General features: G+C 71.3%; 54 protein-coding genes and 1 tRNA gene (1 of these 55 running past the window's edge). 20 read left to right on the plus strand and 35 right to left on the minus strand.

The features are described 5' to 3' along the window. The 5 genes from ACAX67_RS19385 to ACAX67_RS19405 all read left to right on the plus strand — a co-directional run. A partial coding sequence (locus ACAX67_RS19385; protein ID WP_370705538.1) for an HNH endonuclease signature motif containing protein occupies positions 1 to 1,104 on the plus strand: 1,104 nt, incomplete at its 5' end. A 133-nt stretch (positions 1,105 to 1,237) separates the two neighbouring features. Then, a complete protein-coding gene (locus tag ACAX67_RS19390; RefSeq protein WP_370705539.1) occupies positions 1,238 to 1,675 on the plus strand; it encodes an SRPBCC family protein in 438 nt (145 codons plus the stop codon). 110 nt (positions 1,676 to 1,785) lie between these two features. After that, positions 1,786 to 2,049 (plus strand): hypothetical protein, encoded by a 264-nt coding sequence (locus tag ACAX67_RS19395; protein WP_370705540.1) that lies wholly within the window; start codon positions 1,786 to 1,788, stop codon positions 2,047 to 2,049. Continuing rightward, positions 2,050 to 3,177 (plus strand): cupin domain-containing protein, encoded by a 1,128-nt coding sequence (locus ACAX67_RS19400; RefSeq protein WP_370705541.1) that lies wholly within the window; start codon positions 2,050 to 2,052, stop codon positions 3,175 to 3,177. A gap of 4 nt (positions 3,178 to 3,181) precedes the next feature. After that, positions 3,182 to 4,090 carry a ferredoxin family protein gene (locus ACAX67_RS19405; protein WP_370705542.1) on the plus strand — a complete coding sequence of 303 codons (909 nt, stop codon included), beginning with the start codon at positions 3,182 to 3,184 and terminating at the stop codon, positions 4,088 to 4,090. 7 nt (positions 4,091 to 4,097) lie between these two features. On the opposite strand, the gene ACAX67_RS19410 is transcribed toward ACAX67_RS19405, so the two are convergent. Both ACAX67_RS19410 and polA read right to left on the minus strand, forming a co-directional pair. Next, the gene (locus tag ACAX67_RS19410; protein ID WP_370705543.1) at positions 4,098 to 4,376 is read right to left on the minus strand and encodes a hypothetical protein; all 279 of its coding nucleotides are present in this window, start codon (positions 4,374 to 4,376) and stop codon (positions 4,098 to 4,100) included. A 4-nt stretch (positions 4,377 to 4,380) separates the two neighbouring features. Beyond that, positions 4,381 to 7,059 carry a DNA polymerase I gene (polA, locus tag ACAX67_RS19415; RefSeq protein ID WP_370705544.1) on the minus strand — a complete coding sequence of 893 codons (2,679 nt, stop codon included), beginning with the start codon at positions 7,057 to 7,059 and terminating at the stop codon, positions 4,381 to 4,383. A 60-nt stretch (positions 7,060 to 7,119) separates the two neighbouring features. On the opposite strand from polA, the gene ACAX67_RS19420 reads away from it, so the two are divergent. After that, positions 7,120 to 7,506, plus strand: a complete 387-nt coding sequence (locus ACAX67_RS19420) for a hotdog fold thioesterase (protein WP_370705545.1) — start codon at positions 7,120 to 7,122, stop codon at positions 7,504 to 7,506. Positions 7,507 to 7,516: 10 nt separating this feature from the next. On the opposite strand, the gene ACAX67_RS19425 is transcribed toward ACAX67_RS19420, so the two are convergent. Beyond that, a complete protein-coding gene (locus ACAX67_RS19425) occupies positions 7,517 to 8,098 on the minus strand; it encodes a GNAT family N-acetyltransferase (RefSeq protein WP_370705546.1) in 582 nt (193 codons plus the stop codon). An 87-nt stretch (positions 8,099 to 8,185) separates the two neighbouring features. Between ACAX67_RS19425 and ACAX67_RS19430 the strand changes: the two genes are divergently transcribed. The 3 genes from ACAX67_RS19430 to ACAX67_RS19440 are packed head-to-tail and all read left to right on the plus strand — an operon-like array spanning position 8,186 to position 10,554. Next, positions 8,186 to 8,971: an ABC transporter substrate-binding protein gene (locus ACAX67_RS19430; RefSeq protein ID WP_370705547.1), complete on the plus strand. Its 786-nt coding sequence runs from the start codon at positions 8,186 to 8,188 to the stop codon at positions 8,969 to 8,971. Positions 8,972 to 8,992: 21 nt separating this feature from the next. Then, positions 8,993 to 9,799: an amino acid ABC transporter permease gene (locus ACAX67_RS19435; protein ID WP_370705548.1), complete on the plus strand. Its 807-nt coding sequence runs from the start codon at positions 8,993 to 8,995 to the stop codon at positions 9,797 to 9,799. After that, complete coding sequence (locus ACAX67_RS19440) at positions 9,796 to 10,554, plus strand: amino acid ABC transporter ATP-binding protein (RefSeq protein WP_370705549.1); 759 nt, start codon at positions 9,796 to 9,798, stop codon at positions 10,552 to 10,554. The genes ACAX67_RS19435 and ACAX67_RS19440 overlap by 4 nt, the downstream gene beginning before the upstream one ends. A 13-nt stretch (positions 10,555 to 10,567) precedes the next feature. Here ACAX67_RS19440 and ACAX67_RS19445 read toward each other — a convergent pair whose 3' ends face one another. The 6 genes from ACAX67_RS19445 to ACAX67_RS19470 all read right to left on the minus strand — a co-directional run bounded on the left by ACAX67_RS19445 (position 10,568) and on the right by ACAX67_RS19470 (position 16,510). Continuing rightward, a complete protein-coding gene (locus ACAX67_RS19445) occupies positions 10,568 to 11,287 on the minus strand; it encodes an ABC transporter ATP-binding protein (RefSeq protein WP_370705550.1) in 720 nt (239 codons plus the stop codon). Beyond that, positions 11,277 to 12,062: an ABC transporter ATP-binding protein gene (locus ACAX67_RS19450; protein WP_370705551.1), complete on the minus strand. Its 786-nt coding sequence runs from the start codon at positions 12,060 to 12,062 to the stop codon at positions 11,277 to 11,279. The genes ACAX67_RS19445 and ACAX67_RS19450 overlap by 11 nt, the downstream gene beginning before the upstream one ends. Then, positions 12,055 to 13,263 (minus strand): branched-chain amino acid ABC transporter permease, encoded by a 1,209-nt coding sequence (locus ACAX67_RS19455; protein WP_370705552.1) that lies wholly within the window; start codon positions 13,261 to 13,263, stop codon positions 12,055 to 12,057. Before ACAX67_RS19455 ends, ACAX67_RS19450 begins: the two co-directional genes overlap by 8 nt. Continuing rightward, positions 13,263 to 14,486: a branched-chain amino acid ABC transporter permease gene (locus tag ACAX67_RS19460; protein WP_370705553.1), complete on the minus strand. Its 1,224-nt coding sequence runs from the start codon at positions 14,484 to 14,486 to the stop codon at positions 13,263 to 13,265. The genes ACAX67_RS19455 and ACAX67_RS19460 overlap by 1 nt, the downstream gene beginning before the upstream one ends. 105 nt (positions 14,487 to 14,591) lie before the next feature. Further along, on the minus strand, positions 14,592 to 15,707 hold the full coding sequence (locus tag ACAX67_RS19465) for a branched-chain amino acid ABC transporter substrate-binding protein (protein WP_370705554.1): 1,116 nt from the start codon (positions 15,705 to 15,707) through the stop codon (positions 14,592 to 14,594). 206 nt (positions 15,708 to 15,913) lie between these two features. Then, a complete protein-coding gene (locus ACAX67_RS19470) occupies positions 15,914 to 16,510 on the minus strand; it encodes an ANTAR domain-containing response regulator (protein WP_370705555.1) in 597 nt (198 codons plus the stop codon). 106 nt (positions 16,511 to 16,616) lie between these two features. On the opposite strand from ACAX67_RS19470, the gene ACAX67_RS19475 reads away from it, so the two are divergent. Together ACAX67_RS19475 and ACAX67_RS19480 are read left to right on the plus strand one after the other, a co-directional pair. Continuing rightward, positions 16,617 to 16,690, plus strand: a tRNA-Leu gene (locus ACAX67_RS19475). A 44-nt stretch (positions 16,691 to 16,734) separates the two neighbouring features. Next, positions 16,735 to 17,511 carry a DUF427 domain-containing protein gene (locus tag ACAX67_RS19480; RefSeq protein ID WP_370705556.1) on the plus strand — a complete coding sequence of 259 codons (777 nt, stop codon included), beginning with the start codon at positions 16,735 to 16,737 and terminating at the stop codon, positions 17,509 to 17,511. A 3-nt stretch (positions 17,512 to 17,514) separates the two neighbouring features. Here the strand turns inward: ACAX67_RS19480 and pyk are convergent, their stop codons facing one another. The 8 genes from pyk to trpC all read right to left on the minus strand — a co-directional run bounded on the left by pyk (position 17,515) and on the right by trpC (position 29,611). Further along, positions 17,515 to 18,975: a pyruvate kinase gene (pyk, locus tag ACAX67_RS19485; RefSeq protein ID WP_370705557.1), complete on the minus strand. Its 1,461-nt coding sequence runs from the start codon at positions 18,973 to 18,975 to the stop codon at positions 17,515 to 17,517. 29 nt (positions 18,976 to 19,004) lie between these two features. Beyond that, positions 19,005 to 20,474: a glutamate synthase subunit beta gene (gene gltD, locus ACAX67_RS19490; RefSeq protein ID WP_370705558.1), complete on the minus strand. Its 1,470-nt coding sequence runs from the start codon at positions 20,472 to 20,474 to the stop codon at positions 19,005 to 19,007. After that, positions 20,467 to 25,032 carry a glutamate synthase large subunit gene (gene gltB / locus ACAX67_RS19495; protein ID WP_370705559.1) on the minus strand — a complete coding sequence of 1,522 codons (4,566 nt, stop codon included), beginning with the start codon at positions 25,030 to 25,032 and terminating at the stop codon, positions 20,467 to 20,469. Before gltB ends, gltD begins: the two co-directional genes overlap by 8 nt. Positions 25,033 to 25,168: 136 nt before the next feature. Further along, positions 25,169 to 26,182 (minus strand): prolipoprotein diacylglyceryl transferase, encoded by a 1,014-nt coding sequence (gene lgt, locus ACAX67_RS19500; RefSeq protein WP_370705560.1) that lies wholly within the window; start codon positions 26,180 to 26,182, stop codon positions 25,169 to 25,171. A gap of 2 nt (positions 26,183 to 26,184) precedes the next feature. Continuing rightward, positions 26,185 to 26,787, minus strand: a complete 603-nt coding sequence (locus ACAX67_RS19505; protein ID WP_370705561.1) for an SCO family protein — start codon at positions 26,785 to 26,787, stop codon at positions 26,185 to 26,187. Then, positions 26,788 to 27,603 carry a tryptophan synthase subunit alpha gene (trpA, locus tag ACAX67_RS19510; protein WP_370705562.1) on the minus strand — a complete coding sequence of 272 codons (816 nt, stop codon included), beginning with the start codon at positions 27,601 to 27,603 and terminating at the stop codon, positions 26,788 to 26,790. Beyond that, a complete protein-coding gene (gene trpB / locus ACAX67_RS19515; RefSeq protein WP_370705836.1) occupies positions 27,600 to 28,748 on the minus strand; it encodes a tryptophan synthase subunit beta in 1,149 nt (382 codons plus the stop codon). The genes trpA and trpB overlap by 4 nt, the downstream gene beginning before the upstream one ends. Before the next feature lie 80 nt (positions 28,749 to 28,828). Then, positions 28,829 to 29,611, minus strand: coding sequence for an indole-3-glycerol phosphate synthase TrpC (gene trpC / locus ACAX67_RS19520; protein WP_370705563.1), 783 nt, complete (start codon positions 29,609 to 29,611; stop codon positions 28,829 to 28,831). A 128-nt stretch (positions 29,612 to 29,739) separates the two neighbouring features. On the opposite strand from trpC, the gene ACAX67_RS19525 reads away from it, so the two are divergent. Continuing rightward, a complete protein-coding gene (locus tag ACAX67_RS19525) occupies positions 29,740 to 30,060 on the plus strand; it encodes a DUF4190 domain-containing protein (protein ID WP_370705564.1) in 321 nt (106 codons plus the stop codon). Between the two features lie 34 nt (positions 30,061 to 30,094). Here ACAX67_RS19525 and ACAX67_RS19530 read toward each other — a convergent pair whose 3' ends face one another. Genes ACAX67_RS19530 through ACAX67_RS19555 form a run of 6 tightly spaced genes read right to left on the minus strand, consistent with a single transcriptional unit; the run spans position 30,095 to position 35,433 of the window. Next, entirely contained in the window at positions 30,095 to 30,553 is a 459-nt protein-coding gene (locus ACAX67_RS19530; protein ID WP_370705565.1) for a DUF2752 domain-containing protein, read from the minus strand. A 12-nt stretch (positions 30,554 to 30,565) separates the two neighbouring features. Beyond that, positions 30,566 to 30,766 (minus strand): HGxxPAAW family protein, encoded by a 201-nt coding sequence (locus ACAX67_RS19535; RefSeq protein ID WP_370705566.1) that lies wholly within the window; start codon positions 30,764 to 30,766, stop codon positions 30,566 to 30,568. 43 nt (positions 30,767 to 30,809) lie between these two features. Further along, positions 30,810 to 31,493, minus strand: coding sequence for a Trp biosynthesis-associated membrane protein (locus ACAX67_RS19540; RefSeq protein WP_370705567.1), 684 nt, complete (start codon positions 31,491 to 31,493; stop codon positions 30,810 to 30,812). Continuing rightward, positions 31,490 to 31,828, minus strand: a complete 339-nt coding sequence (hisI, locus tag ACAX67_RS19545; protein WP_370705568.1) for a phosphoribosyl-AMP cyclohydrolase — start codon at positions 31,826 to 31,828, stop codon at positions 31,490 to 31,492. Before hisI ends, ACAX67_RS19540 begins: the two co-directional genes overlap by 4 nt. Before the next feature lie 24 nt (positions 31,829 to 31,852). After that, positions 31,853 to 33,643 (minus strand): ABC transporter ATP-binding protein, encoded by a 1,791-nt coding sequence (locus ACAX67_RS19550; RefSeq protein WP_370705569.1) that lies wholly within the window; start codon positions 33,641 to 33,643, stop codon positions 31,853 to 31,855. Continuing rightward, complete coding sequence (locus ACAX67_RS19555; protein WP_370705570.1) at positions 33,640 to 35,433, minus strand: ABC transporter ATP-binding protein; 1,794 nt, start codon at positions 35,431 to 35,433, stop codon at positions 33,640 to 33,642. Before ACAX67_RS19555 ends, ACAX67_RS19550 begins: the two co-directional genes overlap by 4 nt. Positions 35,434 to 35,534: 101 nt before the next feature. Between ACAX67_RS19555 and ACAX67_RS19560 the strand changes: the two genes are divergently transcribed. Then, positions 35,535 to 36,161, plus strand: a complete 627-nt coding sequence (locus ACAX67_RS19560) for a TIGR03085 family metal-binding protein (RefSeq protein ID WP_370705571.1) — start codon at positions 35,535 to 35,537, stop codon at positions 36,159 to 36,161. Between the two features lie 16 nt (positions 36,162 to 36,177). Here the strand turns inward: ACAX67_RS19560 and ACAX67_RS19565 are convergent, their stop codons facing one another. The 3 genes from ACAX67_RS19565 to pdhA are packed head-to-tail and all read right to left on the minus strand — an operon-like array spanning position 36,178 to position 39,550. Beyond that, a complete protein-coding gene (locus ACAX67_RS19565) occupies positions 36,178 to 37,488 on the minus strand; it encodes a dihydrolipoamide acetyltransferase family protein (protein WP_370705572.1) in 1,311 nt (436 codons plus the stop codon). Continuing rightward, positions 37,485 to 38,471 (minus strand): alpha-ketoacid dehydrogenase subunit beta, encoded by a 987-nt coding sequence (locus ACAX67_RS19570; protein ID WP_370705573.1) that lies wholly within the window; start codon positions 38,469 to 38,471, stop codon positions 37,485 to 37,487. The genes ACAX67_RS19565 and ACAX67_RS19570 overlap by 4 nt, the downstream gene beginning before the upstream one ends. Next, complete coding sequence (gene pdhA / locus ACAX67_RS19575; protein WP_370705574.1) at positions 38,468 to 39,550, minus strand: pyruvate dehydrogenase (acetyl-transferring) E1 component subunit alpha; 1,083 nt, start codon at positions 39,548 to 39,550, stop codon at positions 38,468 to 38,470. The genes ACAX67_RS19570 and pdhA overlap by 4 nt, the downstream gene beginning before the upstream one ends. A gap of 131 nt (positions 39,551 to 39,681) precedes the next feature. On the opposite strand from pdhA, the gene ACAX67_RS19580 reads away from it, so the two are divergent. Next, positions 39,682 to 40,140 (plus strand): Lrp/AsnC family transcriptional regulator, encoded by a 459-nt coding sequence (locus ACAX67_RS19580; RefSeq protein WP_370705575.1) that lies wholly within the window; start codon positions 39,682 to 39,684, stop codon positions 40,138 to 40,140. 18 nt (positions 40,141 to 40,158) lie between these two features. Here the strand turns inward: ACAX67_RS19580 and ACAX67_RS19585 are convergent, their stop codons facing one another. Genes ACAX67_RS19585 through ACAX67_RS19620 form a run of 8 tightly spaced genes read right to left on the minus strand, consistent with a single transcriptional unit; the run spans position 40,159 to position 46,489 of the window. Beyond that, complete coding sequence (locus ACAX67_RS19585) at positions 40,159 to 40,605, minus strand: GNAT family N-acetyltransferase (RefSeq protein ID WP_370705576.1); 447 nt, start codon at positions 40,603 to 40,605, stop codon at positions 40,159 to 40,161. Positions 40,606 to 40,647: 42 nt separating this feature from the next. After that, positions 40,648 to 41,409 (minus strand): imidazole glycerol phosphate synthase subunit HisF, encoded by a 762-nt coding sequence (gene hisF / locus ACAX67_RS19590; RefSeq protein ID WP_370705577.1) that lies wholly within the window; start codon positions 41,407 to 41,409, stop codon positions 40,648 to 40,650. Then, the gene (gene priA / locus ACAX67_RS19595; protein ID WP_370705578.1) at positions 41,406 to 42,143 is read right to left on the minus strand and encodes a bifunctional 1-(5-phosphoribosyl)-5-((5-phosphoribosylamino)methylideneamino)imidazole-4-carboxamide isomerase/phosphoribosylanthranilate isomerase PriA; all 738 of its coding nucleotides are present in this window, start codon (positions 42,141 to 42,143) and stop codon (positions 41,406 to 41,408) included. The genes hisF and priA overlap by 4 nt, the downstream gene beginning before the upstream one ends. Further along, on the minus strand, positions 42,136 to 42,783 hold the full coding sequence (gene hisH, locus ACAX67_RS19600) for an imidazole glycerol phosphate synthase subunit HisH (protein ID WP_370705579.1): 648 nt from the start codon (positions 42,781 to 42,783) through the stop codon (positions 42,136 to 42,138). Before hisH ends, priA begins: the two co-directional genes overlap by 8 nt. Continuing rightward, positions 42,780 to 43,397: an imidazoleglycerol-phosphate dehydratase HisB gene (hisB, locus tag ACAX67_RS19605; RefSeq protein WP_370705580.1), complete on the minus strand. Its 618-nt coding sequence runs from the start codon at positions 43,395 to 43,397 to the stop codon at positions 42,780 to 42,782. Before hisB ends, hisH begins: the two co-directional genes overlap by 4 nt. Beyond that, on the minus strand, positions 43,394 to 44,485 hold the full coding sequence (locus tag ACAX67_RS19610) for a histidinol-phosphate transaminase (protein ID WP_370705581.1): 1,092 nt from the start codon (positions 44,483 to 44,485) through the stop codon (positions 43,394 to 43,396). The genes hisB and ACAX67_RS19610 overlap by 4 nt, the downstream gene beginning before the upstream one ends. After that, entirely contained in the window at positions 44,482 to 45,798 is a 1,317-nt protein-coding gene (hisD, locus tag ACAX67_RS19615; RefSeq protein WP_370705582.1) for a histidinol dehydrogenase, read from the minus strand. Before hisD ends, ACAX67_RS19610 begins: the two co-directional genes overlap by 4 nt. Before the next feature lie 46 nt (positions 45,799 to 45,844). Continuing rightward, on the minus strand, positions 45,845 to 46,489 hold the full coding sequence (locus ACAX67_RS19620) for a hypothetical protein (RefSeq protein ID WP_370705583.1): 645 nt from the start codon (positions 46,487 to 46,489) through the stop codon (positions 45,845 to 45,847). Positions 46,490 to 46,630: 141 nt separating this feature from the next. Between ACAX67_RS19620 and ACAX67_RS19625 the strand changes: the two genes are divergently transcribed. From ACAX67_RS19625 to ACAX67_RS19635, 3 genes are all read left to right on the plus strand, one after another. Then, positions 46,631 to 48,646, plus strand: coding sequence for a sensor histidine kinase (locus tag ACAX67_RS19625; protein WP_370705584.1), 2,016 nt, complete (start codon positions 46,631 to 46,633; stop codon positions 48,644 to 48,646). Then, on the plus strand, positions 48,634 to 49,281 hold the full coding sequence (locus ACAX67_RS19630; protein WP_370705585.1) for a response regulator transcription factor: 648 nt from the start codon (positions 48,634 to 48,636) through the stop codon (positions 49,279 to 49,281). Before ACAX67_RS19625 ends, ACAX67_RS19630 begins: the two co-directional genes overlap by 13 nt. Positions 49,282 to 49,377: 96 nt before the next feature. Then, on the plus strand, positions 49,378 to 50,511 hold the full coding sequence (locus ACAX67_RS19635) for a ScyD/ScyE family protein (RefSeq protein WP_370705586.1): 1,134 nt from the start codon (positions 49,378 to 49,380) through the stop codon (positions 50,509 to 50,511). Positions 50,512 to 50,623: 112 nt separating this feature from the next. On the opposite strand, the gene ACAX67_RS19640 is transcribed toward ACAX67_RS19635, so the two are convergent. Continuing rightward, positions 50,624 to 53,341, minus strand: a complete 2,718-nt coding sequence (locus ACAX67_RS19640; RefSeq protein WP_370705587.1) for an ATP-binding protein — start codon at positions 53,339 to 53,341, stop codon at positions 50,624 to 50,626. 117 nt (positions 53,342 to 53,458) lie between these two features. Between ACAX67_RS19640 and ACAX67_RS19645 the strand changes: the two genes are divergently transcribed. The 3 genes from ACAX67_RS19645 to ACAX67_RS19655 all read left to right on the plus strand — a co-directional run. Next, positions 53,459 to 53,710, plus strand: a complete 252-nt coding sequence (locus ACAX67_RS19645) for a hypothetical protein (protein WP_370705588.1) — start codon at positions 53,459 to 53,461, stop codon at positions 53,708 to 53,710. A 92-nt stretch (positions 53,711 to 53,802) separates the two neighbouring features. Next, complete coding sequence (locus tag ACAX67_RS19650; RefSeq protein WP_370705589.1) at positions 53,803 to 55,269, plus strand: MFS transporter; 1,467 nt, start codon at positions 53,803 to 53,805, stop codon at positions 55,267 to 55,269. A gap of 128 nt (positions 55,270 to 55,397) precedes the next feature. Further along, a protein-coding gene (locus ACAX67_RS19655; protein WP_370705590.1) for an MFS transporter crosses the window boundary here: on the plus strand, positions 55,398 to 56,093 show its 5' end (the start). 726 nt of this gene lie beyond the right edge of the window; the window shows 696 of its 1,422 coding nt (coding positions 1-696); the start codon lies at positions 55,398 to 55,400; its stop codon lies off the right edge, out of view.

The raw sequence follows: 56,093 nt of genomic DNA on the forward strand, positions 1-56,093 counted from the left end.
AGCGACTTCGCGGTCATGGAGCTCTCCGCGTTGTTGGGCCGATCTCTGGATTCGGGGCGCAGCTACATCGGCCAGGTCCTCGAGCTCTCCCACCGCCTGCCCCACACCTGGGACCGCCTCCAGGCCGGGGCCGTCCCGGTCTGGAAAGCCCTCCGCATCGCCGACCACACCAGATGCCTACCGATGGATGCTGCCGCCTACGTCGACCGACACCTCGCACCCTTCGCCCCCACCATCACCTGGAACCAGATCGGGCGCCTCGTCGAAGAAGCCCTGATCCGGTTCGACCCCCAAGCCGCGGAGGAGAAGCGGAAGAACGCCGCCGAGCACCGCGGTGTCGACCTCGGTATCGACAACGTCGATGCCACCGGCATCGCCTACGGCACCACCACACTCGACGTCGAGGACGCTCTCGACCTCGAACAAGCCATCCAACGCCGCGCCAACCTCCTGGGCCAGTGCGGCGACCACGACACCCTCGACGTGCGCCGTGCCAAAGCCCTCGGCGAGCTCGCCCGCGATGACCTGATGCTCGACCTACCCCTCGCCGACCCCGTCACCGGGGAGATCACCCGGATCGTGCCCGGGCGCACCACCGAGATCGTCTACCACCTCTCCGCCGACACGGCCCTCATCCGCTGCGGCAACCGCCCCCTGCTCCCCGGCCACCTCACCGGCCACCTCACCGACATCCTCACCGGCACCCCCGCCACCACCGGGAAGGTGACGATCAGGCCCGTCCTCGACCTCGCCGGTCACCAGCCCGTGGACGCCTACGAGATCCCCGACCGGCTCCGCACCCAGGTCCAGCTCCGTGACCCCCACTGCGTCTTCCCCCACTGCGCCCAACCCGCCCAACGCTGCGACCTGGACCACATCCACCCCCACCACACCGGCGGCCCCACCTGCCCGTGCAACCTCGCCCCCCTATGCCGAGGCCACCACCGCATCAAGACCGCCCACCACGCCACCTACCAGGTCCTCCACCCCGGCACCTACCACTGGACCCTCCCCACCACCAGCTACCTCGTCGACCCCACCGGCACCCACCCCCTCACCCTCAGACCGACACCAGCGCCGAACGCCGACCCACCCCACCACTGACCACCCCGCCCCACACCCCGCCACCCAGCAGCAATGGCGGGGCTACAGGCATGTCCGACTGACGGTCTGCGGTCTGCCGTGCTCGACGGCGGGTACCCCCACTCGACGCCGACGTCGACCCGGGAGGACCCACGTGCAGAAGATCGAGCGGACCATCGTCATCGAGGGCGGAGACCCTCAGGCCATCTGGGACTACGTCTCGGACTTCACCACCACCGAGGAATGGGACCCTCCGACCCAGACCACCGAGCGGCTGAGCGGTGACGGCGGCGTCGGCACGGTCTACCGCAACGTCTCGAAGTTCCTCGGCAGCGAGACCGAGGTGACCTACACGGTGGTGGCCCACGAGCCGCCCCACCGCCTCGAGCTCGACGGCGAGACGTCCTCGGTGAAGCTGCACGACGAGATCACCGTGGAACAGGAGGGCACCGACGTCCGGGTCCACTACCGGGCGGAGTTCCATCCGCACGGGGTCGCGAAGCTGGCCGAGCCCGTGCTGCCCCTCGCGCTGAAGAAGATCGGCGACGACGCGGCGGAGCAGCTGGAGCTGTGCCTGCGCAAACTAGGCTGAGGGTCGACGGTCTGCGACGGGCCGATCCGGGCACTGAGCCGGATGGGTCCGGCCCCGGCGCACCCCTGCCCGCAGGCCGTTCGCGACCCACTGACGACGGAGGAGCAGCGATGACCGACACGCCTGACGAGACTCTCAGCGACGACGACATGACCACCGAGGCGGTCACCGGTTCGAGCCCGCAGCCCGGTGGGGACGCGGACGGCACGGACGGCGACGCCACCGACACCACCGACGGCGACGCCAGCGACAGCGACGGCACCGATGGCGACGCGAGCGACGGCGACGCGACCGACACCACCGACGGCGACGCGAGCGACGGCGACGCGACCGACACCACCGACGGCGACGCGAGCGACGGCGCCTCGGTCTGAGTGTCCGCCCTCACGCTGCTGACCGGTGACGCCCAGACCTTCCTCGCGAAGGTCTGGGCGTCTCGGATCCACCTGCACCACACCCGGCCCGACGACCTCGTCGGGCTGTTATCGCTCGCCGACGCGGACACCCTGCTGACCTCCTCGGCCATCCGCACCCCGTCGATCCGGCTGGCGAAGGACGGCGCCGTGCTGCCGGAGTCGGCCTATACCCGAGGCGCCACCCTGGCCGGGAAGCCGCTGACCGGCCTGGTCGACGCGCGCAAGGCGCTCGCGCTCTTCGACGACGGAGCGACGGTGGTCTTCCAAGGTCTCCACCGCTACTGGCCGCCTCTGACAGACCTGGTCGCCGAGCTCGAGCTCGAGCTCGGTCATCCCTGCCAGGCCAACGCCTACCTGACCCCGCCCGGGTCGCAGGGGTTCGCGGTCCACTCCGACAGCCACGACGTCTTCGTCTTCCAGACCGCCGGCGCCAAGCAGTGGGAGGTCCACGGTGATGACGGCCCCGAGGAGGTGCTGCTCGAACCGGGTATCTCGATGTACCTCCCGACCGGCACCCCGCACGCCGCCCGGGCCCAGGACTCGGTGTCGCTGCACGTGACGATCGGCATCAACCAGCTCACCTGGCGCGGCCTCGTCCGGCGCGCCCTCGGGCCGCTCCTCGACAGCGTCCCCGACACCCACCTGCCCGCCGGCTACCTCGACGACCCGGCCATGCTCGCCGAGCCGCTCGCGGACCGGCTGACGGCGCTCGCCGAGGAGGTACGGCGCCTCGACGCCGGCGCCGCGGCCGTGACCGAGGTCCGCCGGTTCCTGACCTCCCGGCCCCCGCGGCTCGGCGGCGGCCTCAGCGACGTGCTGGCCCTCCGCGACGACGTCGACGACGCGACCCTGTTGCGTCGCCGGCCCGGCCACCCGTGCGTGCTCCTCGACGACGACCACGGCCTGGCGGTGCTGCTCGGCGACCGGTCGATGACCGTCCCTGCCTGGCTGCGGCCCGCGCTCGAGGAGATCCGTGCGCGCTCGTCCTTCAGCGTCGGGGACCTCGCGGACCACCTCGACGAGCAGAGCCGGCAGGTCCTGTGCCGTCGTCTCGTGCGCGAGGGGCTCCTCGAGGTGGTGTCCTGACCCCGTGACGACCGCTCCCGCGCGCTTCTCCTGTGCGCCTGCGAGTGCGCAGCGCGACGACCCCCTGGCCGGGACAGCCACCAACGTCCGCACGTGGGTGCTGCTCGAGCACTCGGGCCCCTGGGGCCGCGACGCCCTGCTCGACGCACGCCTGCCCGACGGCCTCGGGCCTGCACTGAAGCAGCAGGCGAAGGCCTACCGCGCGAAGATCCTGCTCGTCCGACGGCCGCAGGCTCGGCGGGACCCCGAGCGGCTCAACGTCTTCGTCGCCCACGCCCACCCCCGCCGGCCACGCATCGAGCACGGCACGGTCGGCGACCTGCGCGAGGTGCTCGACCTCGATGTCACGGCGTTCACCGCGGGCGGCACGACCGGCCTGACGTCGTACGACGGCAGCCTGTTCTGCGTCTGCACGAACGGCCGCCACGACGCCTGCTGCGCGGAGTACGGCCGGCCCGTCGCGCTCGCCCTCGCCGACGCCCACCCCGAGGAGACGTGGGAGGTCTCGCACGTCGGCGGCGACCGGTTCGCCGGCAACATGGTCGTGCTGCCGGAGGGCCTCTACTACGGCCGGCTCGACCCGCAGCGGGCGATCGGCGTCGCGGGCGCCCACCTCTCCGGCGAGCTCGACCTCGACCGCCTCCGAGGTCGCTCGTCGTACCGCATGTCCGTCCAGGCCGCCGAGCACGTCTTGCGCACGCGGCTCGGTGCCACCCGGATCGACGACGTCGCGCTGACGGGCTGCACGGTCGACGGCGAGCTCACGACAGCGCGCTTCGCGATCGGGGCAGCGTCCTACGAGGTCCGGGTGCGGACGATCGTCGACCCCACCTCCGCGGCGCGGCTCACCTGTCAGGCGCTGCGCGACAACCCGGTGCCGCGCCACGAGCTGGTGTCGGTCGAGCGCACCTGACGGGGCGTCACTCCCGGTCGGGCAGCGGGAGCCGGGCCCGCAGCCACGCCACCGTGCCGCGCGCGGCTCCGCGGGCCTTCGGCCGCTCGGCGACGGGGGCGACGAGGAGGGCGCAGTCGTCGGACAGCAGCCACTTCAGCTCGTGGTAGACGCGGGAGACCGTCTCGTCCGTCTCGACGAGGAGCAGCCCCGGACCCGCCACGACGATCTCGCGCCACGGTCCTGGCGTGCCCTGCACAGCGGCGACCTGCGCCGGGTCGCCGAGCCATGCGAGACAGACACGCATCCGGCTAGTGCGCCGCCTCGTGCCAGCTCGCCCCGGTGCCGACGGAGACGTCGAGCGGCACGGCCAGGTCGGCCGCTCCGCCCATCCGCTCGCGGACGACGGCCTCGAGCGCCTCGCGCTCCCCGGTCGCGACCTCGAAGACGAGCTCGTCGTGGACCTGGAGGAGCATCCGCGACCGCAGCCCCTCCTCCTCGATCGCGCGCTGGGTGTGCAGCATGGCGACCTTGATCAGGTCGGCGGCGGAGCCCTGGATGGGCGCGTTCAGGGCCATCCGCTCCGCCATCTCGCGACGCATCCGGTTGTCGCTCGTGAGGTCGGGCAGGTAGCGCCGGCGACCCATGATCGTCTCGGTGAAGCCGGTGCGACGCGCCTCGTCGACCACGCCGCCCAGGTAGTCGCGGATGCCGCCGAAGGTCTCGAAGTACTCGTCCATCAACCCCCGCGCCTCTCCCGGCTCGATGCCGAGCTGCTGCCCGAGACCGAAGGCGGACAGCCCGTAGGCGAGGCCGTAGTTCATCGCCTTGATCTTCGCCCGCATCTCCGAGGTGACGTCCTCGGGGGCGACGTCGAAGACCCGCGAGGCGGTGATCGAGTGGAAGTCGTGTCCCGACCGGAAGGCCTCGATCAGCAGCTTGTCCTCGGACAGGTGCGCCATGATGCGCATCTCGATCTGGCTGTAGTCGGCGGTCATCAGGGACTCGTAGCCCGCGCCGACGACGAACCCCTCGCGGATCCGCCGCCCCTCCTCGGTGCGCACCGGGATGTTCTGCAGGTTGGGCTCGGTGCTGGAGAGCCGACCCGTCGCGGCGATCATCTGGTTGAACGTCGTGTGGATGCGGCCGTCGGGCTGCACGGTCTTGAGGAGGCCCTCGATGGTCTGGCGCAGCCTGCTGACGTCGCGGTGGCGGAGCAGGTGGAGCAGGAACGGGTGCTCGGTCTTCGCGTAGAGCCCCTGGAGGGCGTCGGCGTCGGTCGTGTAGCCGGTCTTGGTGCGCTTGGTCTTCGGCATGCCGAGCTCGTCGAAGAGCACGACCTGCAGCTGCTTGGGAGAGCCGAGGTTGATCTCCTTGCCGATGACGGCGAACGCCTCCTCGGCCGCGTTGCGCACCTCGTCGCCGAAGTGGCCCTCCAGCGAGGTGAGGTGGTCGTGGTCGACCGCGATGCCGGTCTGCTCCATGTGGGCGAGCAGGTGCACCAGCGGCAGCTCGACCTCGGTCAGCAGCTGCGACCCGCCGGCCCGCTCGAGCTCGCCCTCGAGCGCCGTCGACAGGTCGACCACCGCACGGGCGTAGAGCATCGCGGTCGAGGCGAGGTCGGCGCCGTCGTCGAAGAGCGCGCCCTGGTCGCCGTCGGACTCGCCCTTCAGCTCGCGGCGCAGGTAGCGCAGGGTCAGGTCGGCCAGGTCGTAGGACCGCTGGTCGGGCTGGGCGAGGTACGCCGTCAGCGCGGTGTCACTCACCACGCCGGCCAGCCGCCAGCCATGGGCGGCGAGGGCGAGCTCGGGACCCTTGGCGTCGTGCAGGATCTTCGGGCTGCCCGCATCGGCCAGCCAGTCGGCGAGCGCCGACTCGTCGTCGGGGCCGAGACCGGCCACGTCGACGTACGCCGCCTGGCCCTCCGCCGTGGCGAGGCCGAGCCCGTCGACCACGCCGCTGCCGGCCGCCCAGCTGCCGCGGACGTGCAGGCCGACGACCTGGTCACCGAGGCCGTCGAGGAAGCCCGCGACCTCACCGCTGCCCAGCGTGCGCCCCTCGAGTTCGAACCCGCCCTCCTCGAGCGGCTCCTCGCCGGCGAGGGTGTCCATCGTGCGGGTGCGGAGCTCACCGCGGAACTCGAGCTCGTCGAAGAGCTCCAGCGCGGCCTGGCGGTCCCACGGCTGCAGCGCCATCTCGGAGGGCCGCAGGGGCAGCTCGAGGTCGGTGACGAGCGCGTTGAGGCGCCGGTTGCGGATCACGTCGCCGAGGTGCTCGCGCAGTGCCTCGCCCTTCTTGCCGGTGATCTCGTCGGCGTGGGCGATGACGTTGTCGAGACCGTCGTAGGTGTTGAGCCACTTCGCGGCGAACCCCTGGCCCACGCCCGGCACGCCCGGCAGGTTGTCCGAGGTCTCGCCCACGATCGCGGCCAGCTCGGGGTAGCGCTGGGGCGGGACGCCGTACTTCTCCTGGACGGCGGCCGGCGTCATCCGGGCCAGGTCGGAGACACCGCGCATCGGGTAGAGCACCGTCGAGCGCTCGGTGACGAGCTGCAGCGAGTCTCGGTCGCCGGTGAGGATCAGCACCTCCATGTCGGCCGTCTCGTCGGCGAGGGCCTGCGTGACCAGGGTGGCGATGATGTCGTCGGCCTCGTAGCCCTCGGCCGTGAGGTAGGGGATCGAGAAGGCGTCGAGCACGCGCTGGATCAGCGGCAGCTGGCTGCTGAACTCGGTCGGCGTCTTGTTGCGCTTCGCCTTGTACTCCGAGTACTCGGCCAGCCGGAACGTCTGCCGCGAGAGGTCGAACGCGACGGCGACGTGCGTCGGCTGCTCGTCGCGCAGCACGTTGACGAGCATCGAGGTGAAGCCGTAGACCGCATTGGTGTTCTGACCGGTGGCCGTCGAGAAGTTCTCCACCGGCAACGCGAAGAACGCCCGGTAGGCCAGGGAGTGACCGTCGAGGAGCAACAGGCGGGGGCGGGTCTCAGGCACTCACCGACTCTATCCATGCCCGCCGACACGCTCTCCCGGGCCGGTGGGGAGAATGGGGCCATGTCGTACGAGAACCTGGGTGGCCTCAACGAGAAGCTCGGCATCGAGCTCGTCGAGATGTCGGCCGAGCGCATGGTGGGCACGATGCCGGTGGAGGGCAACACCCAGCCCTACGGCCTGCTGCACGGCGGGGCGTCCGTCGCCCTGGCGGAGACGCTCGGGTCGATGGGATCGGCCCTGCACGCGGAGCAGTACGGCAAGGTGCCGGTCGGCGTGGACATCAACGCCACCCACCACCGTTCGGCGACCTCGGGCATCGTCATGGGCACCGCGACCGCGATCCACCTCGGCCGGACGAGCGCGGCCTACGAGATCGTCATCACCGACGAGGCCGGGAAGCGGGTCTGCACCTCGCGCATCACCTGCGCGCTCATCGACCCTCGGTAGACCGGTCGCGCTAGGGCAGCTGCACCTGGTCGGGGCCCGTGCCGCGGATACGGCGCTGGTTGCGGCGGCGGGTGACGAGCGCGCGCGGCGTCGTGCGGGGTGCCCCCGGGGCGCTCGGCGTGATCCGGGAGCGGAGGACTGCGGTCGGCGCCATCCGCACCGTCGCGACGGGCGCGAGACCGAGCCGCGCCATGAAGCGGTTCGCGTCGCGCGAGGTGGCCGGCACCGCGGTGGAGACGTGCAGGACGCCGTTCTCCTCGGCGAACGCGACGGCCGCCTCCATCAGGGTGCGTCCGACCCCGCGGCGGCGGAACTCGTCGAACACCCGCGGCTGGATGGACTGCACACACGGCTCGAGGCTCAACGGCGACACCGTGGTCAGGCGGAGGAAGACGCCGCCCGCGATCCGGCCGTCGAGCTCGACCACCACGAAGCGCTGCTCGGGCGAGGCGGCCGCCCCCTTGATCACCAGCTCGAGGTCGGCGACCTGCTCGGCGCGATCACCCCGGCGGACGACGTCGGACCACAGGTCGGCGAGCACGGGCGCGTCCTCGCGACACGCGATGCGGGCGGTCAGTCCGGGCCTGCTCATGGGGGTCTCCTCGCTGGTCGTCGGCCCACCTTACGCTCGCCGGGGGTGGAGGCGACAGGGAAGGTTGGGAAGGCCTACAGTGCCGCCATGCAGATGTCGCGCTTCACCGCCCTGTCCGTCTCGGTCCTCACCGCGCTCGCCCTCACCAGCTGTGGCAGCAGCGAGAGCAGCAAGACGTCGACGGGTGCGGATGTCGTCAAGAAGGACACGCTCACGGTCTGTTCCGACGTGCCTTACCCGCCCTTCGAGGACTTCGACAAGTCCAGCGACACTGGCTTCAAGGGCTTCGACATCGACATCATGAGCGAGATCGCAAACCGCCTCGACCTCGACCTCGTCATCAAGGACTCCTCCTTCGACGGCCTCCAGAGCGGCGCTTCGCTCAACTCGGGTCAGTGCGACGTGGCCGCGTCGGCGATGACGATCACCGACGACCGCGAGGCGGCGCTCGACTTCACCGACGGCTACTACGACTCCAAGCAGTCGCTCCTCGTGCCCGCCGGCAGCGACATCGCTTCGATCGACGACCTCGACGGCAAGAAGGTCGGCGTGCAGAAGGCAACCACCGGCAAGACCTACGCCGAGGAGAACGCCTCCGGTGCCGACATCATCGACTTCCCGAGCGATGCTGAGATGTACGCCGCGATCAAGGCCGGCCAGGTCGACGCGCTGCTCCAGGACCTGCCGGTCAACCTCGACCACACCAAGGACGGCAAGTACGAGGTTGTCGAGACCTACGACACCGAGGAGCAGTACGGCTTCGCCGTGAAGACCGGCAACTCCCTCGTCGACGACCTCAACGGGGCGCTGGAGGACATGCGCAGCGACGGCACCTACGACGAGATCTACAACAAGTACTTCCAGGTCAACTGACACTCGACGGTCGGTCGAGCCATGAAACGCACGACGAAGCGACGCCTGTCGCTGATCGCGCTCAACTCCACGGTGGTGCTCATCATCGTGGTCCTGGGCCTCCTCACGGACTGGGAGACGGTCAAGGCGCAGTTCTGGAAGCCCGAGGCGGTCTCCTTCAGCGGAGGCACGTGGGGAGACCTGATCACCACCGGTGCGGTGAACACGATCAAGTACACGGCGATCGCCTTCGCCGGGGGACTGAGTCTCGGCCTCCTGCTCGCCCTGATGCGTCTGTCCCCGATCGCGTCCCTGCGGTGGCTCGCGACCATCTACGTCGAATTCTTCCGGGGGCTGCCCGCGCTGGTGGTGATCATCCTGATGGGGTTCGGCGTCCCGCTCGCCTTCCAGTGGCAGCCTCCCGGTGGCCTCGTGGGTGCTGGCCTGATCGCGCTGGTCCTCGTTGCGAGCGCCTACATGGCAGAGACCTTGCGCGCCGGGATCCAGGCTGTCCCGAAGGGACAGACCGAAGCGGCGAGGTCCTTGGGGATGGGCTCGTTGTCGACCACGGTGCGCGTCGTGCTCCCGCAGGCGTTCCGGGTGGTCATCCCGCCGTTGACCAACGAGTTCGTCCTTCTCATCAAGGACACCGCGCTGCTGTCGGTCATCGGCGCGGAGCCGGCCCAGCGCGAGCTCACCACGCTCGCCCGTGACCTCCAATCGTCCGGCGTCTCGACCGGCAGCTCGACGACGTTGGTGCAGGCGGCACTGATCTACCTGGCCATCACCTTGCCGCTCACCCAGCTCGTCGCCTGGCTCGAGCGCCGTCAGAGAAGGGCATCGCGATGACCGCCAGATCCGCACCCCGCACCGACGTACCCGCCATCCAGGTCCAGGGGCTGCACAAGTACTTCGGCGACAACGAGGTGCTCAAGGGCATCGACTTCCACGTCAACAGCGGCGAGGTGGTCTGTGTGATCGGCCCGTCGGGGTCGGGCAAGTCGACCCTGCTGCGCTGCGTCAACCGGCTCGAGGAGCCGACCGAGGGCCAGATCCTCGTGGAGGGCATCGACATCTGCGACCCCGAGGTCGACCTCGACGACGTGCGCTCGCGGATCGGCATGGTCTTCCAGCAGTTCAACCTCTTCCCGCACCTCGACGTGCTGAAGAACCTCACGCTCGCCCAACGCACCGTGCGCGGTCGCAGCAAGGACGAAGCCGTGCAGATCGCCCGGCAGAACCTCGAGAAGGTCGGCCTCAGCGAGAAGGAGGCTGCCTACCCCGCGCACCTCTCCGGTGGTCAGCAGCAGCGCGTCGCGATCGCACGCGCCCTCTCGATGGACCCCGACATGATGCTGTTCGACGAGCCCACCAGCGCGCTCGACCCCGAGCTGGTGGGCGACGTGCTCGACGTCATGAAGGCGCTCGCCTCGGAGGGCATGACGATGATGGTCGTCACCCACGAGATGGGTTTCGCCCGCGAGGTCGGCAACAAGCTGGTCTTCATGGACGGCGGCGTCGTCGTCGAGGAGGGCGTGCCGAGCGAGGTGCTGTCCTCACCCCAGCACGAGCGCACGCAGGCCTTCTTGTCGAAGGTGCTCTAGCCGCCGTACGGCGTCAGATGTCGCCGCCGAGGTAGGCGGCCTTGACCGCCGGGTCGGCCGACAGCTCGGCGCCCGTGCCGGTGCGCACGATCTCGCCGGTCTCGAGGATGTGTGCGGTGTTGGAGCGCTTGAGCGCCTGCGCGGCGTTCTGCTCGACCAGGAGCACCGTGGTGCCCTGCTGGTTGATCTCGGTGATGATCGTGAAGATCTGCTGGATGAGCTTCGGCGCGAGGCCCATCGACGGCTCGTCGAGCAGCACGAGACGGGGTCGCGCCATCAGGGCCCGCCCGATCGCGAGCATCTGCTGCTCTCCGCCCGACATCGATCCGGCGGCCTGCTTCTCCCGCTCCTTGAGGCGCGGGAAGAGCGTGAAGACGCGGTCGAGGTCGTCCCTGTAGTCCTTGCTCTTCCGGTCCTTGCGCAGGAACGCTCCCATGTCGAGGTTCTCCAGCACCGTCATGCCGGGGAAGCAGCCACGGCCTTCCGGCGACTGGCTGATGCCTCGCTTCACGCGCTCGTACGGCGGCAGGTGGGTGATGTCCTCACCGTCGAACTTCACGGTGCCGCCGCGCACCTTGCGCAGGCCCGAGAGCGTCTTGAGCGTGGTGGTCTTGCCGGCGCCGTTGGCGCCCACGAGCGACGTCACCGTGCCGGCCTCGACCGAGAACGAGATCCCGCGGATCGCCTCGATGTGGCCGTAGTTGACCTGGAGGCCCTCCACCTCAAGAAGCATCTTCTTCATCCACTCCCAGGTAGGCGGCGATGACCGCCGGGTTGTCGCGGATCTCCGCCGGGCTGCCCTCGGCGATCTTCTTGCCGAACTCCAGCACCACGATCCGGTCGGTGACTCCCATGACGAGCCGCATGTCGTGCTCGATGAGCAGCACGGTGTAGCCCTCGTCGCGCACCTTGCGGATGAGCTCCATGAGCTTGGCCTTCTCGGCCGGGTTGAAGCCCGCGGCGGGCTCGTCGAGGCAGAGCAGCTTGGGTCCGGTCGCCATCGCGCGGGCGATCTCGAGACGGCGCTGGTCGCCGTAGGACAGGTTGGCAGCCAGCTCGTCGGGTCGGGCCTTGATGCCGACGAGCGCAAGGAGCCTCATGGCCTCCTCGCGCGACGCGGCCTCGGTGCGCCGGTGGCGGGGCGTGCGCAGCAGCGCGTCCCAGAAGCCGACCTTGCTGTGGGCATCCGTACCGACCATGACGTTCTCGAGCACGGTCATCGACTTGAAGAGCCGGATGTTCTGGAACGTGCGGGCCATGCCGAGCTTGGTGATCTTGTAGCGCTTCATCTTCGCCAGGCGAGCGCCGTCGAAGCGGATCTCGCCCGAGGTGACCTGGTAGACCCCGGTCATCGCGTTGAAGCAGGTCGTCTTGCCCGCGCCGTTGGGCCCGATCAGGCCGAGGATCTCGCCCTCACGGATCTCGAAGCTGACCTGGTCGAGCGCGGTCAGGCCACCGAAGCGGAGGGTGACGTTGTCGACCTCGAGCAGTGCCTTGTGCTCAGGCATGCGATCCCTCCTCGTCGAGCTCGCCCTCTTCGAGGGCCTCGATCTCGGCTTCCGCCGCCTTCCTCCGTCTCGTCCGCCTCGGTGGCAGCAGACCCTCGGGCCGCCAGATCGCCAGCAGCGTCAGCGCGAGTCCGAAGATCAGGTAGCGATACTCGTTGATGTCGCGGAACCGGTCGGGCAGGTAGGCCACGAGCGCGCCGCCGAGGATCGCGCCCCACCGGTTGCCCGATCCGCCGACGACGACCGCAGCGACGAAGAGGATCGAGTAGAGCAGCAGGAAACTCTGGGGGTTGATGTAGCCCGACTGCCCGCTGGCGTAGAACGACCCCGACAGACCGCCGATCGCGGCACCGAGGGCGAACGCCATCAGCTTGAAGCGGAACGTCGGCACGCCCATGAGCTCGGCCGCGTCCTCGTCCTCGCGGGTCGCCTCCCAGGCCCGGCCGACCCGGCTGCTCTTGATGAGCCGGTCGCCCAGGAACACCAGGATCAGCGCCGTGAGCAGGAGCCAGTAGTAGGGGATCGCGTCCCCCGACCCGAAGATCAGGAAGCTGGTCGGGTGCTCGTGGTCGAGGTGCGGGACCAAGCCGTCCCAGACGACGCGGGGAATCTGGAAGATGCCCTTCTCGCTGGGATCGATGAAGGGGCCCTCGGGGTTCGGGCCGATGCTGTTGGGGTGCGCGATGTCCTTGATGCCGGCCGCCGCCCCGAGCCACTCGACGTTGGTCACCGTGATCCGGATGATCTCTCCGAACCCGAGGGTGACGATGGCGAGGTAGTCGCCCCGCACGCGCAGCGTCGGTGCGCCGAGGATCACGCCGGTCACCATCGTGACGGCGATCGAGACCGGCAGCACCAGGAAGAACGGCCAGCTGCCGTGGTAGGCGGTGAGCACCGCGGTCGTGTAGGCCCCGACCGCGTAGAACCCGATGTAACCGAGGTCGAGCAGACCGGCGTAGCCGATCACGATGTTGAGACCGAGGGCGACCAGCGCGTAGGCGGCCACGCCGAACATCACTCCACCGAAGTCGATGCTGTTGGTGGTGATCAACGGCGGCCGCAACAGCGGCAGGGCATAGGCCAGGAAGACCATCGCGAGGACGAAGATCGCCTTCAGGTACCACGGCTGGCGGTTGTAGCGGTCGACGAAGTCGTCCCAGCGCTCGCCGGCCCGCCGCATGACGTCTGCTGCGCTCGCCATCACGCACGCGCCTTTCCGAGCGACTCACCGAGGAGACCGGAGGGTCGGACCAGGAGGATGAGCACCAGTAGGACGAACGCCACGACGTCTTGCCACTTGGAGCCGAACAATGCGGATCCGTAGCTCTCGGCGACGCCGAGGACCAGCCCGCCGAGCAGCGCGCCCCGCAGGTTGCCGATGCCGCCCAGCACTGCCGCGGTGAACGCCTTCACGCCGAGGATGAACCCGCTGTTCTGGCGCGTCGACCCGATGCGGAGCATGTAGAGCGTGGCTGCCGCGCCGGCCATGAGGCCACCGACGAGGAAGGTCACCTGGATGACCCGCGTCGAGTTCACGCCCATCAGGGCGGCGGACTCCGGGTCCTGGGCGACGGCGCGGATGCCCCGACCGAACTTGGTGCGGCGCACGAAGAGATCGAGGGCGACCATCATCAGCAGCGCCGACGCGACGACCACGATGTCGACGTCCGACACGCGGTAGCCGCCGATCTCGAACAGCCGGTGCGGCCGGATGGTGACCGGGTTGGTGTAGATGTCACGCGCCTTGCGGACGTAGTCGATCAGCTTCTCGCGCAGGCCCACCGACTCGTTGATGGGCGACAGCAGGCCGAGGGTCTTGCAGATCATGTAGGCGAGGACGATCGACACGACGACGATCGGGCCGCTGCGGACCGCACGGGCGCTCTCGACGAGACCTGTCGGCTCCTCCCCCGCCGTCGCCGCCTGTTGCCGCGTCGCGATGACGAAGACGATGACCGTCGCGATGACGAAGCCGATGAGGACCGACACCAGCATCCCGGGAAGGAGGTCGGAGAGCAGGTCACGCACGCCCATCGCCTCGGACAGCGCGAACGAGGCTCCGATGGCGGAGATCAGCGCGATGAGCTTCGGTGCGTTCTTGTTGAGCAGCGGTCGGTACGCCACCCGCTCCAGGAGCAGCGCGATCGAGGCCGAGAGCAGCATCGCTGCCAGGAGCGCGAGCAGCAGGACGGGAAGTGCCCTCCACAGGCTCCAGGTGACCTGGTCGGTGCCGTGCACGAAGACGAAGGTCCACGCGACGGCGAACGTGCCGTACATGAAGACTTCGGAGTGCGCGAAGTTGATGAGCTGGAGAACGCCGTAGACCATCGTGTAGCCCAGCGCCACGAGCGCGTAGATGGATCCGAAGACCAGGCCGCCGATGGTGAAGGCGAGAATGTTGTCGAACAGGAGTTGAAAGTGCAAGGCGCTCTCCCCTAGCTTCCCTCGCTCGGTTGATCACGCTGCGGCCGAGGGCGGGTGCCCTCGGCCGCAGCAGGTGACGACTGACAGTGCGTCAGACGCGTGCGATCACTCGATCGGCTCCGGGTTGGCGGTGTCGAGCTTGCCGTCCTTGACGAAGTAGGCGTAGATCGTCGACGAGGTGATGTCGCCCTTGTCGTCGAACGAGATCGGCCCGCTCGCTCCGTCGTCGTTCGAGTAGCTGCCGATGAAGTCGTTCAGCTCCTCGGCGGTGGACGCACCGTCCTCGACTGCGGCGAGGAAGATGTTCGTGCAGTCGTAGGCCTGCGTGGAGTACAGACCGGCGTCGCTGCCGTTCACTGCCTTGTACTTGTCGTTGAAGTCGGCCGGGGCGGGAGCCGCGGGGGCGGACAGCACCGCGCCCTCGGCCGCGTCGGCACCGGCGGCGTCGACGAAGGCGGGGTCCTCCGCGCCGTCACCCGACATGAACGTGCCGTCGAAGCCGCCCTGGCGCAGCTGCTTCACCAGCAGGCCGGCCTCGGCGTAGTAGCCGCCGTAGAACACCGCGTCGGCGCCCGAGGCCTTGACCTGGGTCACGACCGCGGACATGTCGGTCTGGCCGACCGTGATCTGGTCCTCGCCGCCGACCGCGTCGCCGAGCGAGTCCTTCACCACGTTGGCGAGGCCCTTGCTGTAGTCCTGGCCGTCGTCGATCACGAAGACCTTCGTGGCACCAGCGGTGCCGGTCAGGTAGGTCGCGTCAGCGGCACCCTGGGCGGCGTCGTTGCCGATGATGCGGTGCCAGGTGATCCAGCCCTGCTCGGTGATGGTGACGTTGGTCGCCGAGGGCGAGATCGACGGAAGGCCCTGCTCGTAGAACGTCTTGCCGGTCGCGAGCGACTCACCGGAGAAACCGGGGCCGACCAGACCGAAGATCGAGTCGTCGTTGACGATCTGGGTCGCGAGGGCAGGCGCCTTGTCGGGGCTGCCCTGCGAGTCGAATTCCTTCAGGTTGATCTGGCAGTCCGAGTGGTCCTTGTTCCACTCGTCCAGTGCCAGCTTGATGCCGCCGACCATGTTCAGGCCCAGCGCACCCGCGTCGCCCGTCTCTGCCCCGAGGAAGGCGAGGTTCTTGCCGCAGAAGGCGCTGTCGTCGCCCCCACCGCCGCCGGAGCTGCTGCCGCCGTCGTCGTCGGAGCCACACGCCGTCACGGACAGGGACATGGTCAGAGCGACCGCTCCCAATCCCACTACCTTGTTCAGCCTCAAGACTCTCCCGCTTCCTGTTCGGCCGTGGACAGCCGGGTGCTGCCCGCGGAGGTGTCCTGCCGCGGGAACCTACACCTGTGGGAGGGTCCGTGGTAGCAACTCGGCCCTACGACACCGATTCCTGACGAATCTGTTACTTAATGGGCCGGTCCCAGGAGTTCTTACTCGGAGCCCGGCACCCCGTGCGAGACGACACCCTCGGCGACCTGCCGCATGGACATGCGCAGGTCCATCGCGGTCTTCTGGATCCAGCGGAAGGCTTCGGGCTCGGTCAACGAGAGCTGCTCCTGGAGGATGCCCTTCGCCCGGTCGACGGCCTTGCGCGTCTCCAGCGCGTCCTTGAGGTCGGTGACCTCGGCCTCGAGCTGCGCCATCTCGGCGAACCGGCTGACCGCCATCTCGATCGCCGGCACCAGCTCGGACTGCGTGAACGGCTTGACGAGATAGGACATCGCGCCCGCGTCGCGCGCGCGCTCGACCAGGTCGCGCTGCGAGAACGCCGTCAGCATCACGACCGGCGCGATCCGCTTGCTCGCGATCGCCTCCGCCGCCGCGATCCCGTCGAGCACCGGCATCTTCACGTCGAGGATGACCAGGTCGGGCCGCAGCTCCTCGGCCAGCTCGATCGCCTTCGCGCCGTCGCCGGCCTGGCCGACCACGTCGTACCCCTCCTCCGCCAGCATCTCGGCGAGGTCCATCCGGATCAGGGTCTCGTCCTCCGCGATGACGACGGTGCGGGGAGCGGGCGTGTCGGTCACGGGGAAAGGTTATCGGGCGTTGCGTTTCGGGCGGATGTCGCGCATGGCCGACCCGTGTACCGGCTGCGGCTCAGCGGGGAGCATCGGCTACGGTTCCGACTGCTGCGCCCCGGTATTCCAATCGGCAGAGAATGCGGTCTCAAACACCGTCCAGTGTGGGTTCGAGTCCCACCCGGGGCACTTTCCGTGGTCCGCCATCAGCGCACAGTGCCTACGCTGCAGGCATGACCATGCGGACCGAGCGCTCGGACAGATGGGTCAGGGCGTATGTCGACGAGACGGCGGTCGTCGACAGCCGCGACGCGCTGCTCTTCTGGGAGCCGGTTTTCCCGATCCCGATGTACGCCTTCCCGCGCTCGGACGTCCGGTCCGAGGCGCTGCGGCCCTCGTCGGCCGGCCGCCCGACGCCGACGTTCTCCGGGCCGAAGGGTCCGGTGAGCGAGCTGTACGACGTCGTGGTCGGCGACCGCGTGCTCGAAGCCGCTGCCTGGGTGCGCGACGACCCGGCGATCGCCGACCGGATCGTCCTCAGCTGGGAGCCCGGACTGTTCGACCGGTGGCTGGAGGAGGACGAGGAGGTCTTCGGGCACCCGCGCGACCCCTACAAGCGGGTCGACGCCCTGCCGAGCTCGCGCCACGTCGAGGTGTCGATCGGCGGCACGGTCGTGGCCGACAGCCACTCCCCCGTGCTGCTGTTCGAGACCCACCTGCCGACGCGCTACTACCTGCCGCGCGACGACGTACGGCTGGATCTCCTCACGCCGACCGACAACCGGAGCATGTGCCCCTACAAGGGGTACGCCGAGGAGTACTGGAGCCTCGAGGGCGTGCCCGACGCCGACAACATCGCGTGGAGCTACGCCCGCCCGTTCCCCGCGGTCGCGCGGGTCAAGGACCGGGTGGCGTTCTACAACGAGCTCGTCGACATCACCGTCGACGGAGTGCTGCAGGAGCGACCGGAGTCGGTCTTCAGCAAGCGAGCCAACCGCCCGACCAGCTGATCGCTACCGGCGCCGATAGGCGGGCGCGACCTCGTTGATGGCGTCGCCCATGCGGTGGATGCGCAGCGCGTTCGTCGAGCCGGGGATGCCCGGGGGGCTGCCGGCCACGATCACGACGAGGTCGCCCTCCTTGACCCGACCGATGCGCAACAGCTCCTCGTCGACCTGGCGCACCATCTCGTCGGTGTGCTCGACCGTCTTGGTCTGGAAGGCCTCGACGCCCCAGGTCAGGGACAGCTGGGAGCGGCTGCGCGCCTCAGGGGTGAAGGCCAGCACGGGGATCGGGCTCCGGAGACGGGCCAGGCGTCGGGCCGAGTCGCCGGACTGGGTGAAGGCGACGACGTACTTCGCCTCGACGCGGTCGGCGACCTCCTCGGCCGCCTTGGTGATGATCCCGGCGCGGGTGTGCGGGTCCCAGTCGATGCGCCCGAAGCGGCTGAACGTGTCGTCGGACAGGGCGTGCGCCTCGGTCGCGGTGATGATCCTGGCCATCGTCTCGACGGTGTGGATCGGGTGCTCGCCCACGCTGGTCTCACCCGACAGCATCACGGCGTCCGCACCGTCGAGCACCGCGTTGGCGACGTCGCTGGTCTCGGCGCGCGTCGGAGCGGGGTTGGCGACCATCGACTCGAGCATCTGCGTCGCCACGATCACCGGCTTCGCGTTGCGTCGCGCGGCGACGATGATCCGCTTCTGGAGGAACGGCACCTCCTCGAGCGGGCACTCCACGCCGAGGTCGCCGCGGGCCACCATGAACCCGTCGAACGCCTCGACGACCTCGTCGAGGTTGTCGATCGCCTGCGGCTTCTCGATCTTCGCGACCACGGGGAGGATGACCCCCTCCTCGCGCATGATCTTGCGGACGTCCTCGGCGTCGGCGGCGCTCCGGACGAAGCTGAGCGCGACGTAGTCGACGCCGAGCCGCAGCGCGAAGCGCAGGTCGTCGGCGTCCTTCTCCGAGAGTGCCGGCACCGAGACGGCCACGCCCGGCAGGTTGATGCCCTTGTTGTTGCTGACCTGCCCGCCGACCAGGACCTCGGTCTCCACGTCGGTGTCGGTGACCGACACGACGCGCAGCCGCACCTTGCCGTCGTCGATCAGGATCGGGTCGCCGGGTCCGACGTCACCGGGCAGTCCCTTGTACGTCGTGCCGCAGATCGTGTCGTCGCCCTGGACGTCGCGCGTGGTGATCGTCCACCGCTGGCTGCGGCGCAGGGTCACGGGGCCGTCGGCGAACCGCTCCAGCCGGATCTTGGGGCCCTGCAGGTCGGCGAGGATGGCCACGCCGTGGCCGCTCGCGTCCGACGCCTCCCGCACCAGGCGGTAGACCTCGGCGTGGTCGGCGTGGGCGCCGTGGCTCATGTTGAGCCGGGCGACGTCCATCCCCGCGTAGACGAGCTCCCGGATCCGGCGCTCCGAGTTGGTCGCCGGACCCAGGGTGCACACGATCTTGGCTCTCCGCACGGAAGAACCCTATCGGGCGATTGGAACGTTCACACGACGACGGGTCGCGCAGTGGGCGGGATCGGCGAGGGCAGCGTCGTGGAGCCGGTGAGGTACTTGTCCACGGCGGAGGCGGCGGCCCTGCCCTCGGCGATCGCCCACACGATGAGCGACTGGCCGCGGCCGGCGTCACCGGCCACGAAGACGCCCTCGACCGACGACATGTAGTCGTCGTCGCGGACCACGTTGCTGCGCGGGTCGAGCTCGACGCCGAGCTGCTCCACCAGACCGGGACCCTCCGGGCCCAGGAACCCCATCGCGAAGAGCACCAGGTCGGCGGGGATCTCCCGCTCGGTGCCCTCGATCTCGACGAGCCGGCCCTCCTCGAACCGCACGTCGACCAGCTCGAGGGCGCGGACGTTGCCGGCCTCGTCGCCCAGGAACCGCTTGGTCGACACGGAGTAGACCCGCTCACCGGCCTCCTCGTGCGCGGAGGAGACCCGGAAGATCATCGGGTACGTCGGCCACGGCTGTCCGGCGGGACGGTCCTCCGGCGGCTCGGGCATGATCTCGAGCTGGGTGATCGACGCCGCGCCCTGACGGGTGGAGGTGCCGAGGCAGTCGGCGCCGGTGTCGCCGCCACCGATGATGACGACGTGCTTGCCGTCGGCACGGATCTGGTCGGCCACCTCTTCGCCGAGGGCGACGCGGTTGGCCTGCGGGAGGAACTCCATCGCCTGGTGGATGCCCTTGAGCTCACGGCCCGGCACCGGCAGGTCGCGCGGCACGGTCGCGCCCATCGCGAGCACCACGGCGTCGTAGCGGTCCTTCAGGGCGGAGCCGGTCAGGGCCCCGCTGCCCACCTCGACGCCGGAGCGGAAGACCGTGCCCTCACGCTTCATCTGCTCGAGGCGCCGGTCGAGGTGCTGCTTCTCCATCTTGAACTCAGGGATGCCGTAGCGGAGCAGGCCGCCCGGCTTGTCCGCGCGCTCGTAGACGGCGACGGTGTGACCCGCGCGGGTCAGCTGCTGGGCGGCAGCGAGGCCCGCGGGCCCCGAGCCGATCACCGCGACGGTGCGGCCCGAGAGCCACTCCGGCGGCTGCGGGACGACGTAGCCCGACTCCCAGGCCTTGTCGATGATCGAGACCTCGACGTTCTTGATCGTCACCGCGGGCTGGTTGATGCCGAGCACGCAGGCGGTCTCGCACGGCGCCGGGCAGAGGCGACCGGTGAACTCCGGGAAGTTGTTGGTCGCGTGGAGCCGCTCGATCGCGGCCTGCCAGTCGTCGCGCCAGACCAGGTCGTTCCACTCGGGGATGATGTTGCCCAGCGGGCAGCCCTGGTGGCAGAACGGGATGCCGCAGTCCATGCAGCGGCCGGCCTGCTCGGTGATGATCGGCAGCAGGGCCCGCCCGGCGCTCCCCGGGTAGACCTCGTGCCAGTCCTGCACCCGCTCCTCGACCGGACGTCGCTCGGCGACCTCGCGCGTGGTCTTCAAGAAACCCTTGGGGTCAGCCATAGAGCACCTCCATCACCTTGTTGGCGGCAGCGTCGGCGTCGAGGCCCTCGGCCTCTGCCTCGGCCTGGACCGCCAGGACCTTCGCGTAGTCGCGGGGCATGACCTCGGTGAACCGCGGCAGTGCGGCCTCCCAGTCGGCCAGCAGCGCCTCGGCCACGTCGGAACCGGTCTCCTCGTGGTGCGTGCGCACGATCTGCTGGAGCTCGGTGGCGTACTCGTCGCTGACGGGCCGCAGGTCGACGAGCTCGCGGTTGACCCGGACCTCCTTGAGGTCCAGCACCCATGCGATGCCGCCCGACATGCCGGCGGCGAAGTTGCGGCCGGTCCGGCCGAGGACGACCACCCGGCCACCTGTCATGTACTCGCACCCGTGGTCGCCGACACCCTCGGTGACGACGGTCGCGCCCGAGTTGCGCACGCAGCACCGCTCACCCACGCCGCCGCGGATGTAGACCTCGCCCGAGGTCGCACCGTAGGTGATCGTGTTGCCCGCGATGATGTGCTCGTCGGCCTTGAACGACGCCGAGCGGTCGGGCCGGATGACCAACCGGCCGCCCGAGAGGCCCTTGCCGACGTAGTCGTTGGCGTCGCCCTCGAGGCGCAGCGTGATGCCCTTCGGGACGAACGCGCCGAAGGACTGGCCCGCGGAGCCGACCAGGGTCAGGTCGATGGTGCCGTCGGGCAGGCCCTCGCCGCCGTACTTCTTGGTGACCTCGTGACCGAGGATCGTGCCGACCGTGCGGTTGACGTTGCGGACCGTGAACTGGCCGCGGACGGGCTCGCCGGACTCGATGGCCGCGGCCGCCGCCGGCACCAGCTCGGTGACGTCGAGCGACTTCTCCAGACCGTGGTCCTGGCCGCCGGTGTTGCGCACGTCCTGGTCGGGGAAGTGCGTGTCGGCGACCTCGACGCGGTGCAGGATCGGAGCCAGGTCGAGCCCGGAGGCCTTCCAGTGGCGCTCTGCGTCGACCGTGTCGAGCGCCTGCACCTGGCCGATGGCCTCCTCGATCGACCGGAACCCGAGCGACGCCAGCAGCTCGCGCACCTCCTCGGCGATGAACTCGAAGAAGTTGACGACGTAGTCGGCCTTGCCGGAGTAGCGCGAGCGCAGCACCGGGTTCTGGGTGGCGACGCCCACCGGGCAGGTGTCGAGGTGGCAGACCCGCATCAGGATGCAGCCCGACACGACGAGCGGAGCCGTCGCGAAGCCGAACTCCTCGGCCCCGAGCAGCGCCGCGATGACGACGTCGCGACCGGTCTTCAGCTGGCCGTCGGTCTGCACGACGATGCGGTCGCGCAGACCGTTGAGCAGCAGGGTCTGCTGGGTCTCGGCCAGACCGAGCTCCCACGGGCCGCCGGCGTGCTTGAGCGACGTCAGCGGGGACGCGCCCGTGCCGCCGTCGTGACCGGAGATCAGCACCACGTCGGCATGCGCCTTGGAGACGCCCGCGGCGACGGTGCCCACCCCGACCTCGGAGACCAGCTTCACGTGGACGCGGGCCGACGGGTTGGCGTTCTTGAGGTCGTGGATCAGCTGCGCCAGGTCCTCGATCGAGTAGATGTCGTGGTGCGGCGGCGGGCTGATGAGGCCCACGCCCGGCGTCGAGTGCCGGGTCTTCGCCACCCAGGGGTAGACCTTGTTGCCCGGCAGCTGGCCGCCCTCGCCGGGCTTCGCGCCCTGCGCCATCTTGATCTGGATGTCGTCGGCGTTGGTGAGGTACTCCGACGTGACGCCGAACCGGCCCGACGCGACCTGCTTGATCGAGCTGCGGCGCTCGGGGTCGTAGAGCCGGTCGGGGTCCTCGCCGCCCTCACCGGTGTTGGACTTCGCGCCCAGCCGGTTCATGGCGATCGCGAGGGTCTCGTGCGCCTCCTGGGAGATGGAGCCGTAGGACATCGCTCCGGTCGAGAACCGCTTGACGATCTCGGCGACCGGCTCGACCTCGTCGATCGAGATCGGCGCGCGGCCGATGACCGAGGGGTCCTTGAACTTGAAGAGCCCGCGCAGGGTCATCAGCTTCTCGGACTGGTCGTCGACCGCCTGGGTGTACTGCTTGAAGATGTCGTAGCGGCCCGTGCGGGTGGCGTGCTGGAGACGGAAGACCGTCTCCGGGTTGAAGAGGTGCGGCTCGCCCTCACGACGCCACTGGTACTCCCCGCCGATCTCCAGCTCGCGGTGGGCGGGCGCGATGCCGCCGCGGGGGTACGCCGTCGCGTGCCGCCGGGCGACCTCCTCCGCGATCGTGTCGAGCTCGATGCCGCCGAGCTTGGACGTCGTACCGGTGAAGTACTTGTCGACGACGGCCTGCGAGAGCCCGACGCACTCGAAGATCTGTGCACCCGTGTACGACGCCACGGTGCTCACGCCGATCTTCGACATCACCTTCACGACGCCCTTGCCGAGCGCCTTGATGAGGTTGGCGACCGCCGTCTCCGGCTCGGCCTTGACGTAGTAGCCCTCGCGGGCGAGGTCCTCGACGGACTCCATCGCGAGGTAGGGGTTGACCGCGGCCGCGCCGTAGCCCACGAGGAGCGCGACGTGGTGGACCTCGCGGACGTCGCCGGCCTCGATCAGCAGGCCGACCTGGGTGCGGGTCTTCTCGCGCACCAGGTGGTGGTGCACGGCACCGGTCAGCAGCAGCGACGGGATCGGCGCGAGGTCGGCCGTCGAGTGCCGGTCGGACAGGACGATGACGCGGGCGCCGCCCGCGATCGCCTCGCTGACCTCGTGGCAGATCTCGTCGATCCGCTGAGCCATCGCCGCGCCGCCGCCCTCGACCGGGTAGAGACCGCGCGAGACATGGGTGATGAACCCCGGCATGTCGCCGTCGCGGTTGATGTGCCGGATCTTCGCGAGGTCGTCGTTGGAGATGACGGGGAACGGCAGCACGACCTGACGGCACGACGCGGGGGTCGGCTCGAGCAGGTTGGCCTCCGGCCCGATGGTCCCGTTGAGGCTGGTGACCAGCTCCTCGCGGATCGCGTCGAGCGGCGGGTTGGTGACCTGGGCGAAGAGCTGGCTGAAGTAGTCGAACAACAGCCTCGGCTTGTCGCTCAGCGCCGCGATGGGCGTGTCGGTGCCCATCGATCCGAGCGCCTCGCCACCGGTGTTCGCCATCGGCGTCAGGAGGATGCGCAGCTCCTCCTCCGTGTAGCCGAAGACCTGCTGGCGACGGGTGACCGACGCGTGGGTGTGCACGATGTGCTCACGGTCAGGGATGTCGTCGAGGTGGATCAGCCCGGCGTGCAGCCACTCCCCGTAGGGGTGCTCGGCGGCGAGCTCGGTCTTGATCTCCTCGTCCTCGATGATCCGGTGCTCGTCGGTGTCGACGAGGAACATCCGGCCGGGCTGCAGCCGACCCTTGCGGACCACCTTCGCCGGGTCGATGTCGAGCACGCCGACCTCGGAGGCGAGCACGACGAGGCCGTCGTCGGTCACCCAGAACCGCGACGGACGCAGGCCGTTGCGGTCGAGGACGGCACCGATCTGCGAGCCGTCGGTGAACACGACGCACGCGGGGCCGTCCCACGGCTCCATGAGCGCGGAGTGGAAGCGGTAGAAGTCGCGCCGCTTCTCGTCCATCTCGGTGTGGTTCTCCCAGGCCTCCGGGATCATCATCAGCACCGAGTGGGGCAGGCTGCGCCCGCCCATGTGGAGCAGCTCGAGCACCTCGTCGAACGAGGCCGAGTCGGAAGCACCCGGGGTGCAGATCGGGTAGAGCCGCTCCAGGTCGCCCGGGATGAGGTCGCTCTGCACGAGCGCCTCGCGAGCGCGCATCCAGTTGCGGTTGCCCATGACCGTGTTGATCTCGCCGTTGTGCGCGATGAACCGGAACGGGTGGGACAGCGGCCAGCTCGGGAAGGTGTTGGTCGAGAACCGCGAGTGCACGACCGCGAGGGCGGAGGCGATCCGCTCGTCGACGAGGTCGGGGAAGAAGTTGTCGAGCTGGTCGGTGGTCAGCATGCCCTTGTAGATCAGGGTCCGCGACGACAGCGACGGGAAGTAGACGTCGGTCTCGCGCTCCGCGCGCTTGCGCAGGCAGAACGCGCGGCGCTCCAGCGCCATGCCGGTGATCTGCTGGCCGGCGCCCTTGACGAAGAGCTGGCTGAAGGTCGGCATCACGCTGGCGGCCATCGTGCCGAGGATGTCGGGGTTCACCGGGACCTCACGCCAGCCGACGACGTCGAGGCCCTCCTCCGCCGCGATCTCCTCGATCTGCTGGCGGGTCTTGGCGACCTGCTCCTCGTCGCCCGGCAGGAAGGCCGTGCCCACGGCGTAGGAGCCCTTGTTGGGCAGCTCGAAGCCCGCGTCGCGAGCGGTCTCGCGCAGGAACGCGTCGGGGACCTGCATCAGGATGCCCGCGCCGTCACCGGAGTTGACCTCGGCGCCGGCGGCACCGCGGTGGTCAAGGTTGCGCAGGGCGGTCAGGGCCTTCGCCACGATGTCGTGGCTGGCCTCCCCCGTCATGGTCGCGACGAAGGCGACACCACAGGCGTCGCGCTCGTTGCGGGGGTCGTAGAGACCCTGGGGCGGCGGGAACGCGTGCGAGTAGGGCACCAGAGTTCTCCCGTCGGCTACGTCCGGGCGCCCTGCCGAGCGGCAGGAATCCACGGAAGGTGGGGCGCAAGGGACGTCACTGGCCCACGCGGCGGAAGCCTCAGGTTACCACCGTGTATCGGGGAGGCGGCACGCGTCAGTCCGCGGTGGACACGTCCTCGTCGTGCTCGTCGACCTCCACAGCGGCGGTCTCGTCCGCCTCCTCGGCCTCGTCGGCCTCGTGCGCCCCGTCCTCGTCGACCGGCTCGTCCGACGACCCGGAGCCGTCGGGCTCCGCGTCGTCGCGGAACACCGACGTCTCGCGCCCGGGGTGGCGCTTGGTGGAGATCGCGAAGTAGGCCGCTGCGGCGAGGAACAGCACGATCGAGGTCCACACGTTGAACCGCACGCCGAGCACGTGCTCGAGCTGGACGTCGTCGATGCGGAGGTACTCGATCCAGCCTCGTCCCAGCGTGTAGAGCATCACGTAGGCGGCCATCACCCGGCCGAAGCCGAGCTTGAACCGGCGCTCCAGCCAGATCAGCACGGCGAAGGCGCCGAGGTTCCAGAGGCACTCGTAGAGGTAGGTCGGGTGGAAGGTGGTGCCGGGCGCGAAGCTGCACGGGTCGCCCTGGTAGGGGTGGTCGCACTCGGTCGGCCAGTGGTCCTGGTCGATCTCCAGGCCCCACGGCAGGTCGGTGGGCTTGCCGTAGAGCTCCTGGTTGAACCAGTTGCCCCAGCGGCCGATCGCCTGGGCGATCAGCACGCCCGGCGCAAGGCTGTCGGCGAGCGGCAGGAACCTGATGCCCTTGGCCCGGCAGCCGAGGTAGGCGCCGACGGCGCCGAGGGCCACGCCGCCCCAGATGCCGAGACCGCCGCGCCAGACGTAGAGCGCGGTGACGGGGTTCTCCCCGTCGCCGAAGTAGCGCTGCCAGTCGGTCGCCACGTGGTAGAGCCGCGCGCCGACGATGCCGAAGGGCACCGCCCAGATCGCGATGTCCTGGACGTCGCCGGGACGTCCGCCGCGCGCCACCCAGCGGCGCTCGCCGATCCAGATCGCCGCGACGATGCCGAGGATGATGCACAGCGCGTAGCCGCGGATCGGCACGGGCCCGAGGTGCCAGACCCCGTTGGAGGGACTGGGGATCGTGTAGGCGAGCTGAGGGAGCAAGGTCAGTCCTCGGACAGCAGGGTGTGGATGTCGGACGCGAGCTCGGTGGCGGACGTCTCCTGGTTCCAGATGACGGTCGCCTCGTCGTGGTCGTCGATGCCGAGCACGTAGGTCGAGTGCCCGCCGAGATCGTAACCACCCGTGGGCAGCTTCTTCCCGTCGTTCACGTAGAGGTGGAGCGGGTCCCCGGCCTTGATGATGTCGCCGATGTCGCCGGTCAGCCCGATGAAGGCGTCGTTGTAGCCGTCGAGGTAGCGGCGCAGGGTCTGCTCGTCGTCGCGCTCGGGGTCGGTCGTGACGAACACCATGTCGGTGTCGGCACGGTCGCTGTCGTCGAGCCGGTTGAAGGCCGCGGCGATGTTGTTCATCACGAGCGGGCAGAAGTCGGGGCAGTGGGAGTATCCGAAGAAGACCAGGGTGAGCGGCTTGTCGGTGTCGGCCGCGAGGGAGTACGGCGCCCCGTCGGTGTCGGTCAGCTCGACCTTCGGCGCCGCGTAGGGCTGGTCGAGCCGGATCCCCGTGAACTTCCCGGGGTCGTCCTTGCTGCAGGCCGCCAGCCCCAGCGCCAGCAGGACGGCGACACCCAGGGCGACGCGCCTTCTCATCTAGCCACGCACTCCGCGAGCGAGGTCCTCGGTCAGCGCGGCGAGCGCCTTGAGGCCGGCGGCCCGGTCGTCGGCGTGGTCGAGCAGCGCGCGGACGAACGCGGACCCGACGATCACGCCGTCGGCGTACGACGCCACCTCGGCCGCCTGCGCACCGTTGCTCACCCCCAGGCCCACGCCCACCGGGAGGCCCGGCGCGGACGCTTCGATCGCCTTCTTCGTGCGGGCGACCAGGGGCCCGGCGAGGTCGCTGGTCGCGTCGCGCGCCCCGGTCACGCCCATCACCGCGGTCGCGTAGACGAATCCGCGGCACGCCGCGGTGGTCATCGTGATGCGTTCGTCGGTCGAGGACGGTGCGACCAGGAAGACCTTGTCGAGGCCGCGCGCGTCGGCGGCGACGATCCACTCGGGCGCGAAGTCCGGCGTGAGGTCCGGGGTGATCAGCCCGGCGCCGCCGGCGTCGTGGAGGTGCTGGGCGAACCGGTCGACGCCGTAGCGCTCGACGGGGTTCCAGTAGGTCATGACCAACGTCGGCGTGCCGGTCGCCGCGACGGCCTCGACGGTGCGCAGCACGTCGGTGGTGCGGACGCCCGCCTCGAGCGCGCGCTGCGCGGCGGCCTGGATCGTCGGCCCGTCCATCACGGGGTCGCTGTAGGGCAGGCCGATCTCGATCACGTCGCAACCGGCGTCGACCATCACCTTCAGGGCGTCGATGCCGCCCTCCACGCTGGGGTAGCCGGCGGGCAGGTAGCCGACCAGGGCGGCCCGGCCCTCGCCGCGCGCCCGGTCGTAGGCGGTGCCGACGGTGGTGGTCACTTCTTCTCCCCGACCGTGCCCAGCCCGAAGTAGTCCAGGGCGGTGCCCATGTCCTTGTCGCCGCGCCCGGACAGGTTGACCAGCAGGGTCTGGCCCGGACGCTCCTTCGCGACCTCGAGGGCGCCGGCGACGGCGTGTGCCGACTCGATCGCGGGGATGATGCCCTCGGTGCGTGCGAGCAGCGCCATCGCGTCCATCGCGGCCGCGTCGGTGACGGGGAGGTACGTCGCCCGGCCGCTGGCCGACAGCGATGCGTGCTGCGGGCCGACGCCCGGGTAGTCGAGCCCCGCGGAGATGGAGTGGGACTCGACGGTCTGGCCGTCGGCGTCCTGGAGCACGTAGGTGCGCGCGCCGTGGAGCACGCCGATGCTGCCGGCGAAGATCGTCGCCGCGTGGCGACCGGAGTCGACCCCGTCGCCGCCCGCCTCGAAGCCGTAGATGTCGACCTCGGGATCGTCGAGGAATCCGGCGAACAGGCCGATCGCGTTGGAGCCGCCACCCACGCACGCCGCGATGGCGTCGGGCAGGCTGCCGGTCAGGTCGAGGCACTGGCGGCGCGCCTCGTCGCCGATCCCGCGCACGAAGCTCAGCACCAGGCTGGGGAACGGGTGCGGGCCGGCAGCGGTGCCGAAGAGGTAGGCGGTGTGGTCGACGCTCGCCACCCAGTCGCGCAGGGCCTCGTTGATCGCGTCCTTGAGCGTGCGCGAGCCGCTCTTCACCGGGATCACCTCGGCGCCGAGGAGCTGCATGCGGGCGACGTTGAGCGCCTGCCGCTCGGTGTCGACCTCACCCATGTAGACGGTGCAGTCGAGGCCGAGGTAGGCCGCGGCGGTCGCACTGGCGACGCCGTGCTGGCCGGCGCCGGTCTCCGCGATGACCCGGGTCTTGCCCATCCGCTTGGTCAGCAGGGCCTGGCCGAGCACGTTGCGGATCTTGTGCGCGCCGGTGTGGTTGAGGTCCTCACGCTTCAGCAGGATCCGCGCGCCGGAGTGGTCGGAGAGCCGGTGCGCCTCGTAGAGCATGCTCGGGACGCCCGCGTAGTTCTGGAGCAGTCCCTCGAACTCGGCGACGAACGTCGGGTCGACCATCGCGTCCTGCCAGGCGGCCTCGAGCTCGTCGAGCGCCGCGATGAGCGCCTCCGGCATGAAACGGCCGCCGAAGCTGCCGGCGCCGCCGTACCAACCGTGCAGGTCGGCGTCGAAGCCTCCGTCGGGTCCCGGGGTGCTCACGCTTCCACTCCTGTCATCGCTGCGACGGCCTCACGCGGCGCGCCGTCCTTGACCAGCGCCTCGCCCACGAGCACGACGCGGGCGCCCTCGGACACGAAGCGCTTCACGTCGGTGGGCCCGTTGATGCCGGACTCCGCCACCAGCACCCGGTCGGAGGGCACCAGGGGGGCGAGCCGGGCGAAGGTGTCGTTGTCGACCGCGAGCGTCTTGAGGTTGCGCGCGTTGACGCCGATCAGCTCGGCACCGAGGGCGACCGCCCGCTCGGTCTCTCGCTCGTCGTGCACCTCGACCAGCACGGTCAGGCCGAGCTCGCGCGCGGTGTCGTGCAACCGGCGCAGCTCCTCGTCGGCGAGGGCTGCCACGATCAGCAGGGCCAGGTCGGCGCCCGCAGCGCGCGCCTCGAGCAGCTGGTAGTCGGTGACGATGAAGTCCTTGCGCAGCACGGGCACGTCGACGGCCGCACGCACGGCACGCAGGTCGTCGAGGCTGCCGCCGAAGCGGCGCTGCTCGGTGAGCACGCTGATCGCGGCCGCGCCACCCTCGGCGTAGGCGGTCGCGAGCGCTGCGGGATCGGGGATGTCGGCGAGGTCGCCCTTGCTGGGGCTGCGTCGCTTCACCTCGGCGATGACGCTCGATCCGGACGCCCGGAAGTGCGGCATCGGGTCGCGAGGGGCGGGCGCGTCGGCGAGCCTGGCACGGAGGTCGGCGGCGGGGACGGCCGCCTGTCGGACCGCGAGATCCTCCCGCACCCCGGCGACGATGTCGTCCAGGACCGACATTTCCCCTCCGTGCAAATCGTGTGATCCCGCTCAGAAACAATCCGCATGGCGGGTTTCCAGTCTCCCACGAGGTCGATATCGTCTCGACACCGCCCGCGATCCGACCGGGCCATAAGAAGGGTGTTGTCGTGAGCTACAACCAGCCTCCCCCGCCTCCCGGAGGCGCCTACGGCGCCCCCCAGCCCGCCTACGGCGGCGGCCAGCAGGAACATCCCCAGGGGACGATGATCCTGGTGATGGGCATTCTCGGCCTCGTGTGCTGCGGCATCCTGGCGATCGTGGCCTGGGTGATGGGCAACAAGGCACAGAAGGAGATCGACGCGGGTCAGTACGCCCCGACCAGCGGCGTGAAGATCGGTCGGATCCTCGGGATGGTCGGCACGATCCTCATGATCATCGGTGCCGTGTTCTACCTGCTCTTCTTCGTCATCCTGGCCGCGAACAGCTGATCGGTACCGGCTCGGGCGACAACGAGCAGCGGGGTCATGGCGCCAGCCATGACCCCGTTGTCGTGTTCCGGGCGATGGCGAAGGCCACCAGCAGCACGCCGACGACCACCGCGGACACGTTGCGCGCGCGCTGGGACGGGTCCCACGGGCGACCGGTCCACCGCCCGATGCTCCAGCGGGCGAAGACGTAGGCGATCAGGGGCAGGCTGGCGACGAAGAGCAGGTTGCTCGACGCAGCGTCGACGACCCGCAGGTTGCTGAGGTCGTTGACGGCCCGCAGGCCGCCGCAGCCCGGGCAGCTGACGCCGAAGAGAGCCTTCGTCGGGCAGATGCCCCACGAGCCCTGGTCGTGCGGGTCGCGCACGTGCAGCGCGACCGTGGCGAGCGCGAGGGTGCCGACGGTCACCGCCGGCAGGAGCATCCGCCGCCAGGGGCGTCCGGAGCGTGCGCCGGCCGGGCCCGAGAGGGCCTTGTACGGCGGCGCGGCGCTCACGAGTCGTCCGGATCAGTGACCGGAGGTGTGGAGTCCGGCCTTGTCCATGACCACGAACACGACGGCGGCGGCGAGCACGATCACGACGCCGACCCAGAAGATCACCATGTTGACCGGGCTGAGCATGAGGCCGACCCCGCCCACCACGAACCCGAGCAGGGCCACGATGACGGCGGACCACGCCGCCGGGGTGTTGCCGTGGTTGTCAGACATGCAGGAGCTCCTCTGATCTGCGCTGCTCGGGTACGACCGGATTCTAGTGGGAGGTCTCGTCCGGGTCGGCCGCGGGCCCGTCCGTCGGGTCCTCCCCCTCGTCCATCGACTTCCACAGGTCGAGGCTGGTGCGCTCCTCGGCCGGCGTGCCGGTGCCGGCCGCGTCGTGGGAGGTGGGGGCGTCGTACTTGCTGCCCATCTCGGGCCACTCGGGCACGTAGAGCACTGCGGCGACCGCCGCTCCTGTCGCGACGACCGACGCGACCAGCGCGACCCAGAACCAGGGGGTCCAGTCCAGCTTGAGCTGGTCGGAGACCACCGACAGCCCGAGGTTGTCGGCGATGTCGTCGCGAGCGTTCGACTTCTGGACGAACCCGCCGATGACCACCACGGCGAAGGTGCCGGCCGAGCTGAGCGCGGCCAGCGCGGCGACGGCCCGGCGCACCCGGCCGCGCGACACCAGGAGCACGCCCCAGCACGCGATCGCGACCAGGGCGAGCGCCCCCACGAGGGGGAACTCGGCCTGCGCGGCGCCCTGCCCAGCGATCGCCGCGAGGCCCCGCTGCGTGATCTCGGCGTCGGGCACCTCGAGCATCGGCTTGTGACCGGCGACGGCGGCGGCCACGGCCGAGGCGAGGCCGACCAGCACCACCGGCGCGAACGTACGACGGCCGTCCCGCTGCCGTGCCGCCTCGGGCGTCGCCGCTTCCTTCTCCTCGCCGCTCACGACAGCAGGCCCGCGTCGAAGCAGGTGCGCGTGCCGGTGTGGCAGGCGGGACCCTCCTGGTCGACCTTCAGCAGGAGCGTGTCGCCGTCGCAGTCGAGCCGCACCTCCTTGACGTGCTGGCGGTGGCCCGAGGTCTCGCCCTTGACCCAGTACTCCTGGCGCGAGCGGCTCCAGTAGGTCGCGCGGCCGGTCGTCAGGCTGCGGTGCAGTGCCTCGTCGTCCATCCACGCGAGCATCAACACTTCGCCGGTGTCGTGCTGCTGGACGATCGCGGGCACCAGGCCGGTCTCGGTGCGCGCGAGACGGTCGGCGATGGCGGGGTCGAGGGAGCTCACCCGACCATTATCGCCGGGAACCGCTCAACCCTGCTGGGCCACCCACGAGGCGTGCAGCCCGGCGTAGATCGAACCCTGCTCGCCGACCAGCGTGGCGTGCGGCCCGCGCTGGACGATCCGGCCCCTGTCGACGACGACCACCTCGTCGGCGGCCTCGGCCGTGGAGAGCCGGTGGGCGATGGTGACGGAGGTCCGGCCCGTCATCAGCCGCTCGAGCGCGCGCCCGATGCGGGTCTCGAGCTCGGGGTCGACCGCGCTCGTCGCCTCGTCGAGGACGAGCAGGTCGGGGTCGGCGAGCTGCGCACGCAGCAGCGCGACCAGCTGCCGCTCCCCCGCCGAGAGCGACTCGCCGCGCTGGCCGACCCTGGTCGCGAGGCCGTCGGGCAGCCCTGCGAGCCAGTCACCGAGGCCCAGGTCGCCCGCCGCCGCGACGATCTCCTCGTCGGTGGCGAGCAGCCGGCCGTAGCGGACGTTGGCGGCCAGGGTGTCGTCGAAGAGGAAGCCCTCCTGCGGCACGAGCACCACGCTCGAGCGCAGCGAGACCTCCGAGATCTCGCGGACGTCGACGTCGTCGAGCAGCACCCGGCCCTGCGTCGGGTCCATGAGCCGCGTCAGCAGCTTGGCGAGGGTCGACTTGCCCGACCCCGTCTCGCCGACGACCGCCACCCGGCGCCCGGCCGGGATGTGGAGGTCGATGTCGCGCAGGACGGGCGGTCCGCCGGGGTAGGCGAAGCCGACCTTCTCGAAGGTCACGTCGAGGGCACCGGCAGGCAGGGTCTGCCCGTCGGGTCCGGGGTCGACCAGGTCGGCCGGGGTGTCGAGGATCCCGATCACGCGGCGCCAGCCGGCGATGGCGTTCTGCGCGTCGGTGAGGATCTGCGTGCCGAGCTGCACGGGGCCCACGAAGAGCGTGACGATGAACGCGAAGGCGAGCACCTCGCCGGCCGTGATGTCGGCGGCCCACAACCGGCCCTGACCCAGCCAGATGCCGACGACCAGCACGCCGGCGTTGGCCAGCCCCGCGGAGACGCCCCCCAGCGAGAAGGAGAACGCCGTGAAGCCCTGCGCGCGGGTCGAGGCCGCCTGGTGTGCCGCCACCGCGGCGTCGATGCGCTCCTGGGTGCGGGCCTCGACGGCGTAGGACCGCACGACGGCGGCGCCGACCACCGGCTCGGAGATCGCCGAGAGCAGCACGCCGACCTGGCGCCGTACGGTCGCGTAGGCCGCCGAGAGCTTGCGCTGGAAGTAGCGCAGGCTCAGAAAGAGCGGTGCGAAGCACAGCCACACCACCAGGGCGAGCTGCCAGCTGTAGTAGACCATCACGATCGTCGCGATCACGATCTGCCCGACGCTGACGACCGAGAGCAGGCCGCCGAAGACGAGGAACTGGCTGACCTGGTCGACGTCGCTCGTCACGCGCGCGACCAGCGCCCCTCGGCGCTCGGTGTTCTGGGTGAGCAGCGGCAGGTCGTGCACGTGGCGGAAGGCCTTCACGCGCAAGGTGGCCAGCCCACGCTCGGAGGTGGAGAACAACCGCGACGTCATCGCGTACGACGCCCAGCTGGTCACCACGATCGCGGCCGCTGCCGCGAGGGCGAGCCACGTGGTGAAGGTCGCGTCGGGCCCGTCAGGTCCGCGCAGGCCGCGGTCGATCGTCTGCTGCACCGCGATCGGCACGACCACCTGCCCGACCGAAGCGAGCACCGCCAGGGCCAGCGTCCTGCCGATGCCCTCCTTGAGCTCGGGCGAGTGGGCGACGCCGCGCCGGATCGTCTCCCAGGCACCGATGCTCTCGCCGGTGTCCATCGTCGTCATGGCGTCACCGCCTCGGGCTCGTGCTCGGTCTCGTAGGCGTTGACCAGGCGCGCGTAGTCGTCGTTGCGGGCGACCAGCACGTCGTGCGGCCCGCGGTCGACGATGGCTCCGTCGGAGAGGTAGAGCACCTCGTCGGCGAGGCCGATCGTGGCCTTGCGGTAGGCGACGACGACGAGGGTCGCGTCGTGGTCGGCGCCGCGGAGGCCGGCGAGGATGCGGGCCTCGACCTCCGGGTCGACCGCCGAGGTGGCGTCGTCGAGCACCAGCAGCCGAGGCCGGCGCACCAACGCCCGGGCGAGCGAGATGCGCTGCCGCTGACCGCCCGACAGCGAGGTGCCGCGCTCCCCCAGCCGGGTGTCGAGGCCTGCGGGCAGCGCCGCCACGAACCCGTCTGCCTGGGCCGTCCTCAGCGCCTCCCACACGGCCTCGTCGGGCACGTCGGCACCGAGGGTCACGTTCCCGCGCACGGTGTCGTCGAAGAGGAACGCCGTCTGCGGCACGACCGAGAGCACCTCGGCCAGCTGTCCGCGGGCGAGGTCGCGCAGGTCGATGCCGTCGACGCGGATCGCGCCGGCGTCGACGTCGACCAGCCGGGTGAGCAGGTTGGTGAGGGTGCTCTTGCCCGAGGCGGTCGCGCCGACCAGGGCGACCGTGCGCCCGGGCTCCACCGCGAAGGTGACGTCGCGCAGCAGCGGCCGGCCGGCCTGGTAGCCGTAGCGCAGGCCGTCGACCTCCAGCCGCGCACCGCCCTCGGTCGCGGGAGCCGCCACGCCGCCGTACTCCATCGCGCCGGAGGCGCGCAGCACCGCGTCGACCCGGCGGTAGCCCACGACGCTGCGCGGGAACTCCCCCAGCAGCCAGCCGATCGAGCGGATCGGGAAGGAGACGACCGTCAGGAGGTAGGTCACGGTGACGACGTCGCCCGCGACGGTCGCGCCCGACAGCACGCGATGGACACCGAGGACCAGGACGATGAGCACCGCGATGTTGGGCAGCGCGGCCAGGGTCGGGTCGAACGCGGCGCGGATCCGGCCGACGCGGATGTTGGCCTCACGCAGCTCCTCGGCCTTCGCCCGGAAGCGAGCGGTCTCCTCGGGCTCGCGGCCGAGCGTCTTGACGACCATGGCGCCGTCGAACGACTCGTGCGCGATCTCGGAGAGCTCCGCCCGCAGCTGCTGCGCGCGCGTCGCCCAGCCCTGCGCCAGGCGCTGGTAGACGACGTTGGTCGCGATGACGAGCGGGAAGACGAGGAGGCCGACGACCGCGAGCGCCAGGTCGGCGAAGAGCATCTGGACGACGGCGATCACCATCATCGCCACCGTGCCCACCGCCATCGGGAGCGGCGCGATCGGGCCCCAGGCCGCCTCCACGTCGGAGTTGGCGTTGGACAGCAGCTCGCCCGTGGGGTGCCTCTGGTGCCACTCCATCGGCAGCGACAGGTACTGACGTGTCACCGCCCGGCGGCTGCTGGCCTGCATGCGGTACTGCATGACGCCGGCGCCGAGCCGGCGCGCGACGATGCCGACGGCGCGGAGGATCGCGACGCCGAGGAAGAGGCCGAGCACGGCCCACAGCAGGCCGGTGCCGATCTCGCCGTCACGGAAGGCCGGCAGCACGACGTGGTCGGTCGACCAGCCGAGCACCCACGCGTCGGCCACGGTCAGGGCGCCGAACAGCAGGCTGCCGATCGTCGAGACCGTGAAGATGACCGGCTCGCGCTTGATCGCGACCCAGAGGACGGCGAACCCGGCGCTGGTCGACCCCGCGCCACTCTTCCGCTCGTCCGTCACTTCGGTCCTGCTCCTGCGCCTGGCAGCGCCGTCGTCCGCCCCGTCCCCGCCGCAACCGGGCGGGAGGGGCAGCGTATTCCCGCGCCTGACATCCTGCTGCCATGACCTCCTTCGCGAAGGCCGAGCGGGCGCGGCTCTGCGACCTCGCCCTCGAGGCCGGTCCGGACGCGCCGACGCTGTGCGGTGACTGGACCGTGCGCGAGCTCGTCGCGCACCTGGTCCTGCGCGAGCACAGCCCGCTGTCGGCGGGCATCGTCGTGCCACCGCTGGCCGGGATCACGGAGCGCGCGACCACGCGCAAGGCGGAGCGGAAGGACTTCGAGGACCTGGTGGAGCGGGTACGACGCCCGCTCAGCCCGATGGCGCTCCCGGGTGTGGACGCGGCGCTCAACACCGCCGAGTTCTTCGTGCACCACGAGGACATCCGGCGCGCCGGCCCTGGTTGGTCCCCACGCGACCTGACCGGGTCGGAGCAGGACGCCCTCTGGCGCGTGCTGCGGGTCTCCGGCAAGGGGCTGGTCCGTCCCGCGGGCGTGCCCGTGGTCGCCCGGCGCACCGACACCGGCGCGAAGACGGCGCTCCGCTCGGGCGGCGACCCGGTGGTGGTCAGCGGGCTGCCGGCCGAGCTCGTCCTCTTCGTCTACGGGCGCGGCGAGGTCCGCGACGTCACGTTCGAGGGCCCTGCCGACCGCGTCGAGCAGCTGCGCACGGCGAAGCTCGGCATCTGACCCCGGACCTCCGGGCTCAGAGGTCGCGGATCGCGGTCGCCGGGTCCTCGATGGCGTCGGCGACCACGCGCATGAACCCCGCCGCCGTACCTCCGTCGCAGACGCGGTGGTCGAAGACGAACGACATCTGGGTGATCTTGCGCGGCACGATCTCCCCGTCGACGACCCACGCCCGGTCGAGGATCCGGCCGAACCCGAGGATCGCCACCTGCGGGTGGTTGATGATCGCGGCGCTGCCGTCGACCCGGAACCCGCCGTAGTTGTTGAGCGTGAACGTCCCGGCCGCGAGCTCCTCGGCGGTCGCCCGGCCCGCGCGCGCCCGCTCCGTCAGGTCCCGGAGGGCGCCATCGAGCTGTGCGGTCGTCATCGCATCGGCGCCGAGCACGGCGGGCACCACGAGACCTCGCTCGCCCTGCACCGCGATGCCGAGGTGCACGTGGTCGTGCTCCACGATCTCCTGGCGCTCGGTGTCGACGCGCGCGTTGAGGACCGGGTAGCGCTTGAGACCGGCGACGACGAACCGCGCGAGGTAGGCGAGGATCCCCGGACCCGGGTCGCCCGGCGTCCGGGTGCTCTCGCGCAGCTCCCACAGGGCGGTGGCGTCGACGTCGACCCAGACCGTCGCCTCGGGGATCTCCGCCCGGCTGCGGGAGAGCGACGCCGCGACCGTGCGGCGGAAGCTGCTCAGCGCCGTCCGGCGCTCTCCGGACGCGGGGCCGGTGGGCGCTGCGGCCGCAAGGCCGTCGCGGGCCGCCAGCGCTCGTACGACGTCGCTGCGCGTCACCAGGCCGTCGGCGCCGGTCCCCGCCACGGCCGCGAGGTCGACACCGCCGTCACGGGCGAGGCGACGTACGACGGGCGAGGCCACCGGACGCCGCGACGCGACCTCCGGAGCGGGGGCAGCAGGAGCAGGAGCCGGGGCAGGCACGGCCGGTGCGGCTGTACCGCGGGGCGCGCGACGACGGCCACGCGCGGGGCCGTCGCCGGTCCCGTAGCCGATGAGCACGTTGCCCGAGCCCGCCCGCTCCTCCTCGCGATAGGCCCGCGCTGCCCCGTCAGCCGCGCCTGACGCGTCGGCCGCGCCGATCGTGATGAGCGGTGCGCCGACGGCGACCGTGCCGCCCTCGTCGGCGTGCAGGGTGGTCACCGTGCCGGCGTACGGCGACGGCACCTCGACGATCGACTTCGCGGTCTCGACCTCGGCGATCGTCTCGTCGACCCGCACCTCGTCGCCGACCTGCACCCACCACTTCACGACCTCGGCCTCGGTGAGGCCCTCACCGAGGTCCGGGAGCCGGAAGACCTGGTCGCTCGCCGTCGTCGTCATGACTCCTCCCACTGCAGGTCGTCGACGGCGTCGAGGATCCGGTCGACCGAGGGCAGGTGGAGGTGCTCCAGCTTCGGCGGCGGGTAGGGGATGTCGAAGCCGGTCACCCGCCGCACGGGCGCGTGGAGGTGGTGGAAGCAGCGCTCGGTCACCCGCGCCGCGATCTCGGAGGCGACGCTCGCGAACCCCGCGGCCTCGGCGACGACCACCGCGCGACCGGTCGATCGCACGGCCTCGCACACGGTGGCGTCGTCGAAGGGCACGATGGAGCGCACGTCGACCACCTGGAGGCTGCGGCCCTCCTGGGCCGCGACGTCGGCCGCGTCCAGTGCGACCGGGACCGACGGCCCGTAGGCGATCAGCGTCGCGTCGGTGCCCTCGCGGACCACGGCGGCCCGTCCGATGCCGGGCACCGGGCGGGACAGGTCGACCTCCTCCTTGGCCCAGTAGAGCTTCTTGGGCTCGAGGAACACGACCGGGTCGGGCGAGGCGATCGCCTCGCGCAGCAGCCCGTAGGCGTCGGCCGCGTTGGCCGGGGCGAGCACGTGCAGGCCCGGCGTGTGCGCGTAGTAGGACTCCGAGGAGTCGCAGTGGTGCTCGACTCCCCCGATCCCCCCGGCGTAGGGCACCCGGATCACGAGGGGTACGGCGACCCGCCCGCGCGTGCGGTTGCGCAGCTTCGCGACGTGGCTGACCACCTGCTCGAAGGCCGGGTAGGCGAAGGCGTCGAACTGCATCTCGACCACTGGCCGCATGCCGTTCATGGCGAGGCCGACCGCCATGCCGACGATGCCGGACTCGGCGAGCGGGGTGTCGAAGCAGCGGTCGTCGCCGAACTCCGCCGTCAGCCCGTCGGTGATGCGGAAGACGCCGCCGAGCGGGCCGACGTCCTCGCCGAACACCAGGACCGACGGGTCCTCCGCCAGGGAGTCCCGCAGCGCGCGGTTGAGCGCCTGCGCCATCGTGAGCTTCTCGAACGTCACAGGGCGGCCTCCCGCTCGATCTCGTCGGCGAGCATGGCCGCCTGCTCCGCGAGCTGGGGCGTGCGCTCGGCGTAGACGTGGGCGAAGAGGTCGTCGGGCCGCGGCTCGACGTCCCGGTTGAGGCCGTCGCGGGTGTGGGCCGCGACCGCCTCGGCCGCCTCGGAGTACGACGTCGCGAGCTCGTCCGTGAGAGCGCCTCGTGCACGCAGGTAGGCCTCGAGCCGGGTGAGCGGGTCGCGCTCCACCCAGGCGGCGACCTCGGCGTCCTCGCGGTAGCGCGACGCGTCGTCGGCGTTGGTGTGGGCCTGCATGCGGTAGGTGTGCGCCTCGACCAGCTGGGGTCCTTCGCCGGCCCGCGCGCGGTCGACGGCCGCGCCGAGCACGGTGAGCAGGGCGGCCACGTCGTTGCCGTCGACGCGCTCCCCGGGCACGCCGTAGCCCACGCCCTTGTGGGCGATCGACGGGGCCGCGGTCTGCCGGGCCAGCGGGACCGAGATGGCGTACTCGTTGTTCTGCACGAAGAAGACGACCGGCGCGCGGAACACGGCTGCGAAGTTGAGGGCCTCGTGGAAGTCGCCCTCGCTCGTCGCGCCGTCGCCGCAGAGCGCGAGGACGACGGTCTGCTCGCCCTTCAGGCGCGCCGCGTGGGCCACCCCGACGGCGTGCAGCAGCTGGGTGGCCAGCGGCGTCGCCTGCGGGGCGACCCGGGTCGCCACGGGGTCGTAGCCCGAGTGCCAGTCGCCCTTCAGCAGCACGAGCACCTCGACCGGGTCGACGCCCCGGGCGACGATCGCCGCGGTGTCGCGGTAGGTGGGGAACAGCCAGTCCTCCGGGCCCAGCACCAGTGCCGCGGCGACCTGGCAGGCCTCCTGCCCGTGCGAGGACGGGTAGACGGCCAGCCGGCCCTGGCGGACCAGGGCGGACGCCTGGTCGTTCAACCGGCGCGCAACGACCAGCGCGGCGTACGCGGTCAGGAGCGCGTCGTCGGCCGGCACCGTCGCCCCCGTCACGGCCGTCCCGGACGGGTCGACGAGCCGGACCGGCTCCTCCGACGGCAGGAGATCCAGGTCACGTGTCATGGCCTCAGCCTGCCGGGGTTGCCATAGAGATGCTACAAGGCCAGAAAATGCGAGAATATGTCCGAGCCCTGGGGCCTTCAGGTAGCCGAACGTCCGATCCCCCTGCACCACGACCGAGGAGCGCGAGACACATGGTCACCCCGTTGGACGAGACCGATCGCCGCATCGTGGACGCGCTCGTCGACGATGGGCGCCTGTCGATGCGCACGCTCGCCGAGCGCCTCCACATCTCGCGGGCCAACGCCTACGCCCGGGTCGACCGGTTGCGCACCACCGGCGTCATCCGCGCCTTCCGCGCCGAGGTCGATCCCGAGCTGAGCGGGCTGGGCACGTCGGCGTACGTCACCCTCAACGTGCGGCAGGCCGCCTGGCGCCAGATCGCGGAGCAGCTGCAGGCGTTGCCCGGCATCGTGCACATCGCCCTGGTCGGTGGCGAGTTCGACGTCGTGCTCCTCGTGCGGGCGCGCGACAACGCCGACCTGCGCCGCCTCGTGCTCGACGAGATCCAGGGCATGGAGGGCGTCGTCACGACGCGCACCCTGCTGGTCTTCGAGGAGCCCGAGCCCCACGGCCCGCGCCCGACCGACTGATGCGGTGAGGGCCCCGGCTCAGAGGTCCTTGCGCATCAGGTGGTTGGTGTGGCCCGGCGGGAAGTCGACCTCGCGGCCGTAGGTGACGTAGCCGCACCGGGCGTAGAAGTCCGGCGCCTGGAAGTCCCAGGTGTTGAGCTTCGCCCACTGGCAGCCGCGCCCGCGGGCCTGGTCCTCGACCGCGGCGAGCAGGCGTCCGACCAGTCCCGCTCCCCGGTGGTCCGGGCGGACCCACATCATGTCGATGGTCAGCCACCGCCACACCTCGACGGTGTTGCCGACGCAGCCGCCGAGCAGGCCGCCGTCGCTGTCGAGCGCGTAGGCCACGACCGGTCGCGAAGGCAGGTTGTCCGGCTCGAACCGCCGCCGGATCATTGCCGACGCCGCCTGGTTGTGCTCCACGAGCCGTTCGGTGGTCTCGTCCTCCAGGCGCTCGTCGGGAGTCGTCTCGATGCGCCAGCTCACGAGGCCAACCTCCCGCGGCCGCACCGGGCCGGTCAACCGGATTCAGCGCACCGGATGACCTGCGGCCGACAGGCCGTGCTTCACGTCGGCGATCCGCAGGGTGCCGAAGTGGAAGACCGTCGCAGCGAGTACGGCGTCCGCACCGGCGTCGACGGCAGGAGGGAAGTGCTCCACGGCGCCGGCGCCCCCGGACGCGATGACGGGGATCGCCACCTCGCGGCGGACGGCGCGGATCAGCTCCAGGTCGAAGCCGGACGTGGTGCCGTCGGCGTCCATGGCGTTGAGGAGGATCTCCCCCGCGCCCAGCTCGGCGGCACGGACCGCCCAGGCGATCGCGTCGAGGCCGGCCGACCTCCGTCCGCCGTGCGTGGTGACCTCGAAGCCGGAGTCGGTGCCCTCCGCGCGCCGCGCGTCGACGGAGAGCACGAGCACCTGGTTGCCGAACCGGTCGGCGATCTCGGCGACCAGCTCGGGCCGGTCGATCGCCGCGGTGTTCACCGCGATCTTGTCAGCGCCCGCGCGCAGCATGGTGTCGACGTCGTCGACGGTGCGGATGCCGCCGCCGACCGTGAGCGGGATGAAGACCTGCTCGGCGGTGGCGGACACCATCTCGAGGGTGGTCGCGCGACCTTCGTGCGAGGCCGAGATGTCGAGGAACGTCAGCTCGTCGGCACCCTCGGCGTCGTAGGTGCGGGCCAGCTCGACGGGGTCGCCGGCGTCACGGAGCTCCTTGAAGTTGATCCCCTTCACCACGCGTCCGGCGTCGACGTCGAGGCACGGGATGACCCGGACGGCGAGGCTCATCGGGCGGCAGGCAGGGTCAGGGCGAGCGCGTCCTCGAGCGTGAACTGGCCCGTGTAGAGCGCCGTCCCTGCGATCGCGCCCTCGACGCCAAGAGGCACCAGCTCCATCAGCGCCCGGATGTCGTCGAGCGTGGTCACGCCCCCCGAGGCCACCACCGGTCGCTCGGTCGCAGCGCAGACGTCGCGCAACAGCTGCAGGTTCGGCCCCTGGAGCATGCCGTCCTTGTTGACGTCGGTGACGACGTAGCGCGCACACCCCTCGGCGTCGAGCCGGGCGAGCGTCTCGTAGAGGTCGCCACCCTCCTGGGTCCAGCCGCGGGCGGCCAGCGTGCGACCCCGCACGTCGAGACCGACGGCGACCCGGTCGCCGTACGTCGCGATCGCCCGCGCGCACCACTCGGGCTGCTCCAGCGCGGCGGTCCCGATGTTGACGCGCCGGCAGCCCGTCGACATCGCGGCCTCCAGTGACTCGTCGTCGCGGATGCCGCCGCTCATCTCGACCTTGATGTCCAGACGACCGACGATCTCGGCCTGCAGCGCGCGGTTCTCCCCGTGGCCGAACGCGGCGTCGAGGTCGACCAGGTGCAGCCACTCGGCGCCGGCCTCCTGCCACCGCAGGGCCGCCTCGATCGGGTCGCCGAAGCGCTTCTCGGACCCGTCCACGCCCTGCACCAGCTGGACGGCCTGCCCGCCCTTGATGTCGACAGCGGGAAGCAGCTCGAGGTAGTCAGACAAGACCGGTCACCCAATTCTTCAGCAGTTGCGAGCCGGCGTCGCCGGACTTCTCGGGGTGGAACTGGGTCGCGCACAACGGGCCGTTCTCCACGGCGGCGACGAAGCGGTCGCCTCCGTGCTCGGCCCAGGTGACCCTCGGCTGGTAGGCGTCCGGCGTGCGGTCGTTGGTCACCAGCGTCCAGTCCCGCACGCCGTAGGAGTGCACGAAGTAGAAGCGCTCGTCCTCGATGCCGGCGAACAGCCGCGAGCCCTCCGACGCCTCGACGGTGTTCCAGCCCATGTGCGGCACGATCGGCGCCTGCAGCCGCTCGACGACCCCGGGCCACTCACCGCAGCCCTCGGTCTCGACGCCGTGCTCGATGCCGCGCTCGAAGAGGATCTGCATGCCGACGCAGATGCCGAGCACCGGTCGCCCGCCCGCGAGGCGACGTCCGATCACCCGCTCGCCGCGGATCGCCCGCAGGCCGCCCATGCAGGCGGCGTAGGCGCCGACCCCGGGCACGAGGAGGCCGTCAGCCTCCATCGCCGCGTCGAGGTCGCCGGTCAGGGTCACCGAGGCGCCGACCCGCTCGACCGCGCGCACGGCGGAGCGGAGGTTGCCCGACCCGTAGTCGAGGACAACGACCGAGGGTCGGGTCACAGAGCGCCCTTGGTGGAGGGGATGCCCGTCTCGCGCGGGTCGAGCGCGACCGCGTCGCGGAACGCGCGGGCGAACGCCTTGAACTGGGTCTCCACGATGTGGTGCGGCTCGCGGCCGGCGAGGACGCGCACGTGGAGGGCGAAGTGGCCGTGGAACGCGATCGACTCGAAGACGTGCTGGGTCAGCGAACCGAGGTAGGAGACGCCGGAGCCGCCGAGCTGGACGTACTGCTGGCCCTCGGGCTCGCCGGTGTGCACGCAGTAGGGGCGGCCCGACACGTCGACCACGGCCTGCACGAGCGCCTCGTCGAGAGGGACCGTGGCGTCGCCGAACCTGCGGATGCCCTGCTTGTCGCCGAGGGCCGCCCGCAGCGCCTGGCCGAGCGCGATCGCGGTGTCCTCGGTCGTGTGGTGCGCGTCGATGTGCACGTCGCCCTCGGTCTGCACCGTCAGGTCGACCAGCGCGTGCCGGGCGAAGGCGGTGAGCATGTGGTCGTAGAAGCCCACGCCGGTGGAGATGTCGTGGCGGCCGGTGCCGTCGAGGTCGACCTCGACGACGACCTTGGACTCGCTGGTCTGGCGCTCGATGCGGGCAGTCCTGGCAGCGGTGCTCATGCGCGCTCTCCGTTCACTTCCGTCAGAGCGGCCCGGAAGGCCGCCATCTCCTCGGGTGTCCCGACCGAGACCCGCAACCACCCGTCCGGCCCGGTCTCCCGGATCAGGACTCCCCGGTCGAGGAGACCCTGCCAGACAGCATGGCGGTCGGCGAATCGCCCGAACAACACGAAATTGGCGTCCGAGTCGGCGACGTCGTACGCCTGGGAGCGCAGCCACGCCACGAGCCGGTCCCGCTCGCCCCGCAGCTCGTCGACCTTCCCGAGCAGCTCGGGGGCGTGCGCGAGCGCCGCGAGGGCGACGGCCTGGGTGACCGCCGAGAGGTGGTAGGGCAGGCGGACGACCCGGATCGCGTCGCAGATGGCGGGGTCCGCGGCCAGGTAGCCCAGCCGCAGACCGGCCCCGGCGAACGCCTTGCTCATCGTGCGCGTCACGACGAGGTTGCGGTAGGTCGGCAGCAGCTCGAGCGCGCTCGGCACACCGGCGCGGCGGAACTCGCCGTAGGCCTCGTCGACGACGACCAGCCCGTCGCCCGCCGCCTCGCAGAGCACGCCGATCGCGTCATGCGGCAACGCCGTGCCGGTCGGGTTGTTGGGGCTCGGCAGCAGCACCACGCCCGGCTGCTCGGTCTTCACCAGGTCGCGGGCGACGTCGAGGTCGAGCGAGAAGTCCTCCTCGCGGCGACCGGCGACCCAGCGGGTGTGGGTGTCGCGGGCGTACTCCGGATACATCGAGTACGTCGGCGCGAAGCTCAGCGCCGTGCGCCCCGGACCGCCGAACGCCTGGAGCAGCTGCAGCATCACCTCGTTGGACCCGTTGGCCGCCCAGACCTGCTCCGGTGTGATCGCGCCCGCCACGTCGCGCGAGAGGTACGACGCCAGGGCGCTCCGCAGCTCCACGAACTCGCGATCGGGGTAGCGGTTGAGCGTCGCGGCAGCAGTGGCCGCGGCGGCCGCGATGTCGGCGACGCACGCCGCGGACGGGCCGTAGGGGTTCTCGTTGACGTTGAGCTGCACCGGCACGTCGATCTGCGGCGCCCCGTAGGGCTCGATCCCGGCGAGCTCAGGGCGCAGGGGCGGCCAGCTCACGGGGAGAACCTCACCGACACCGCGGCGCCGTGGCCCGGCAGGTCCTCGGCGCCGGCGAGCGTCACGACGTGGTCGGCGACCTCGGCGAGGCCCTCGCGCGAGTAGTCGACGACGTGCACCGACTTGGTGAACGCCCGGACCGACAGGCCCGAGGAGTGGCAGGCGCAGCCCGCCGTCGGCAGCACGTGGTTGGAGCCGGCGCAGTAGTCGCCCAGGCTCACGGGCGCGTAGGGGCCGACGAAGATCGCGCCGGCGTTGCGCACGCGACCCGCGACAGCAGCGGCGTCGGCGGTGTGGATCTCGAGGTGCTCCGCGGCGTAGGCGTCGACGACCGCGACGCCCTGCTCGACGTCGCGCACGAAGACGATGCCGGACTGCGGCCCGCTCAGCGACGTGCGGATCCGCTCGACGTGCTTGGTCGCCGCCACCTGCTTCTCCAGCTCGGCGTCGACGTCGTCGGCGAGCGACTCCGACGTCGTGACCAGGACCGCGGCGGCCAGCGGGTCGTGCTCGGCCTGGCTGATGAGGTCGGCGGCGACGAACGCCGCGTCCGCGGTGTCGTCGGCAAGGATCGCGATCTCGGTCGGGCCGGCCTCGGAATCGATGCCGACCTGGCCCTTGAGGAGCCGCTTCGCGGTGACCGTGTAGATGTTGCCCGGACCCGTGACCAGGTCCACCCGGTCGACCTGCACGGCGGCGTCGTCGAGGCCGTAGGCGAACATCGCGATCGCCTGGGCGCCGCCGACGGCGTACACCTCGTCGACGCCGAGCAGCGCGCACGCCGCCAGGATCGTCGGGTGCACCGAACCGCCGTACTCCTTCTGCGGCGGGCTGGACAGCGCGATCGACGGCACGCCGGCGGTCTGCGCGGGCACCACGTTCATGAGCACGCTCGACACGAGCGGGGCCAGGCCCCCCGGGACGTAGAGGCCGACCCGGCCGACCGGGACCTTGCGGTGGACCACCCGGGCACCGGGTCCGAGGTCGGTCACCGCGTCGGACTCGAGCTCGTTGGCGCAGGTCGCCCGCAGCCTGCGGATCGACTCCTCCAGGCCCGCCCGGATGGCGGGGTCGAGCTCGGCCAGCGCCGTCGCCAGTGCCTCCGGCGCGACCCTGATGTCCTCGACCCGGACCCCGTCGAACCGCTCGCCCAGCTCGCGGACCGCCTCGATGCCCCGAAGACGGACGTCCTCGCAGATCGCATGCACCGCCGGCACCGCGGCTTCGACGTCGAAGTCGGCGCGGGGCACGGCCGAGCGGTAGTCGACCGAGGGGTCGGCTGCGCGCAGGTCGATGCGACGGATGAGGGACATGCCCCGATTCTACGGTCGCACGTCCCTCGATCCGTCGGCGCCGACGTCAGGCGGACGGCTCCAGCCGGACCGTCAGCGCGACCGCGAGGACCCACACCGGCAGCAGCGCGGCGCCCACGAAGCCGAGGACGCTCATCGGGGCGACCACCCCGATCGCGATCGAGGCGATCGCGAGCCACTTCGGGATGGCCGCGGTGGTGAGCCCCGCGATGCCGGTGCCGACGTAGAGCGCGACCATGCTCGCCATCAGCGGGAGGAAGCCGGCGTCGGTGATCGCGGCCAGCGTCCGGATCGCCGACTCGTCGCCGACGTCGACCGCACGCCACATCGCCGAGTCCTCGACCGCCCACGACGCGACGGTCGCGGCGAGCGCGCCGAAGCCCAGGAAGGTCACGTCGGCCGGCCAGGTGGCGCCGCGCTGCCGCAGGGCGTGGCGCAGCGCGGCGCCGAAGAAGAGCAGGAGCGCGACGAACACCATCGCTCCGAACGCGATGACCTGGGCGATGGTCCGGCTGTAGTCGTAGAGGTCCTGGATGTCGGACACCTTGGTGTCCGCGGCGATGTCGGCGCCGGACGCCATCAGCACGACGTAGCCGACGAGGACGGCGACGGCGAGGCCGACGAGGGTACGGCGCCTGGGAGCTCCGCCGGGGGCGGCGACGCGTTCGGGGCGAGTGGCGAGCTGGGTCATGACGAGGTCCTTCTCGGTGGTGGGTTGGAGACCTCTCGAGCATCGGCCCGCTGGGGGGCTCGGCGCGTCCGAGCAGGCTCGTCGTTGTGGATTCGGGTTAACCCCGACGCGCGGACGCCCCGGGCGGGCCACGATGGCGGCATGCGCAGGAGCCAGTGGGTCGCCGTGTCGATCGCGGGCGCCCTGCTCCTGGTCGACGTCGCGGCACTGGTCGTCAGCCTGCTCATCGACCAGACCCTGGTCGAACGGGGCTACGGCGACCGGGTGGACATCATCCCCTCGCCGTGGGTCTACCTCGTCGCGGTCGCCGTGCTCAGCCCGGCCGCGGTCGGCCTCGCGATCGTCCGCACCCACCCACGGCACGCCGTCGGGTGGCTCTTCGCCGGCCTCTCGGTGTCCCTGGTCGCGACCATCCTCGTCGACGAGTGGTTCAGCCTTTCCGCCGTGCTCGACCCCCCGGCGCTCGGCGGCGCGCGGGTCGCGGCCGTGCTCGGCGACAAGTCGTTCTACCCGTGGTGGCCGATCCTCACCCTGATCCTGCTCCTCACCCCGACCGGCACCTACCTCTCGCCGCGCTGGCGTCTGGTGGGGTCCACGTCCGTCGTGGCTTCCGTGGTCTCGTTCGTCTTCTCGGTGGTCAGCGACCACCCGCTCAACGCGCCGTACGACGCGGAGGGCAACCCCTGGACCATCGATGCCATTGCCGGACCCGCTGGGACGATCGGCCTGCTCACCTTCGGGGTGGTCGCGGTCGCCCTCGTGCTCGGCGGCGTGGCGCTCGTGGCGCGCTGGCGCTCCAGCGACGCCGAGGGGCGTCGCCAGCTGCTGTGGCTCGCGCTCGCCGGCGGAGCACTGCCCGCCCTGGTGCCCCTCCACCTCTACGCGGTCTTCTTCGCCCACGACAGCTACCTGGTGCTGGCATCGGTCGCGCTCTTCCTCGTGCTGATCCCCGTCACGGCCGGGCTCGCGGTGCTGCGCTACCGGCTCTACGACGTCGACCGCATCGTCGCCGCGACCACCACCTACTCGCTGTTGTCCATGCTCCTCTCGGCGGTCTTCGCCGGGATCGTGTGGATCGGCAGCCGGATCACCTGGGAGGACGCGCCCTCCCCCGAGACCACCGCCGCGGTCGGCGCGATCACCGCCGCGCTGCTCTTCGCACCGCTGCGCTCCGGCGTCCAGCAGCGCGTGGACCGGCGCTTCAACCGCCGCGCGTACGACGCCACCCGGGTCGTGCGCCGGGCGCTGGCCGAGGACCGGGCCGGCCTCGACCCCCAGGAGCTGCTCCGCACGGCTCTGGCCGACCCCTCGATCGCGGTGAGCTATCCGGGCGTCGAGGGTCCGGTCGACGCGGCCGGCCGGGCGGCGGCACCTCGACCGCACGAGGTCGCTGTGCTCCGCGAGGGCAGCGGAGGCGGCCGCGTCGTCGCATGGATCGGCTACGACCGGCAACGGACCGAGGAGCACACGGTCGCCCGGGTCGGGGCGCTGGTCGCCGCCGAGCTCGACAACACCCGGCTCCGCGCCGAGCTGCGTCGCCACCTCACCGAGCTCGACCGGTCCCGAGCCCGCATCGCCGAGGCACAGCGCGAGGAACGTCGCCGGATCGAGTGCGACCTCCACGACGGCGCCCAGCAGTCCCTGCTCGCGCTGGCCTTCGACCTCCAGACCGCCCAGCTCAGCGGCGACACTGACCGGATGCAGCGCGCGCTCGCGGCCGGTGCCACCTCCGCGCGCGACGCCGTCCGTGACCTGCGCGACCTGGCCAACGGGCTGCACCCGCAGGCGCTGGTGGAGGGCGGGCTCGCCGCCGTCCTCGACGACGTCGCACGCCACTCCCCCGTGCCGTTGCACGTCACCGCGCCGCCGGACCGGTGGGACCCGGCGGTGGAGTTCACGGCGTGGCTCGTCACGGCCGAGGCCGTGGTCAACGCGCAGAAGCACGCCGGGGCGGCCCGGATCGACGTCGCCGTACGCCCCGAGGGACGAGGCCTGCGCCTCCGGGTGGCCGACGACGGCTGCGGCGGCGCCGACGACGACAGCAGCGGTCTCCGAGGGCTCCGCGACCGGGTCGAGGCCAGTGGTGGCACGGTGACGATCACCTCGATCCCGGGCGCCGGCACCACCATCGAGGCGGTGCTGCCGTGCGGATCGTGATCGCCGACGACTCCGGGCTGCTCCGCCAGGGCCTCGCCGGACTGCTGACCGAGGCCGGGCACGAGGTCGTCGGCACGGCCCCGGACGCCGACCGCCTGCTCGAGCAGGTCTCCGCCACGTCGCCCGACGTCGCGATCGTGGACATCCGGATGCCGCCGACGTTCACCCACGAGGGCGCCCGTGCGGCCCTCGCGCTGCGCCAGGCCCACCCCGACCTGGGGATCCTGCTCCTGTCGCAGTCGCTCGAGAGCCGCTACGTCGCCGACCTCGCGCGCGAGCACCCTCGCCGGTTCGGCTACCTCCTCAAGGACCGCGTGGTCGACGTGGCGGTCCTGCTCGACGCGCTGCGCACGATCGCATCCGGCGGCACCGTCCTCGACCCCGAGGTGGTGACCCACCTCCTCGGCAGCCAGCAGCTCGCCGACCAGCTGACGCGGCTCTCCGTGCGGGAGCGCGAGGTGCTCGACCTGATGGCGCAGGGCGTCTCCAACGCGGGCGTCGCCGAGCGTCTCGTCGTCGAGGTCAAGACGGTCGAGGCGCACATCTCGCGGATCTTCACCAAGCTCGACCTCCCGCCCTCCGCCGACGAGCACCGCAGGGTGCGCGCGGTGCTCACCTGGCTGCGGGGTGGGTGAAATTTCCCGTTCCGCCACGCACCCGCCCGTTCCCCGCAGAGGATGGGGAACCTTCTCGGGATCCCTCAGCCCCCCAACTCCCGAGAAAGGGATGCGATGAAGTCATCTGCTCGAAAGCGCCTCGGCGCCCTGGTCGCCTGCGGCGCCGCACTGGCGGCTGCCGCGACGGTGCCCGCCAGCTCCGCCCACGCCCGCGAGGGGGACGGACCGACGGTGCTCGCCCGGCACCTGGTCGCGCCCCTCAGCCTCGCGCTCAACCGCGAGGAGGCCGCCTACGTCTCGCAGAACTTCGGCGGCCCCATCCTCAACATCCAGTCCGGTCACCCGACGACCCCGGTCTACGCAGTCAAGAAGGCCGAGCTCGGTGGTCTCTCGCGGCACGCCGGGCGCCTGATCTTCACCGTCACCGGCAACTCCACGCCGACCGAGGCCGCGTCGTCGGTGAAGATGATCCGCCGCGGAAAGGTCGAGCGCCTCGGCAACCTCGGCCGCGCCGAGACCAACCGCAACCCCGACGGAGACGCCCTCTACGGCTTCACCGACATCTCCGAGGACTGCGCCGCCGGCATCGACCCGGAGACGTTCGGCCCGCCGTCCCACACCGGCGTGATCGAGTCGCACCCCTACGGGACCACCTCGATCGGCAGCACGACGTACGTCGCCGACGCGGCCGCCAACGTCGTGTGGTCGGTGGCCGACCACAAGGTCAAGGCCCTCACCGTCCTGCCGCCGATGCCCGGCGAGGTCACCTCGGACATCGCGGCACAGTTCGGGCTGCCCGACTGCACCGTCGGTCACACGTTCCTGTCCGAGCCGGTGCCCACCGACGTCGAGCTCGGCGCCGACGGCATGCTCTACGTCAGCACCCTCGCCGGTGAGTTCCCGGGAGCCGGCGGCGTCTTCGTCATCGACCCCGCGACCGGCGCCGCCGAGCAGGTCATCAGCGGCCTGTCCGACACCACGGGCCTCGCGGTGGCACGCAACGGCGACATCTACGTCGCGCAGCTGTTCGCCGGCCTCGTGCTCAAGTACCCCGCCGGCGGCGGGGAGCCGGAGGTCTTCGCCTCGATCAACCAGCCGGCCGCGCTGGAGATCGCCAAGGGCAACCTCTTCGCGACGGTGAACGTGCTCGCCGGGCTGGGCTTCAAGCAACGCCAGGTCCCGTTCGCACAGCACCGCGCCGAGCGGGCCGACGGCCCGAACGGCAAGCTGGTCTACTGGTCGCTCTGACCCGCTGACCACCGGCGTACGACGGCGCCCCGCTGCCTCCGGGCAGCGGGGCGCTGCGTCGGATGCCGTGGACGTCATGGGCCCGCTCGAGGGAGCAGCGAAAGAGAGCGTGCTAGGTGTCGAGCGGCAGCGCAGCGAGCTCGGCGCGGGAGGTGACGCCCAGCTTGGCGAAGACGTTGCGCAGGTGGAAGTCGACCGTGCGAGGGCTGACGAAGAGCTGGGCGGCGACGTCCTTCGTGGAGAGCCCCTGACGCACTAGTGCGGTCACGTTGCGCTCCTGCGCAGTCAGCTCGGTCGCCGTGGACGCGTGGCGGCGGCGGGCGGTCTCGCCGGACGCACGCAGCTCCTGGGCCGCCCGGTCGCTCCACGGACGAGCACCGAGCTCGTCCAACAGGGTGAGGGCAGTACGGAGGTGAGATCGCGCGTCCACCCGACGACGGGCGCGGCGCAAGTGCTCGCCGTACGCCAGCTCGGTGCGTGCCCGGTCGGGCCGCCGCAGCGAGTCCGCATGGGCTGCGATCGCCAGCTCGTAGTGCTCCTCTGCCTCGTCGGCGTCGGCGAGGAGCGCGCGGCCGTGCTCGGCTACTGCGACTGCTGCGGGCGCGCCGCTCGCCGCGGCGAAGCTCTCCAGCTCTTCGAGCCAGGTGCGGGCCAGGTCGGGCCGTTCCGCCCGCAGGGCGGTCTCGAGCCGGTCCACAGCAGCCATCCGGCGTACCGCGGGGAGGCCGATCCGCTCGAGGTGGTGCAGCGCGGTGGTCGGCTGGCCGGCGGCGCGGAGTCCCGACGCCCAGTGCGCGAACCCCGTGACGAGGGCGTCGGTGATGCCGACCGTGTGCCGCTCGCGAAGGGCCGCGATGTCCGCCAGGTGACGGTCGGCATCCTCGGGCTCGCCCCGAAGCGCGGCCAGGAGCGCGAGCTGGGCGGTCGGCAACGCGGTGAGACCCGGGTGGCCGGTGCTGGAAGCGAGCGAGACGGCTTCGGACGCGGCGTTGGCCGCCTGCGTCCACGCACCGGTGGCGATCTGGAACAGGACCCCGCGGGACAGCGCGTGCTCGGCCATCGTGAGGGCGCCGGACCGCCGCGCGGCCTGCAGCTGCTCCTCGTGCAGGCGCATGCCGCGGAGGTCGTCGTCGATCAGCATGGCGGCGACGCCGAGGTTCGGCTGCAGCACATCGTCGTCGACGGCGTGCGAGTCGAGGAGCGCGTACGCCGCCCGGAAGTTCTCGACGGCCTGTCGCCAGTCGTTCCTGGCGGTAGCGGTGAACCCGCGGAGCAGGGCGGCGGCGGCGCGGGACCGTGGCTCGGCGTCCGGACCGGGCTGGGGCACCAGTGCGGTGACGTCGGTCTGTCGGGGTGAGCGTGCGCCGAAGGCCGCTAGAGCCGAGGCGAGCATCGCGAGCTGCTGGGCCATGGCGTCGTCGGCTCCGACCGCGCTCTCCAACGCCTGCAGGATGTAGTCATAGCCGTCGTCGAGCGAGTGGGTGTTCCACTCGATCTGGCCCTGCAGGGTGAGCAGCCGGGCACGCAGCACCGGGTCGGCGATGTCGGTCGCGGAGGAACGGGCGAGAGCAGCAGCCTGAGCCGGATGGGCGCCGAGCCAGGAGGAGGAGGCCGCGAGGTAGAGCCGTCGCCCTCGTTCCTCCCCGCCCGCGGTCAGCTCTGCCGCACGCGCCCAGGCGGCAGCCGCGGCCTCATGGCCACCCCGCGCGGCAGCCCGCTCCGCGACGCCGTCCAGCGCAGAGACGACCTCGCCGTCGGGGCGGTCGGCTGCAGCGGCCAGGTGCCAGGCGCGGCGGTCGGGATCGCCGCCCAGTGCGCCGGCCAGCGCACGGTGGACGGACCGGCGCTGCGCGGTGGTCGCAGCGCCGTAGACCGCGCTGCGCACGAGCGGGTGGTAGATCGCGATCTCGTCGCCCACGGCACGCAGCAGGCCGGCCCGCTCGACCTCGTCGAGCGCGGCCTCGTCCGCCTCGAGCGATGCTGCGGCGTCGCTGACGACGGTCAGCCTGGCGGTGTCGTCCGCGGCCGCGACCAGCAGGAACCGCTGCGCGGCCTCCGAGAGCCGCCGGTACCGGTCCAGGAAGGCGCGCTCGACTCCTCCGGTCAGCGGCAACGGGTTCGGCAGCGGCACGCGACCGGCGAGCTGGCCGGCCGAGAGCTGTCCGGCCAGCTCGACGAGGGCCAACGGGTTGCCGCCGGTGGCGGCGACCAGCTGGTCGCGCACCGCTGGTTCCACCTCGTCGTCGAGGTGGGCCGCCAGCAGTGCCGAGACGTCCGCTCCCGCCATGCCACCGACCGTCAGCTCCGGGAGGTCCGGAGCCTCGAGCCGGCGTGCGTCTCCGTCGCGAGCGGCGAACAGGAGCGCGACAGGCTCGTCGTGGAGCCGTCGGGCGGTGAACAGCAGTGCCGCAGCCGATGCGTCGTCCAGCCAGTGGGCGTCGTCGACGACGACGAGCACCGGAGCCTCCTCGGCTGCCTCGGCCAGGAGAGTCAGCGTGGCGAGATAGACCAGGAAGCGCTCCCCCTCACCGGACGCGGCGCCGAGCGCGGCGCCCAACGCGTCCCGCTGCGGTTCAGGCAGCACGTCGAGCCGGTCCGTCAGCGGTCGGAGCAGCCGTTGTAGCGCGGCGAACGCCAGCGGCGACTCCGACTCCACGCCTGACGTCCGAAGCACCCGCATGCCCTCGGCCGACTCGACGGCGTCGGTCAAAAGGGTCGACTTCCCCACCCCGGCGACGCCGTGGACGACCAGCGCGCTCCCCCTACCGGCTCGTGCGCCGTCGAGGACAGCGGCGATCGTCGCGCCTTCGAGCTCCCTCCAGGCCAGCACGTGCCCGACGCTACTCACACCATCCGCCACCGCGGGGAGGAACCCGGTGATTCCACCGGTGTGACCGGTGGTGCGAGCGACGAGCGTGGCGGGCGACCGTCCCCACCAGGAGTACGCATGCTGCCCGGCACCCCCCGCACCTTCGTAGGCTCGACCACCTTCGCCATCCGCGGTCCCGACGGCGAGGGCGCCACCAGCCGCGCCGACGACGAAACCCGCCTCGCCGCGCGCATCCTGGCCGTGCCGGGCGTGGAGGTGGTCTCCCTCGACACGGCAACCGGCGTCGTGAACGTCCGCGGGACAGCGCCCGTGGACCGCGCCGACATCGCCGCCGCGGTCGCTGCGGCCGGGTTCACCCTCGTCCCCTGAACCCGGCGATTCCACCGGCGCGACCACCGGGCGGTGACGGCGAGGGTCGATGCCAGAGCCACCCGGCTCCGACCACACCTCAGGAGATCCCAATGTCACACGCACACTCCGCGGTCGCCGAGACCGCGCACCACGAGTCGGCGGAGGAGACCCGCCGGCCCTGGACCGTCCTCGGCGTGATGCTCATGGCCCAGCTGATGGTCATCCTCGACGTCAGCGTCGTGAACGTCGCTCTTCCCAGCATCGGCACGGCACTCGACTTCACCAGCGGCGACTACCAGTGGACGGTCAGCGCCTACGTCCTGCTCAGCGGCGGACTGCTCCTCCTCGGCGGCCGGCTGGCCGACCTGCTGGACCGGCGCACCATGTTCCTGACCGGTCTCACCCTGTTCACCACCGCGTCGCTCGTCAGTGCGACGGCCTCCTCTGCTGCCGCGCTGATCCTCTCGCGCGGCGCGCAGGGTGCCGGCGCAGCGATGCTCACCCCTGCGGCCTTGTCGATCATCATGTCGACGTACGCCGGTCGTCAGCGCGCCACCGCGCTCGCCATCTGGGGCACCATCGGCAGCCTCGGCATCGCACTCGGCGTCCTGTTCGGCGGTGTCTTGACCACAGGCTTCGGCTGGCGGTCGATCTTCTTCGTCAACATCCCGATCGGGATCATGGCCGGGGCGCAGACGCTCCGCCGGGTGCAGCGCGGCGAGCGCGCCCCCGGCGCCGTACGACGCCTCGACCTGCCCGGCGCCGCCACACTCGTCACCGGACTGCTCTCACTCGTCTACGCGATCGAGGGCACGCGGACCCACGGCTGGAGCTCGGCGCACACGCTGATCGCCTTCACGGCCGCTGCCGCACTCCTCGCCGCCTTCGCGGTCATCGAGCGCATCGTCCCCTCGCCGCTGGTTCCGCCGCACACGTGGCGGGTCCGGTCGCTGATCTCGGCGTCCGCCGTGATGGCCGTCATCACCGGCGCCGTGGTCGGCGTGATCTTCCTCAGCTCCCTGTTCCTCCAGACCGTGTCGGGCAGCTCCGCGATCGTCACGGGTCTCCAGTTCCTGCCCCTTGCCGGCTCCATCACTGCAGGCGCCATGGTCGCCTCCCACCTGCTCGGGAAGGTCAGCCCCAAGACCATGATGGTCGTCGGCCTGGTCGTGGTCGCCGCGGGAGCGCTGATGCTCGCGAGCATGGACAGGAACCCCGGCTACGTCACCGACGTGCTGCCCGGCTTCGTCCTCATGGGACTCGGTGTCGGCCCGATGTTCGTGGCGATCTCGGTCGCCGCCATGGCGGGCATCCCGGCCGAGCACTCGGGCCTCGCCTCGGGCGTGATGATGACTGGCCACGAGGTCGGCGCCGCCCTCGGCGTCGCGACCCTCACCGCCGTCGCCGGTGACCTGACCACCCGGGCGGGGCTGCTGGACTCCTTCCCCCATGTGTTCCAGGTCGTCGCCATCGCCATGGTCGCACTGGCCGGCTTCGCCGCCATCGCGGTCCCGCGCCAGCCGGCCGGCGCCGCGGGACACGGCGCCGGACATCACGGCGGCCACCGCGGTCACTGACCGGAGCGAGCCGGGAAGGCGCCGAGAAGGCGCCTTCCCGGTGGATCCCGGCGGCTCCGCCGGCGCCAACCGCACCCGCCTCGACGACGGTGGCATCCCGTCGTACCTCTCATCTACGGAGACCCCCCATGAGCACCACCGCACCCACCCGCCCGGCTCGGCTTCCGGACAGCTCGAACGGCGCTGCGTCGGGCCGGCGACGCCTCGTCGCTCTCGGTCTGCTGGCCTCCGCCCAGTTCGTCGTCATGCTCGACACCTCCATCGTCAACGTCGCGCTCCCGTCCATCCAGGCCGACCTGCGGCTCAGCTCGACAGGCCTCACCTGGGTCGTCAACGCCTACGTCCTCACGTTCGGGGGCCTGCTGCTGCTGTTCGGCCGCGTCGCCGACCTCCTCGGACGGCGCCGGATGTTCGTGGGCGGCGCCGCCGCGTTCTCGGTGGGCACGCTGCTGGCCGCGTTCGCTTCCACCCAGGAGCTCCTCGTCGCGGGGCGCGTCGTCCAGGGAGCCGGCGCGGCCGCACTCAGCCCGGCGGCCATGGCGCTGCTCCTGCTCGCCTCTCCCGGACCCGCGCGAGCCCGCGCCATGAGCCTCTGGGGCGCCGCATCCGCTCTCGGCGGCGCGACCGGGGTCCTCTCCGGCGGCCTCCTCGCCGGCTACCTCGGCTGGTCATCGGTGTTCTTCGTGACCGTGCCCGTCTCGATCGCAGCCGTCCTCCTGGCCCGTCGCGTCCTCGACGAGGACGTCCGCGGCCCACGACGCCGCCTCGACGGCCGCGGAGCGCTGACCATCACGGGCGCGGTCCTCGCGCTCGTGCACACCGCT

Origin of the sequence: Nocardioides candidus (genome assembly GCF_041321175.1) — a bacterium.
Taxonomy (GTDB): domain Bacteria; phylum Actinomycetota; class Actinomycetes; order Propionibacteriales; family Nocardioidaceae; genus Nocardioides.

Excerpts from the sequence above, each read along its gene's own strand:
- ACAX67_RS19395 (WP_370705540.1), top strand. The coding sequence starts at position 1,786 with ATGACCGACACGCCTGACGAGACTCTCAGCGACGACGACATGACCACC.
- ACAX67_RS19410 (WP_370705543.1), bottom strand. The coding sequence starts at position 4,376 with ATGCGTGTCTGTCTCGCATGGCTCGGCGACCCGGCGCAGGTCGCCGCT.
- ACAX67_RS19420 (WP_370705545.1), top strand. The coding sequence starts at position 7,120 with ATGTCGTACGAGAACCTGGGTGGCCTCAACGAGAAGCTCGGCATCGAG.
- ACAX67_RS19425 (WP_370705546.1), bottom strand. The coding sequence starts at position 8,098 with ATGAGCAGGCCCGGACTGACCGCCCGCATCGCGTGTCGCGAGGACGCG.
- ACAX67_RS19430 (WP_370705547.1), top strand. The coding sequence starts at position 8,186 with ATGCAGATGTCGCGCTTCACCGCCCTGTCCGTCTCGGTCCTCACCGCG.
- ACAX67_RS19435 (WP_370705548.1), top strand. The coding sequence starts at position 8,993 with ATGAAACGCACGACGAAGCGACGCCTGTCGCTGATCGCGCTCAACTCC.
- ACAX67_RS19440 (WP_370705549.1), top strand. The coding sequence starts at position 9,796 with ATGACCGCCAGATCCGCACCCCGCACCGACGTACCCGCCATCCAGGTC.
- ACAX67_RS19445 (WP_370705550.1), bottom strand. The coding sequence starts at position 11,287 with ATGCTTCTTGAGGTGGAGGGCCTCCAGGTCAACTACGGCCACATCGAG.
- ACAX67_RS19450 (WP_370705551.1), bottom strand. The coding sequence starts at position 12,062 with ATGCCTGAGCACAAGGCACTGCTCGAGGTCGACAACGTCACCCTCCGC.
- ACAX67_RS19455 (WP_370705552.1), bottom strand. The coding sequence starts at position 13,263 with ATGGCGAGCGCAGCAGACGTCATGCGGCGGGCCGGCGAGCGCTGGGAC.
- ACAX67_RS19465 (WP_370705554.1), bottom strand. The coding sequence starts at position 15,707 with ATGTCCCTGTCCGTGACGGCGTGTGGCTCCGACGACGACGGCGGCAGC.
- ACAX67_RS19480 (WP_370705556.1), top strand. The coding sequence starts at position 16,735 with ATGACCATGCGGACCGAGCGCTCGGACAGATGGGTCAGGGCGTATGTC.
- gltD (WP_370705558.1), bottom strand. The coding sequence starts at position 20,474 with ATGGCTGACCCCAAGGGTTTCTTGAAGACCACGCGCGAGGTCGCCGAG.
- ACAX67_RS19505 (WP_370705561.1), bottom strand. The coding sequence starts at position 26,787 with ATGAGAAGGCGCGTCGCCCTGGGTGTCGCCGTCCTGCTGGCGCTGGGG.
- trpB (WP_370705836.1), bottom strand. The coding sequence starts at position 28,748 with ATGCCGGAGGCGCTCATCGCGGCGCTCGACGAGCTCGAGGCCGCCTGG.
- trpC (WP_370705563.1), bottom strand. The coding sequence starts at position 29,611 with ATGTCGGTCCTGGACGACATCGTCGCCGGGGTGCGGGAGGATCTCGCG.
- ACAX67_RS19535 (WP_370705566.1), bottom strand. The coding sequence starts at position 30,766 with ATGTCTGACAACCACGGCAACACCCCGGCGGCGTGGTCCGCCGTCATC.
- ACAX67_RS19550 (WP_370705569.1), bottom strand. The coding sequence starts at position 33,643 with ATGACGACGATGGACACCGGCGAGAGCATCGGTGCCTGGGAGACGATC.
- ACAX67_RS19560 (WP_370705571.1), top strand. The coding sequence starts at position 35,535 with ATGACCTCCTTCGCGAAGGCCGAGCGGGCGCGGCTCTGCGACCTCGCC.
- ACAX67_RS19565 (WP_370705572.1), bottom strand. The coding sequence starts at position 37,488 with ATGACGACGACGGCGAGCGACCAGGTCTTCCGGCTCCCGGACCTCGGT.
- pdhA (WP_370705574.1), bottom strand. The coding sequence starts at position 39,550 with ATGACACGTGACCTGGATCTCCTGCCGTCGGAGGAGCCGGTCCGGCTC.
- ACAX67_RS19580 (WP_370705575.1), top strand. The coding sequence starts at position 39,682 with ATGGTCACCCCGTTGGACGAGACCGATCGCCGCATCGTGGACGCGCTC.
- hisF (WP_370705577.1), bottom strand. The coding sequence starts at position 41,409 with ATGAGCCTCGCCGTCCGGGTCATCCCGTGCCTCGACGTCGACGCCGGA.
- hisB (WP_370705580.1), bottom strand. The coding sequence starts at position 43,397 with ATGAGCACCGCTGCCAGGACTGCCCGCATCGAGCGCCAGACCAGCGAG.
- hisD (WP_370705582.1), bottom strand. The coding sequence starts at position 45,798 with ATGTCCCTCATCCGTCGCATCGACCTGCGCGCAGCCGACCCCTCGGTC.
- ACAX67_RS19620 (WP_370705583.1), bottom strand. The coding sequence starts at position 46,489 with ATGACCCAGCTCGCCACTCGCCCCGAACGCGTCGCCGCCCCCGGCGGA.
- ACAX67_RS19625 (WP_370705584.1), top strand. The coding sequence starts at position 46,631 with ATGCGCAGGAGCCAGTGGGTCGCCGTGTCGATCGCGGGCGCCCTGCTC.
- ACAX67_RS19635 (WP_370705586.1), top strand. The coding sequence starts at position 49,378 with ATGAAGTCATCTGCTCGAAAGCGCCTCGGCGCCCTGGTCGCCTGCGGC.
- ACAX67_RS19645 (WP_370705588.1), top strand. The coding sequence starts at position 53,459 with ATGCTGCCCGGCACCCCCCGCACCTTCGTAGGCTCGACCACCTTCGCC.
- ACAX67_RS19650 (WP_370705589.1), top strand. The coding sequence starts at position 53,803 with ATGTCACACGCACACTCCGCGGTCGCCGAGACCGCGCACCACGAGTCG.